Consider the following 57671-nt stretch of genomic DNA (forward strand, 5'->3'; position numbering starts at 1 on the left):
GAGCGGGGCGGTGCGGCTGGGTGCTGTGTGCAGGTAGACGAAGTTCGACGGCTGGCGCCGTTCAGTGCATTCGGGCGTGTCACCCGTCGGATCGTCAGTTGGGCAGACCTGCACGGTCTGCTGATTCCGGGCGAAGCTGGGGGTGATGGTGACCGCCGATCCGATCGGCCCGACGCCGTGAATGCCCTCCGCGGGGGCATGGAGAAGACGCATGTACCGCTCCCAGTCCCAGGACGGACCCGGGTCCCAGTGCATGCCGGAGACGAGGGAAGAATTCGGCCCAGGGACGTTGTCGTGCCCGATGATGTGCTGCCGATCCAGCGGAATGTCGAAACGGTCGGCCAGGTACGCAACGAGTTCCGCGCTTGTCTCGTACTGGGCCTGGGTGTACCAGGTGCCTCCGGATGCAGCGTAGCCCTCATGCTCGATACCGATCGAATGCATGTTGGTCGAGTAGTTGCCTGCGTGGAAGGAGAGGTCCTTGGTGGGCACCATTTGGGTCACGGCACCGTCGGACGACCGGATCACGTAGTGCGCTGAACCGCCGCCAGGAGTCTGGAAGCTATTGATCGCCGACTCGTAGGACGACTCGGTGTCATGGATGACGATGGAATCAATCCGGATGTTGTTGGCGGGCCGGTTGGACACCTGGCCGTTGGCAGATGCAGCGGGAACGAAGGCGCAGTCGAGTGTTGGCGGGCACTCGGTCTCCGCAGCGGCCATCGCTTTCAGATGAAGCCCGGCCAACTGGCCCGTGGCCGGCCGGACATCTGCGACGGCGTTCAGCCGGACTTGCTGCCCGTCCTGGGTTGTTTCGCCGACACCCTTCTTGACCGTCGCAAAGACGCGGTCGGCGAACGCCTTTGCCCCGCGCTCCTGCTCGGAGCCGCCGTAGCGGGCCACAGCGGCATACCACTGACCCGGATCCACCGGCGTGTGCCCGGTCGTGGCCTTTGCGTAAGAGGCCAGCAGAGCAGCGCCGCCGCGGATGTTGGCGACCTCATTGTCGCGCAGCTTCCCGGCCGGCAATCCGGTCAGCTTCGCCGCCGTCTGGAGGGTGTGCAGCGAAGGGTCGGCAGCCATCTCCTTCAAATCCCCGCGGCCGGCCGCTCCCGTGTCACCACCGGCCATCATCTCGGGCGTCACATCCGTCAGATGCATCGGACCGTAGCCGCCGCTGGTGCTGTGTTCACCGGGGTGTGCTTCCCAGGCCGACTCGTGGTACGCCACACCGAGAAGGACCGACAGGGGAACGTCGTACTCGGCTGCGGCCTGCTCGAATGCCTGCTGCCGGCCGGCGGTTTGCCTATCCGGTGCGGACGCTTGGGCGAGCAGCGGAACGGCTGTGACGCTCGCTGCTGCCAGCGCACCTGCCGTGATCGTGAGTGGCAGCCGCCACCGCGGCTTGCGCTTGTGCACTGCAATACCTTGCTTTCACATGATGGTGATGAACTCTGAGTAGCCATTAGATGCGCCATGGCATCGCTGGGGGCCGAACTGGGCGCCAGAGCCCTGCTGTTGAATGCCAGCATGCGGACTTTACATGATGTGACGCGTCACTTGCCCTGTACAAACAGATCACACTGTCTTGTGGTGGTTGCGCGACTCAAATTCGCGGCGCTGGAGAGCACTGAAAGGCCCTGCGTGACATATCCCACTCACATAAGATTCACATTGAAACGAAGTTGTGCCATGTCGAGTGGCGGGCAAATCGGCCCTGCCCTGAGGGTGCTCCGACTTCTGACTGGCGGCCGTTCTGATCAACGTCCGTCGACTGTCGCCGCAATGACGGATTGCGACAGGCATCGGCTCGATGGCGATGCCGGACAGGGTGCGGCTGCCTGTGCGCAAGCAGTTGCAGCGGTGGCGGTCGACGGCACCTGGGAGCGGAACGGTATCGGCTTGACCACACGGTAACTTCATGGTCTTCCGATCGCCTTGGCGTACGACTTCCCGACCAGCCACGCCAACCGCATCGCCGGCATGGTCGCGTTCTGCAACGAGCACGTCGGCCTGTACGTCGACAGAACGCCGCTGCCGCGCCCCGCCGAGTCGACCCCGACTGCGCCGACCACGCCGTCCCAGTAGAGCGGCGCGCGCCCCTGAGGACGCCCGCCGGGCTTCCGGCCGACTCAGCCCGTGGTCACCCCACGGAAACAGTTTCCGATTTATGGCATATGCATTGTCACACACTGTGTGAATCGGGTGTTCGCTCCCCGGGACCAACCTCACGTACTGAGAAGCCCGCAGTTGGTACAGGTTCAGCGCGCGGTCTTCCTGCCGCATGTCACGCACTGGCGAGTAGACCGGCCATAGGGGATGAAACGGCCATGCGGTCATGGTCTCCTCGCCATGCGGAACGCCAAGTCTGCGCCGCTGGCAGGTTCCTGACCTCTGCGTAGAGCACGGCGCGCGATCCTCCGGTGCGCCGTCCTGCCCCGTCCCGGACGTCGAAGCTCACAGTGCCGACGAGCACACCATTGTCACGAGGCCCACCACAATTCCAACCCTTCACATCCCATTCGTGTGGGCATACGATCACGTCGCCCCGGTGACACCCACTGTTCCGGTCGGCACCGTTGGACGGCAGGGGGCAACCGTCCCCTGCCCGAACCCATCGCAGGGACACACTGTTGAAACCACACGACAGACGCTGGAGCGTGCCGGTCATCGCCGCCGCTTCGGTATTCGCACTGACGAGCCCGTTCAGCGCGCAGGCAGCGGCCTCCTCCAAGGCCCCGGCTCCGCCGTCCGCGGCCACCGCGGACCACGTACCCGCCGGCGAACACACCGTCACACTGATTACCGGTGACGTGGTCACCACCCGTCAGAGCCCCGGCGCCGACGGCAAGCCCGGGGGCAGCGTCACCGTCCGCGGTGCCGACGGACTGCCGGCGCGGACCCGCATCATGACGTCGGGCGACGACCTCTACGTCTACCCCGAGTCCGCCCTTCCCTTCCTGGCCCAGGGCACGCTGGACCGGCAGTTGTTCAACATCTCGGACCTGATCGCGGACGGATACGACGACGCGCACCGCGACCGGCTGCCGCTGATCGTCTCGTACACACAGCCCGGCGCCGCACGCCGCTCGTCCGCCGTCCCCGAGGGCGCGGCCCGGGTGCGGAACCTGGACAGCATCCAGGGCGCCGCTCTGACCGCGGACCACTCCCGCGCGGACGACTTCTGGAAGTCCGTGGCCGGGGCGGCGGCGAACGACGGCGCCCGGACCCAGAACACCCGGCCGTCCTTCGGCGGCGGCATCTCGCACATCTGGCTCGACGCTCCCATCCACGCCGACCTCGCCGACAGCACCGCGCAGATCGGCGCCCCGCAGGTCTGGCAGGGCGGCGATACCGGGCAGGGCGTGGACGTCGCCGTCCTCGACACCGGCGTCGACGCCGGCCATCCGGACCTGGCGGACCGCATCGCGACCCGCCAGAGCTTCGTACCGGACGAGAACACCGACGACCACGCCGGACACGGCACCCACGTCGCGTCCATCATCGCCGGAACCGGTGCGGCTTCCGGCGGCAAGGAGAAGGGCGTCGCCCCGGGCGCCCGGCTGCGCATCGGCAAGGTGCTGGACAACCACGGGAGCGGACAGATCTCCTACGCCCTGGCCGGCATGGAGTGGGCGGCCGTCGACCAGCACGCCAAGATCATCAACATGAGCCTCGGTACCAGCCAGGTGTCCGACGGAACCGACCCGATGAGCCTGGCCGTCGACCGGCTGAGCGGCCAGACCGGTGCACTCTTCGTGGTCGCCGCGGGCAACTTCGGGGAGGATCCGAGCACCATCGTCGCGCCGGGAGCGGCCACCTCGGCGCTGACCGTGGGCGCGGTCGACTCCACCGACGCGCTCGCCTCGTTCTCCAGCAGGGGCCCGCGTATCGACGGCGCGCTGAAGCCGGAGATCACCGCCCCCGGAGTGGACATCCTGGCGGCCAACTCCCAGTTCATCGGCAACGACCAGGGCGCCTACCAGTCCATGAGCGGCACGTCGATGGCCACACCGCACGTCGCGGGCGCCGCCGCCCTGCTCGCCGCGGCCCATCCGGACCTCACCGGGAGCCAGTTGAAGGACCTGCTGGCCAGCAGTTCCCGGAAGACCCCGACGTACGACGCCTTCGAGGCCGGGAGCGGCCGGCTGGACGTCGCCGCGGCAGCGCAGGCCGGAGTCTTCGCCTCGGCGACCGCCTTCGCAGCCCAGTACAAGGGCGGTGCCCTCCAGCGCCCGGTGACCTACACCAACGTCACCGACGCGCCGGTCGCGCTCTCGCTGTCCGTCGACGCGGCGCACGCCCCGTCCGGGATGTTCCGCCTGTCGGCCTCCCAGGTGGTCGTCCCCGCGCACGGCTCCGCCAAGGTCACGGTAACGATCGACGGCTCGGCGGGCACCGCCAAGGAGCACTACTCGGGCCAGGTGCTCGCGACGGACACGGCCGGCAGGGCCGTGGCGCACACCGCCGTCTCCCTCGGCTTCGCGACGATGCACAAGCTGACCCTGACGTTCAAGGACTCCGAGGGCAATCCCACGTCCGGCGAGGCCTTGCTGATCAAGGCAGGGAGCAAGGACCCCGTCCCGGTCGGCGTCGGCCCCTCGGGCACCGAGGAGATCTTCGTGCCCGACGACGTGTACTCGGCCCTGTCCTACCAGGAGGTCCAGGGCGTCCACGGCCCGCACTCCAGAGGCCTGGCCCTGCTCGGCGACCCCGACGTGCTCGTGGACCGGGACATGACCGTCACGTTCGACGCCTCCAAGGCCAAGCGCATCGACATGACCACCCCGCAGCGGAGCGACGTGACGTTCCAGAAGCTGGGCTACAACCGCGTCATGAACGGCGTCAGGTCGGGTCTGTCCGCCGAGAGCGTGTACTACGACAGCATCTGGGCGCAGCCGACCACCCACAAGGTCACCCACGGGGACTTCGAGCTGACCGCCCGTTGGCGCGGCGAGAAGCCGGCACTGGCCGTCTCCACCAGCACGACCGAGTTCACCGGCATACTGCGCCAGGAGGGCATCACGCCGTTGGCCAGGGGCACCTACAAGTTGCCGCTGGTCTTCGCCGGCCAGGGGTCGAGTGCGGACTACGCCGACCTCGACGCGCACGGCACGGCCGTGGTGGTCCGCCACAGCGATGACGTCAGCGACGTGGACCAGGCGGCCAACGCGATCGCCGCGGGCGCGAAGCTCATGCTGGTGGTGGAGAACGGCTACGGCCGCCCGGTGCGCTCCTACGCGCCGCTTGGTCAGCGGCCCGTCGCACTCGACGTCGGCCTGCTGGGCACCGAGGAGGGCGAGAAGCTGATCCGGCAGGCCGAGGACGGCGGGGCCGGGATCACCGTGGACTCCGAGACCGCGAGCCCGTACGTGTACGACCTCGCGCACGGCTGGCACAACGAGATCCCGTCGAAGATGACGGTCAAGGGAGACACGAAGAACCTCGCCCGGATCGACGTCACCTTCGCGAGCCCGAAGCCGGACGTTGCCGGTAGCGAGTTCCGCTTCGAATGGCTCGACGGCGTCGACTGGTCCTCCGGTCCCCTCATGCCGGAGCCCGCAAACGGGAAGCGGACCGACTGGGTGTCCACCGACGGTGTCCGCTGGCACCAGGAGGCGTTCGCCGAGTCCATCGGGTTCGAGGAGGGAGCGAAGACCGCCTACCGGGCCGACAGCAGGCAGTCCGAGGAGTGGTTCAAGCCGATTCAACGCCCGTTCCTGAACGACGCCTTCTTCAACAACCTGCCGCCCACCCGCAACGGCAGCCTCCTGTACATCGACATCCCGGCCTGGGGCAGCAGCAACCACGTCGGGTGGAACCAGGACCCGGCCGGAACCCAGCAGCAGACGCTGTACCAGGGCACCACCCAGCTGGGTCAGGGGAACTTCACGAACGTCCGGGGCAACGCGCCCAGCCGCGGCAGGCTGCCGTACAAACTGGTCGTCACCGGTGAACGGGACGTGGCCTACACCCCGTACTCCTCGCGCACACGCACCGAGTGGGACTTCACGTCGGCGCAGCCGACCGATGCCGCCACCGTGGTGCTGCCGCTGGTGCAGCTCGACTACCGGATCGGCACCGACGCGGCAGGGCGTGCCGGGCGGCACGACACCCTGTCCGTCACCGCCGCCCACCTGCCGGGCGCCAGCCTTACCGGCAAGCTCGGCGCGGTCGGCCTGGAGCTGTCCTACGACGACGGCCGGACCTGGCACAAGGCCGTCTGCGGCAGCGACGGGCGGTTCCGCCTGGACGCCCCGAACAAGGCGTCGTTCGTGTCGCTGAGGGCGAGCGCCAAGGACTCGGCGGGCAACGCGATTCACCAGACGGTGATCAGGGCGTTCGGCCTGAGGTGAGGTAGGGCGCGGTCCAGGGCCCGCAGAACAGGCAGGCAGTCCGTCCGCGGTGGTCGTCCCACCGCGGACGGAACCTCCCCCGGGCTTCCGGGGGAGGGTGCCTCTGTGCCCTTCGTCAAGTCTGCGGGGGCATGCGGGGGTCGCTTCCGAGGTGTGTGAAGCGTAGAAGGGCGGCCCGGTCCGTGGTCGTGGTGAAGCCTCTGCAACGGGGTGGAGCGAAGGGGCGGGTCGTTGGCGAACCTGTTCCTGCACTACGCGTCCGACTTCTGGATGGACCGGGAGTTCCCCACCATCAGGTTCGAGCCGCTGCGCTCTACTCGCCGGTTTGTCCCTTCGTGGGCCACGTACCGCTGGGCGGCTGTCACACCTTCCGCAGCCGTTCGGTCAATGCGGGTGGTGGAAGCCCTCGCAGCGAGGAAGGGAGCACGCAGACCACCGATGCATCCACACGACAACTGCTCACGCTTTCCTTGGTCGGCAGGGCCGGCCTCAAAGCATGCGCATCCCAGGTCCCAGCTGTCGCCCATGGCCGTCCGAAGGCCGCCGTCTGTGTGTCCTGTCCGGCGCGCATCCAGGCTCCCGCACCGCGGATGGTGCTGATATTTGGGTGGCGCGCATCCCGTTCGCGGTACCGATTGCAGGCCGCCCCGGCAAGGAATGGCCCCACCGCACGGTGCTCTTCGCCCGTCCGTACCCACCCCGGTTTCGTACGACTCCCGGCTTGAGCCGCAGAAAGACGCATGATGCGACGACATGACCATGGCGAACACTCCGACCCTGTCGCTGCCAGTGTGTCTCTGGCAACCGAGGCCGCCCTGCTCGAGGCCCGTCTCCACATACTCCAAGAGGCAATTGACACTGTCGACGCACGCATCACGGAAGCCTCCGACGCGCTGCGCCTGCTGCGCCGCGCACCCGCCGCCTCCGCCGGAGCTACAGACAGTGATGCTCACTGCGGATCACCTGGCCGAAAGGGCACCGGCGGTCTCACAGACGACGCGTGCGGGGAGCGGCCAAAACGTTACATGTCCTGCTGGCCGTGAAGGGGCCGGCCGGCAGCAGGACTCGGCCCCCGAGACCAGTATCGGCGTGGCCCGCCCCCCAGTTTTGGGGGCAGCGTTGCCAGGACGGCGGGCCGAGGACCGTCAGATCGCTGACAGCGAGTGTTTTCCTGTCCATTGCGTTTGCCACGAACAGTGGCAATAATTGGTGGCATACCGTCTAGTGCGTGCCGGATGATCCTCAGTTTCCCCGGTGACCCGGCCGTTCCTGTCGCTTCTGGGGCAACCTTCCGGCGGCACGTATTGCCCTGTCTCATGCCCCCATCATCAGTGAGATGAGTCTCCTACCGAACCCTTGGGACCCGTCCGGGACATCTACATCCCGGAGGAGTCACTGCATATGATGTCGTGGTTACCCATTTCCGCGTCCAGACCGAGCGGCACCGTTGGTGTGCCGGGGCGCGGCATGAAGGGTTGAGGATGAGAGGAACACATGGTCTCTGTAACTCACGCGGCGCATGACATTGAGATCACCGCTGAGAGCCTTCAAGAGGACCTCGCTCGCCTGCAGGTCCAGAAGCAGGCGCTGGAAAGAGAACTGGCTGCGGTCGTGGCGCATCTCGGCTCGGTGCAGCGGGCCCTCAGTGCTCTTGAGACCCTGATGCTCAACCCAGTCACTGCGGCCTCGACGGGCACGGCCGGGGCTGCCAACCCGGAACGGGGGCAGGTTGCGACCCCCATCGCACCGCAAACAGACGGTGCCTCCTCCGGGCTTGCAAACGTCACGACGAAGTCCGCGGTGCGGGCTCAGAATCCGGCGAGCGGCAAGGACGCCGAACGTCCCGCTGCCGCCGGCACCGACTCGGACGGGCACAAGAAGTACGGCCAGCTCACCGAGCAGATCATGGAGTACTTCGCCGAAGTCGGTGATGCCGACGTCCGGGCCCGTGATGTTGCCGCGGCTCTCGGTCGTGACTCCGACAGCGGAAGCATCAACGGCGTCCGCAGCACACTCGACCGTCTTGTCGGTGCGTCCCGTGTCCAGCGGATCGGCCGAGGCCTTTACCGCGCCAAGCGTTCCTAGGCGTACCCTCCTGGGCGGTGCACGGACGCAGACGGCAAACGGTCCTCGCTGCAGAGTGTGGATGTGCGGCATCCGAGACGGTGATGAGCACACCATTGCGCGTGTGGCATCGACGCGTGGCTCGGTCGTTGCGGCTGTCTCCTTTTCGCACCGTCTGCTGCCGGTTGCGAGGAGGAGGGCCTGGCCTGTGCGGAGGCGGCGGGCAGGAGTACAGGTCGTACGCCCTCTGAAACATCCAGCGGCCGGCAGCTTGCCGACGTGTTGCACAGTCCGGGCCGCTGACCGCTTCGATCGGGGCCAGCTTGTTGAGCGGCCGGAAGGGATCGCGGCGAAGGCCCCCACGTCTACAGGGAGCCCGCCGAGCAGCGACGCTTCAACCGCTGGCTGCAGGCCCCGGAGCCCCTCCCCCAGGCGGCATGCTGACCGAACCCCGGTTCACGACCTGGGCGCAGACCATGACCGAGGTGATCGCGAATCCCGACTTCCTCACCTGCCGCCTGCGCGAGTGGACCCTGCTCAGAACCATCACCCTGGGCGAGCCGTGCACCGGCAAGGAGCTCACCAGCGCATTCGACTCGTTCCAACATATGGCCGCGACCACACAGATCGTGACCTCGTCCAAGCCTCGGGCGGAGCGAACGGTGCAATGGTTCGGTGCGCACGGGGCCGGAACGACCGGGACCGCTGGCATCGAAATGCCGCCCCCACACCGTGATGGGCCGGGCTTCACGGATCGCGAAGCCGCTTTCAGCGCTTCTCCGCGTCGCCGGGCCAGACACCGATGTGGTCCTGTTCCAGCTCCAGCATCACCCGGTGTTCCATGCCCAGGGCCGCCGTGTACTCAGTTGGCAGCTGCAGCCGGCCGGCCCGGTCCAGTGTCGCGTACTCGCGTGCCACCACTGACTCGTGTCCCTCAGCGTCGATTTCGGTGCGGCGCAGCACCTCCGACGACGTACGGCCGTCACGGATCGCAACGGTTCGGCGGACCTCGCTCGCGACCCCCTGGTCGTGCGTGACGATCACAATCGTTGTGCCCAGCTCCTCGTTGGCACGGCGGAAGGCTGCAAAGACCTGTTCTCCGGTCGCGGAGTCCAGCTCGCCGGTGGGCTCGTCGGCGAGGAGGACGGAGGGGGAGTTGGCGAGAGCAACGGCGATCGCGACGCGCTGCTGCTGGCCGCCGGACATCTGCTGCGGGCGGTGGTCACGGCAGTCGGCGACACCGAGCATGGACAGCAGCTCCTGTGCGCGTTCGGCCTTCTTCCGCGTACGGCCGCGCAGCTGCATCGGCAGGGCCACGTTCTGGGCCGCCGTCAGGTACGGCAACAAGTTGCGCGCCGTCTGCTGCCAGACGAAGCCGACGACGTCGCGGCGGTAGCGCAGCCGGGCCTTGGCGCCCATCGTGAGCAGGTCGCAGCCCGCGACCTTCGCGGCGCCCGCGGTGGGGACGTCCAGGCCTGCGAGGATGTTCATCAGCGTCGACTTGCCGCTGCCGGACGCGCCGACCAGGGCCATCAACTCGCCGTCCTGGACGAGGAGATCCAGCCCCTGGAGCGCTTGCACCTCCACGCCGTCCGCGGAGAAGATCCGTACGAGCCGGTCGCAGGCGATCAGCGCGTCGTGCCCGTACGCAGGCCGGTCACGGCGCGCAGCCGCCCGCTGCTCCAGTTCCGCCAGCGTGGTCGTCGTCGTGTCGGTCATCGCATATCTCCTGCCCTGAGTTCAGTGATCGATCCGCGGCGCCCTGCCCACCAGGCCTGTCCGGCGGCCACCGCCCCCGCCAGCGCCACCACACCCAACGCGGGCAATGCCAGCGACCACGCGTCGGCACGCAACGAGACATCGGCCTCGGACGCGAGGCCGGGAACGGAAGCGAGCGACAATTGGGTCAGATCCACTCCCGGTGCCAGCAGCCAAACCGTTGCCCAGCCCACCAGGAGGCCGCCCAGAGCGGCCACGGCCGCCTGCGGCAACGCCTCCAGAAGAAGGAGCCGGCGGCCCTGTCGACGAGTGAGGCCCATGGTGCGCAACCTGGCCAGTAGAGCGGTCCGTTCCGGCGCGGACTGGAGCAGCGAGAGCAGCAGCGCCAGCACGGCGTAGCCCGCACCCGCAACGATCGCCGCCGCGTAGATCCGTTCGGTCCCGGTCTGTAGGGACGAGTCGGCGAACGAGGCTCGCACCTCGCTGCGCAGCTGCACGTTGACATCCTCTCCTCCGGCGCGTGCGGCTGCCTGCAGCGCTCTACCGTCCAGCTCGTCACCAGAGGCCAGGAGGACCGTGGTCGCGACACGTTGTCTCAGCTTGGAGGCATCTACGAGGAGGAATTCGGGTACCGCGACGGCCGGCATGCGGCTGCGCACCGCAACCACCCGGACGGTGAAGTCTCCGGCTGCCAGCCGGATCAGCTGCGGTTCGCGGCCAAGCGTCTCGGCTACGCCTGGCGAGGCGATCGCGTTCAGGACACCAGCCCTCTTCGCGCCCGGGCTCTCCTGACGTACTCGGTCGGGGAACGTGTCGGACCCCAGTTCGCGGGTGATCCGTGCGTAGGACTGCGGTTCCACCCCGACCAGCGCAGGGGACATATCACCCTTGATCGGGTGGGCTCGGGGCAGGTCGAACGTGGGTCCGATCCACACACGGGTAACCATCCGGACCCCGGGGACGTCCCGCACCGCCTGCTCGAGGCCGTCCGGGAGGGTCCCCGTCCCGGACGGGCCCGGGCGGGAGATCCTTGCGTCCGCGCCGACCGTCAGCAGCGCGGCGTGGTCCCGTGCGTCGGCGACCCCCGACAGCACAGCGCCTCCGAACGCCGCCGTGGTGAGGGCGATCAGCAGCGCCAGCAATGGCAGGACACCTGTCGCCGAGGACCGGCCCGCCCGAGCCAGCGACAGGAAGCCGAGTGCTCCGCGCAGCCGTCCGGCCGGTCGGGCCGCCCACCGCAGGGGCAGGGGGTACAGCCGTGCGAGCACCAGTGCCGCGATCAGCCCGACCAGCACCGGGCCCGCGCTCACCAAGTGGTCGCCCGAGTCGCTCGTGCCGCGGCGGCGGAGGGTCACCACGGCACCTACGGCGAGGAGCAGCAGGCTCAGTTCGGCGACGGTGCGCCGGCGGCCGGGCCGGGCCTTGACGGCGTCGGCTCGCTCCGCGCGGATCCGGGGCCTGCGGTGCAGCGCAAGCGCACAGACCGGCAGCGCCAGGCAGGCGAGCACCGTGACCGCCACTACCCCCACGACTGCCGGCACCATCCGTCCTTCGGGCACCGACAGGATCGCGGCCACCAGGCCGGCGCCGGATGCCGGCAGGGCGACGACGACCGACTCGATGAGCAGCCTGCCCCCGATGCCGCGCAGCGACCCACCACGCGCCCGGAGCAGCGCCAGCTCGGCGCCGCGCCGTGCGGCCGACAACCCACCGGTCATCGCCAAGGTCACTGCCGCTACCGTGCCGGTCCCGATCGCTGCCACCGCCACGACGGGGCGAACTGCGGAGCGCATCTCCATGTGGGACGCGAGGATGTCGTCCATGTCGGTGGTCAAGGAGGCGTGCCGGCCGACCGCTTCCTTGAGGCGGAGTAGATCCGGTCCGCTCTCGAGCGAGGCCACACGGTCGCTGAGGAGGGGAAGCTGTTGAGCCGTCAGCCCCGTGACGTCCGGCGCGATGCGCCAGTAGGCATGCGGCTCGCCGAGGGTGCCCAGCAGCGCGGGCGCCGCCTCGGGGGCGATGAGCAGCCCCGCGTTCCAGTACACGCGCGGAGGTCGACCGCCCTTGGAGGCCAAGCCAGGGTTGCGCAGAATCTGGTCGGCCGACCAGTAGTTGCCCTTGGGCCGTATGGGGTCGACGATGCCTGTGATGCGCACGGCCAGAGCTTGACTGCCTGACGTGCCGATGTGCACCAGGGAGCCTACGTGCATCCGCATCACTTTGGCCGTTGCGGTCGTCACGACGGCCTCGAGCTCCTTCGTCAGGCCGGCCGCGGCGGTCGGCAGCCGTCCTGTGCGGATGGTGGAGTGATGGGCGAGTCCGGCCTGTGCGGCGAGGGTGAACTCGGGCGGGAGCCCATCGGGACGCGGCAGCCAGGCTTCCTGGCCGACCTGAAACTCGGTGGTCTGGACGCCGTACGCGGACTGCGTCGTGTCGGCGCGTACCGGTGCGGGCAGGAGCGGCAGAACCTTGCGGTACGCGGCCGCGATCACCTGTGGGCGCAGTGCGTCTTCCCTGGCGGACTGCGGAAGTTCGAGGCCGGGTTGCGGCGTGGTCAGCTCCAGCGTGCTGCGGGCCGGGCGCGCGCCGGAGAGGTCCTGTCGCAGGCTGCTGGACTCGTTGGTGTCGACGGCTCGCGGGAACGCGGCGGCCATGAAGGCCGTGAGCAGGACAAGGGCAGCGAAGGCGAGTGCGGAGCCGGGCGCGGTGCGCAACCGTGTCCTGGTCCATGGCGCGATCGGTCGCTGAGGTGTGATGTGCGGGCCGCCCGTACGGGTGGTCATCTCAGGCATCTCCCTGGTGGCGCAGCGTCCCTGCGGGTTCGGCGCGGCGCAGAGCGGTGACGGCAACGGTCAGCAGCGGCAGAAAGGCGACCCCGGCCAGCAGCAAGGTCACGTGGGACAGGGGTAGTTCGACCAGAATGTCGGGGGTCGGCCGGGTGGCGCTTCCGGTGAGGACGATCAGCGGCACCACCGCGCGGGTCAGTGCCGTCCCCAGGGCGGCGCCGGCCAACAGCGCCACGGCGATCAGTACGCTCTGCTCGGCAGCGACCGCCCAGGCAAGTCGACGTCGCGATGCGCCCAGGGCGTTCAGAACGGCCAGCTCTGCGGAGCGTTCGCGCAGAGAGCCGACTGCGCCGACGGCGAACCCGATCGCGGCGAGCACCGCGGCCGCGAGCGCGACGGCCGGCAGTGCCTGGCGCGGCCCTGCACCGAGCGGGTCGTCGAACAGTTGCTCGGCGACCTCGTCGCGCACCAGAACATCGGCCGGATCGGCATTGGGCCGCGAGCGCAACGCGTCAGCAACCGCGGCGGTCTTCCCGGGAGCGGCTCTCAGCCACCATTCGGTGGGGGCGGGCGGGGCGCTCCCACGACGGACGAACAGGTCGTTGACGGCACGGAGGTCCAGCAGCAACGCACCGCCGTCGGTGTCCGTGCCGCCCGACCCTGTGGTGGAGGTGGATTCGCCGGATCCGTCCGGGGCAGTGGCGTTCGCTTCGGGGCCAGTGGTCGGCAGCTGCCGTACGGTCCCGACGACCTTCACCCGCACGTCCTCGCCGGCCAGGGTGACGTCGACGCTCTGGCCCAGCCGCGCGCCCGCCGCGCGCAGGAACGCGTCCGTCGCGATCGCGGCGAGCTGCCGGGGAGGGGCGGGCCGCTCGGCTGTGAGGCGGAGCTCCGTGCTCTCCATAGGGGGATACGGAGCATCCTTGTCCACTGTCGATGCAACGCGGTACGCAACGGTCAGCGGTCGCGCCGCCGAAGGCCGCCATGCCGCCGGCGGCTGCGCAATGCCGTCCAGAGTGCCGGTGCTGCTGCCCTGCCAGCGCAGCCCGTTCGGTACGGCGACTGCACGCGACCTCGCGCGGTCCGGGCCCTGGGCGAGCACCTGCTCCACGCTGAAGCGCAGGTTGCTGTTCATGCCCGGCAGCACTTGGCCGTCCAGCCTCAGCCCTGTGATCGTCAGGGGCCCCACAGGGGCAGCGCGCCTGCCCCCGCCGGTTTTGTCCAGATCCAGGGTGCGTGCGTGGACCGCGCCGTCAGCCGCGACCGTTCCTGCGGGCAGCCTGTGCACCAGCCCGTAGCCGTCTTCCACCACCACGGTGGCTGTGGCAACGAATCCCTTCGGCGCCGATTTCGTCCGCTCGTCATGAAGGCGCAGACGGAGGGTGATCCGGCTGGTGCCGTCGGGCAGCACAAGACCCGGCCGGGCGTCGGCCTCGTGGGAGCGGACGGCGGCCAGCAGCCGACCGGCCTTCCCGTCGGCCTGGTCCTCTCGCAACAGCAAGTGCTGTTCCGCATGTGCGGTGTCCAGAGCCAGCACGGTGGCGACGCGGTTACCCGACAAGCCAAGTGCGGTGCGGTGGGCGGGCGCGGCGGCCAGGACTCCTGGCTGGGACGCGTACTGACCGGCGTCACCGGGGCTGACGAGATCGTTGTCCCGTACCCGGATCGAGGCCCCGACACGGAAGTCGGCCTGATCGCCCTGCGAGCGGTCCCAGGAGGCGCTCTGCCCGATGGCCAGCATGCCCATCGACACCGCGAGCACCAACAGCAGGACCGGCCCTGCGCCGCGTTGTGGTCGACGGCTGAACTGCCAAGCGGCAAGTGCGGCGGGCAGCTTGTGTCCGCCTGCCACCCTGCGCTCGACGAACCGCGCAGCGGGCGGCATCAGACGGAGGATGAGTACCGTGCCCGCCAGCAACGCCAGCGCGGGCGTGGCGACCAGCAACGGATCGACGCCCAGTCGACCGCTCCGGTCATCACTGAGTACGCCTGTGCCGGAGTGCGACGTCTGCCGGTTCAGTTGCCAGTACGCCACAGCGGCGACGGCCAACAGCGCGATGTCCGCTCCTGCACGCAGCGGTGCGGGCAGCGCTGTGGCCCGACCTGGGCGCCGGCCGGCGCCGGCTGACACGGCGGGTGCCACCACCGCCACGGCACAGCACACCGCGACCAGACCCGCCACCAGCCAGACGGAAGGTCCCGCGGCGTCATCGAATCGCAACCCGATGCGGCCGAGCGAAGAACGTTCCACCAGCTGTCGGGAGAGCGGTCCCGCGAGCAGTGGTGCGCACAGGGCCGCCGGGAGGGCCAGCAGCACCGCCTCCAGTGCGGCGAGGCCCGTGATCCGGCGGCGCGAACCTCCGCGGGCCCGCAGCAGATCGGTCTCCCCGGCCCGCTCGCTGCTCAGCAGGCGAGCGACCAGCATCAGCGCGCACGCAGCCAGCACCACCAGCTGCACTGCGACGATCACCAGAGTGGAGCGGGACACCGTCAGTGTGCGCTCAGCCTGCACAAGTACCGTTGGCAGGCCGGTGCGTACGGTGATCGACCCGGCGAACACCGGGTCCTTGCGCAGCGCAGTGGATCCGCGTTCGGCAGCGGATCGCAGTGCTGCGATCCGTTCGGTGCCGAGCCCGCGGAAGTCGGCCGTGGCCAACCAGGCAGTGGCCCCCTGCGCTGTCCGAGGCGAGGCGAGCACGGACGGATCGGCCATCAGCGGCCCGTACGTGGTGAAGGCAAGGGTCCGCACCCCGCGCCCGCCAAGACTGTCCAGCTGCCAGTACGGGTCGGTCGTGTCGGCGGCCCGGTACAAGCCGGTAATGCGTATGTCCACCGGCTTGTCCGACACCCGGTCGGCAAGCGTCAAGTGGGCACCCGGCCGGAGACTCAGTTGTTTCGCGGCCGCCTCGGGGAGGGCGACCGGGAGAGGCTCCGCCGCTGTCCCGACGGGCCCGGGCAGCGTTCCCTCGACGAGTTCGATCCGCGACCGGTCCAGCACCGCGAACTCCGTGAGGTCGGGGAGCTCGGCCCCGGCCGCCGCACCCGTCAGCTCCCGCGGCAGCGCATAGGACCCCGAGCGCTCGAGGTCATGCACCGTGACCGGCAGTCCGTCGAAGGTCTGCCGTGCGCCCCGCTCCACGGCCACCGCGGCCGCGTGCCGCCGATCGGACGGGACGTGCGCGCTGACGACGAGAGCGGCGGCCCCCGCATCCCGGTGGCCGAGACTGTGTTGCAACGCGGCTTTGCCCACGGCGCCGGAGAACGCAACAAGCACGGCAAGGACGCACGTAGTCAGCAGAACAGCCAGCAGGGAAGCTGCCAGGAGCAGACGGTGGGCTCTGATACGTAGAAGAATGAACGCCGTCACACTGCTTCCTGCCTCTTCCCTCAGGACCGGACCACGTTTTGTCGCACGGAAACATAACATGTGACACTGGACAGGAAACGGTTGAGTGTTCAAGACTCGTGCGATCGCGATCTGAACCTGTACGGGGCCGGCAACCGTGTCCGCTCCCCCGCAGGCGACGACGCTTGAGCTGCGAACGAGGCCTTCTCGGCCACCCCAACCTCCGCCGCTCGGAGGCACGGCCTGCTCTCCATGGGGCCCTGCCACGATCAATTCCGAACAGGCACCGTAGGCGTGGTTGGCACCGTGCACCGTCGCGGTTCCTGCCCCAGACCGGGACACCGCATCAGGACAGGAGATCCGCATGTCGAGGAGCTCGAGTGGGAGCACGACCGACAGCTCGGCCGCCGCGCCGGCGCTGCGCGGCAACGGTCAGGCCGGTGTGGAGGAGCCCGCCCGCGCGTCGATAGTCCGCGTCGAGAACCTGCACCGCTCGTACGGCAGCGGCGCCGCGGCCGTGCATGCCCTGCGCGGGGTGTCCTTCGAGATCCCGCGGGGCGAGCTCGTCGCGCTGAAGGGCCGGTCCGGGTCCGGCAAGACCACGCTGCTCAATCTGGTCGGCGGCCTCGACAGCCCGGACGAGGGCCGCATCACCGTCGACGACACGGACCTCGCCGAGCTCGGCGAGGACGGCCTGCTGGCGCTACGCCGCGACCGCGTCGGCTTCATCTTCCAGTCCTTCGGTCTGATACCCATCCTCAGCGCTGCCGAGAACGTCGGTGTACCGATGCGGCTGCGCAAGATGAGCCCGCGCCGGCGCGAGGGGCGCGTCGCGCTGCTGCTCTCGCTGGTCGGCCTCGCCGACCACGCCGCACAGCGCCCCGGCGAGCTCTCCGGCGGGCAGCAGCAGCGCGTGGCCATCGCCCGCGCGCTCGCCAACCGCCCGGCGCTGCTGATCGCCGACGAACCGACCGGTCAGCTCGACGCGGAGACTGGCCTCGCGGTGATGGAGCTGCTGCGTGCCGTCGTGCGGAGCGAGGGCGTGACCGCGCTGGTGGCCACGCACGACGCTCAGCTGCTGGGCCTGGCCGACCGGGTGCTCGAACTGAGCGACGGTGTGATCACCGAACACTGATCGGCACACGACCAGTCCACTACCGGGATGACAACAACCGTACGGACGTGAGGAGTTGCGCGCAGCTGCCAGGCCCGGAGCACCGGAACCACTCACGCGGCCGTTTGGAAGACCGCTGTTCACCCACCCTGCGCCGGCTCAGGCCGTTGAGCCGGCGGCTCGTCACTCCTCGCTGAGTTCACTGGCTTCCTCGCGCTTCAACGCGAGGAACCCGGTCACCTCGGCGCAGAACTCCTCCGGACGCTCCAGGTGCGCCATGTGGCCGGTCTCGTCCAGGACCACGAGCTGTGCCTTGGCGATGCTCTGGTGGATCATCCGTGCCCAATGCGGCCCGCAGATGAAGTCATCCTTGCCGACCAGTACCAACGTGGGGGCCGTGACAGCGGACAGCTCATCGCGGACGTCGAAGGGGTGACCTCCGAACTGGGTGGGCGCGGCATACATCCGCAGCGACTGTCGGGCGGGCCCGAACTCCTGCTCACGACCCCAGTAGTCGTAGAAGTAGGCCGGCGTGATCTTGCGCAGTACGGCAGTCGTGCCGTCGTCGGTCAGCTGGTCGAGCCGAGTGGTGAGAGCGGCGACGTAACCGGCTACCTCGGGGTGTTCGTCGATGTGGCGCTGCACAAATCGTTCCAGGTTGGCGACTGCGGCCGACCAGAACCCCTCGCCCGTCACCGGCGAGGTGTCGTACAGGACCAGAGCTGCGACTCGCCCCGGGTGGTCGAGGGCGTACCGCTGAACGACGAACCCTCCGTGTGAGTGGCCGAGCAGCACAACATCCGGCAGCGCGAGGTGCTGGGTCACAGCGTGCAGGAAATGGGTGTATGTGGCCAGGGTGTATTCGCGAGGATCGGCCAGGAAGCCGGATGCGCCAGTTCCGACAGGCTCGATATAGACCATGGTCAGGCTGCGCTCGAGCAGAGGCATACGCAGATATTCCCAGCTGATGCCGGGTCCACCGGAGTGGGCGATGCACACCGGGCCGGTGCCCGCGACGTGGTACCGCTGTTCGATGCGCGCCGATCCGTGCCGGACGGTGATCGTGTGAGTGCCGGGGGCGAGCGGCGACGTAGGGTCTTCGGGAGGGCAGGGAAGAGCCATGGGCTCAGGAGAAACGTTCACACTTCCCAGATGTTGCATCAAGAACAGTGACCACTCAAGACATTGTGATGCTCGTCATCACCATGTCTACCCGGCTTGCGATCTACCCAGCTTGCAGGAACTGAGTCATCGCGTACATGCAACTGATGCCCGTTTCCTACTGGTTCAGGGGCGTGCGGCGATCGAGTCACGGTAGGCAGTGGACCGACCGGTCGTGGACAGCATCCGTCGTCGGTGGAAGAAGTGACACTGTCACCCAACAACTGTTCACCAGCGGTCGTGGGCATGTGTGGGGTGAAGAAAAGCTTTGGTAGTCTGATCACAGCGTTTCGGACGCCAAGCGCACGATCCCCCGTGAGGGCGTCCGAAACGCGTTGACATCCACGGCCCACCCGAGGGGTGAGGTCGCACTTTGCGCGATCCACGGGGACGACGGCAGTGAACCACCGGGCCGCTCGCCCCCCGAGGCCGGCCGGCACGAAGCGCCTTCCTCGGCACTCGGTTCCGGTTATTCGGGATTTACGTCATCATGACCGGCTCCTGGTCTCAGCCCTCCTGCCCGCAGAATGCCCGTGGCGACGGCGGGTTCCCGCCGTGAAACCGCTTCGGCTTTGGCAGAATCCGGGAGAACCGGCGTATTGATGGTCATCGTCACATGAACAGACCGACTCGGGACATCAGCGGTCTGCACGACTCGAACATGCAATGAATGAGGACACCATGAAGATCGTAGTTATCGGCGGGACCGGACTCATCGGCGCGAAACTGATCACCAAGCTCAAAGAGCAGGGCCACGATGCGGTTGCCGCCTCTCCGAACACCGGCGTCAATACCATTACCGGCGAAGGCCTTTCCGAAGCGCTGCGCGGCGCGGACGTGGTGGTCGACGTGACGAATTCACCGTCGTTCGAAGACCAGGCTGTCATGGACTTCTTCACCACATCGACGGCGCACCTGATCGCTGCGGAGAAGGAAGCGGGCGTCAATCATCACGTCGCCCTCTCCATCGTCGGTGTCGAGCGCCCTTCGGACGGGGGCTATTTCAAGGCCAAAGCCGCGCAGGAACAGCTGATCCGGGACTCGGGGCTGCCGTACTCGATTGTGCATGCGACGCAATTCTTCGAGTTCCTCGGTGGCATCGCCGACAGCGCGACCGACGGCGACACCGTCACACTTCCGCCCGTGTCGTTCCAGCCGGTCGCTGCCGATGACGTCGTGGCTGCCGTCGGACGGACGGCAGTCGGCGTGCCTGTGAACGGCATCGTCGACATCGCCGGACCCGAAATCGGCCGCTTCGACGAAATCGTCGGCCGGGTCCTTCAGAGCCGCAACGACGGCCGAAGGGTCGTTGCAGACCCGACCGCCCCGTACTTCGGAGCCCACGTCAGCGAGCGATCCCTCATCCCCGAGGGTGACTCCCCCCGTGGCGAAGTCACCCTCGACGCCTGGCTCGAAGCCTCCGCCAAGTAGCCCGCGCCGCAATGTGAAGGTGCGGCACTTCCGTGATCGCCCGCCGTGAGTGCCGCACCGGATCCGACCTCGGGTTCACCACTGGGTCGTTGAGCGCACCATCACTTGACTCCAGGAATCCGACGCTTCCGCGTCCGATGTGACGACGCGACGACATCCACGAGGTCTTCCTCGGCCTGCCTCAGCACCCACCGATACATCAAACGCTGCGCCTTTGTCAGGACGTCTTATACGGGAGAGATCGGCTGACGAGAGATCGCCAAGTACGGATCGGTGAAGGCTGAAAAGCCCCGTGCTCGCTGGGCGACAGCAATGCCGGGGCTCGGCAGTTGCCCGGTCAGCCGGTTTCGCGAGTTCTGCTGCGGCGTATCGCGAGGCGGCCGAGAACATAGGTGGCCTTCAGCAGGATGATTCCCAGGACGGTTCCGATGGCCCAGTGCTTCCACGGACCGGACGCCAGTAGAAGTCCGGCGAGGCCCACGTGAACGGCCACGATCAGCGCGACGATGGCTATGACGCCGAGCGTCACCCGGCGTCGTGGATGACGGACGGTTTTCCCTGCCGGGGCGGGATCACGGAGTTCAGCCCATTTCGAATGTTCGACCCTCATGATGGGGAATCTCACCTTCCGCACTTGTTTTGATGCTCACCTACAAGACAGGGCGGCGCGGTGATCCGTGACAGCCGGATCAGCCTGACAGCCTCGATGTTTCATGTCGGTCCGGGATCTCCCTCCGACCGGTGGCCACCCTGGCCTGGACCCCGGTGGGGGTCTGGAGAAAGTGACGCCCCTCCTTCACCGAGGACCGGTCAAAAGGATCGCGAGCTCGAACCGCACTGCAGAAAAACGTGACAAAGGCTGATCGTCGGGGCCGGTCCGGCGCGGAAAGATGAACATGAGCTGACAGGACGCCCTGGCCGCTGCAGAAGGCCGGCGCCGCAGTACGGAAAAGCCGTACCAAGCGTTGCGGCGGACGCCCATCCCAGCCCTCCTGCGGAGGCGGGGCTCAGTGGTGCTGCGGCCGAGTTGCCGGTCAAGGGCATTCCCTTTCGGCTGCCACTGCGCACAGCTGACGGCGGAGCCGAACCGCTTTGGCAGCCGACTGAGCAGTTTCTGCTGTTTTTCACCGACCCACGCTCCGTGGCCGTCCGGCCGCGGCGGCGGCGGCGCGGCGGGCATGCCCAGTTCCTCATAGCCCGACAGCGGTCTTGGTGACCGAGTTGGCATCAGTCACGGCTGCGGCCCTGTCACAGATCAGAGCACTGTCTGGTCCATGACTCAAAAGGTACAAATCGGGACGGATTGATATCTCCACCTCGCCCGTCGATCCCGGTCGCCACAGTCGTCCGCGTGCCGGTTTCCTGCACCTCCATGCCCCTCCCCACCTACCCCGAGGTCAACAGTTCGATGATCAGTAACGGTAACGTAACACTCAGCGATCAACTGAACACGTATGAGACCTCCGAGTCGGCGGTCGCGATGTTCGACGAGCATGGGACGGTGGTCGCATGGACGCGGGCCGCCGAGCAGCTCGTCGGGTACTCCGCGGGTGACGTGGTGGGCCGCTCTGCCTCACTTGTCCTGCCATTTTCCGAGGAAGCGCCGACGATATCGACATTCGTCGAGCAGTGTCGTGACCAGAACGGCTGGTCGGGCACGACGGCGGTGCGCCACCGGGACGGCCGCAAGCTCAACATCAACCTGCGGATTTCGATGTTGCGGGGGCAGGACGGAACAGTCCGGTGGCTCATCTCCGTGACCGACATCGGCACGCTCTCCGCAGAGGAAACGAACGGATCGGTGCGCGAGTCGCTGCTTACCCGCGCACCGATCGGCATCGTCGTTCGTGACCCGCAGCTGCGCTGCATCTGGGTGAACGACACGATGGAGCGCCACGACGGCATCTCCCGTGACCTACGACTCGGACGGCGATTCACCGATGCGCGGCCCGATGCCAAGGCCGAAGCGGTCGAGGCAGTGATGCGGCAGGTACTCGACAGCGGCACCACCAAGGTCCACCAGTACCGGATGTGGCCGCCGACGAGTCCGCGCCGGGAGCACACCATGGCGGCTTCGTTCTTCTGCCTCCAGGACGCCGACGGACAAGCGCTGGGGGTGTGCACCATCAACGTCGATGTCACCGAGAGCCAGCGGGCGCTCGAGCGCCTCGCCATCCTCAGCGAAGCCAGTACGCGCCTTGGCAACACCCTGGACGTGATGCAGACCAGCCAGGAACTGGCCGACCTTGCCGTGCCCCTGCTCGCCGATTACGTCATCGTCGACCTGGAGCAGTCAGTCCCGTTCGGCGAGGGGTCCCCGGTCCGCATCGGCCCGATGAACGGGCGCCTCCCTGCGTTCCGACGTGCCGGTCTGGCCTCGATCCACGAAGGGGTCCCGGAATCCCCGTGGGTGCGCGGTGAGCCGGTCCCCGTGACGCCCAGCTCACCCGTCACCAGCGTCCTGCGCACCGGGAAGTCCCACCTGGAGGCGATCCTGGACACCGCTCCGGGCACGTGGATCGACGAGGACCCGGCACGAGCGCAGAAGATCCGTGAGAACAGCATGCACTCCCTGATGGTCGTACCCATCCGTGCGCGGCGGGCCCTGCTGGGCGTGGCGTTGTTCGTCCGCACCGAGGACCCGATGCCGTTCCAGGAGTTCGATCTGCTCCTCGCTGAAGAACTCGTCTCTCGCGCTGCGATGTCGATGGACAACGCTCGCCAGTACGCACGCGAACACACCGCGGCCCTCGCACTGCAACGCAACCTGCTCCCTCACCGTTTGAAGGGCGGTACAGCGGTCGAGGCCGCCTCGCGCTACCTACCCGCCGACATGGACCACGGCGTCGGAGGCGACTGGTTCGACGTGATCCCACTGTCCGGCGCCCGAGTGGCCCTTGTCGTCGGCGATGTCGTCGGACACGGAATCAACGCCGCCGCGACCATGGGCAGGCTCCGCACCGCCGTCCACACGCTTGCCGACATGGAACTGCCCCCCGACGAACTGCTGTCCCACCTCGATGACACGGTCCAGCGAATGGCCGAGGAAGACGCCGACGCCCCCGCGGTGGTGGGTGCCACGTGCATCTATGCCGTCTACGACCCGGTGACCAGGAAGTGCACCATGGCACGGGCCGGGCACCCCCCGCCCGCGATCATCGACCCGCAGGGCCGGGTGACCTTCCCCGACCTTCCCACCGGAGCCCCACTGGGCATCGGGCTGGGGGCCCCTTTCGAGGCCGTGGAGCTGGAACTGCCCGAGGGAAGTCTCCTCGCCCTGTACACCGACGGCCTGATCGAGACCCGCGACCACGACATCGATGTGGGAATGGAGCGCCTGGGCGCCGCCCTGGCACAACCCGGTCGCTCCCTCGAAGACCTCTGCACCCTCGCGACGGAGACCGTCCCGGGGCAGGAACCGTGCGACGACGTCACCCTGCTCCTCGTCCGCACCCGTTCGATCAGCCCAGGTCAGGTCGCCTCCTGGACGCTGCCGAGTGACGAGACCGCGGTCCACAGCGCCCGGCACATGGCAGCCTGTCAGCTGGCTGAATGGGGCCTGGAAGGTCTCGAGGACGCCACGAAGCTGATCGTCAGCGAACTGGTCACCAACGCCGTCCGCCACAGCACCAGCCAGATCGGTCTGCGCCTGATCCACCACCAAGTCCTGACCTGCGAAGTGTTCGACACCAACGCCGACTCCCCGCAGTTGCGTCGGGCACGCACCACAGACGAGAACGGTCGCGGCCTCTTCCTCGTCGGTCAGCTGTCCCGCAGATGGGGCGCCCGCTCGGTATCGGGCGGCAAGGTCGTCTGGGCCGAAGAAGACCTGGCTCCGGGCATGCCGAAGGTCCGTGCGTGTGAGGGTGCGGCTGTGGCCGGGGCCGGGGTCAGGTAAGGCCCGCGGACGCGTTGTCGTCCCAGCCGTCCTCGCACTGCATGTAGCCGAGCATCTTTGCCGCGCATCCCAATGAGTGGTCGAGTCGTCGCGGGACGCCAGGCCACCTGCCGACGAACCAGGGGCGTGGCGGGCATTGGCAATGCCACCGCAGGCTGATCAACGGGATTCTGCTTCGGCAGCTGACCGGCCTGCCGTGGCGGGATCTGCCCCAGCTTTTCTGGAAGTGGAACACCGTTCACGACCTTCACCGCAGGTGGTCCGCGGACGGGACCAGAGAGAGGATCCTGCACGCTGTCCAGGCCGACGCCGATGCCGAGGGCCGAATCAACTGGAGCATGTTCAGCGGCAGGCCAGCTCCAGTCCTCGCCCGGAACGGTGGCTTCATGGCGGCAATGCGCTGGGGGTCTGACCGGACAGTGACACGGCGGAGGGTCACGCCGTCGGGCAGGACGGGGTCTGCGGCAAGGTCTGTGGACTGTCAGCAAATGGAAGGCCCGAACGCAGAGGGCGCAGCGCCCGAGCCCACGCTCGCAGCCGCGCTCACCCTCGTGGCACGTCCTGGATATCACCTGCCCTGCCTGCAATGCGGTACCCGGAACGCGCGCTACGAGGAACTGCCCACCCAGTGCCCGCACTTCTCAAAGGCCAAAGGCCTCTTCGCCGAGCGCGCGGTGCACGAGCGGTCCGCGAAGCTCAACGCGCTCCTCCGGGCCAGCTACTTCATCATCGGCATCCGCGCCGCCGGCCTGGCCACCGGACCGATGGCCGGATTCGACGCCGAAGGCATCGACAAGGAGTTCCTCAGCGACGGCGAGCACTCGGGTCTCGCCGTCGTCAAGATCGGCAGGCCGGGCGAGAACGCATGGTTCACACGCTCCCCACGTCTGACGTACGGGCAAGTGGTCACTACCGTCCGACCGAGGGGTGACGGCCGCCCGTTGGGCCGCCCTCCGTCAGTGGCTCCCGGTCGACCGGCGGATCAATGCCCGTTCAGATCGCCGTCCTCGTCGGGTAGCAAAGTGTTGAGCATGAGAGCGAATCTCTCTTATGAGTTGATCAACTGATCGGCGACCCCCTGAAGGCTTGCGATGTCGTGCATGGAAACCTGGCGGCATGGATGCGTTCGCGGGCCGGCTCGACAGCGGATGGGAGTGGTGGCACGCCGCCATCGAGGAAGCGCAGGAAGGGCGCTGGGTCCGTGATGCCGTGGAACGACATGTGATGAAGGACATCAGGGCCGCCACCAACCCTCTCCATGGTGGACGGATGGCCCCGTTCACCGCGGGCTCGTGGCACATACGCATCGGGAGGATCGCGAACTGGGCCGGGGTGCTGCGGCTCGCCGCCCGGTCAGGCGGGTGGGTGCTCCAACCAGTCACCGGACGCCGCCCGCCGCACCCTGCGGGCATGGCCGAGCTGCTGTCTGGCATCTACGCGGTCGGCGAGCAAGGAGAGATCTGGATGAAGCAGCTCCTGAAGGGCGAGCTGCCACAGAAGACGAGATCGCGAAGGCCGAAGGCTTCCTCACAGGGCCAGGGTCCATCGAGGACCTTGAGCTGTTCTTCTACGACTGAAAAGTCGCCTTTCCTCCGTCAGCACCGCGTCCAGATGAGGATGGCGGCGAGGTGGGGTGCGGCCCGGAAGGCAACGGCGAGCTTGTCTGTTTGCATGGACAGCCGCGCCACTGCTTTAGCCGGTTGATGCATCGCTCGACAGCGATGCGCTGCCTATGAGCGTCGGCATCGAAACCGGTCGGGCGGCCTCCTGCGTGGCCTCGCCGCACGCGATATCCACCTGGTCGACGGGCTACGGAATGACCGCACGGATGCCCCGTCGGCGGACATGTCCGCGGATCGCGCGAGGAGTACGCGCGATCCGCCAGGACCGCCTCCGATCGACGGCATGGTCACGGAGACCCACATCACAAAGCCCTTGGCGTCACACTTTGCCGGGCTCCCCGGTCACTGTTGTGTATCTGCAACTGGGTGAGGAGATCCCATGGAATCGCGTCTCAACTACTACAGCAGTCCCCTCGCGGCCAAGGTGCTGAAGCACCTCGTCTCGGCCAGCAAAGTGTTGGCGGACTCGGCGCTGCCGGACACCATTCAGCATCTGGTGGAGATCCGGGCCAGCCAGGTCAACGGCTGCGGCTTCTGCACCGACATGCACACCAAGGAGGCCGCCCACGCCGGGGAGACCTCGGTGCGGCTCAACCTCATCGCCGCCTGGCGCGAGGCGACGGTCTTCACAGAGGCCGAGCGCGCCGCGCTGGAGCTGACCGAGCAGGGCACCCGGATCGCCGACGCGGCCGGTGGGGTCACCGACGAGGCCTGGGCGAACGCCGCAAAGCACTTCGATGAGGAGCAGCTCGTCGCGCTGATGTCTCTCGTGGCCATCATCAACAGCTACAACCGCATCAACATCATCAACCAGCAGCCGGCAGGCAGCTACCAGGTCGGCCAGTTCGGCTGAGCCAGGGCGTACGGTTCGGCCGGACGAATATGGTCCGGCCGGACGCGTACGGTCCGTCTCCGCTTGCCCTTGACCTCTGGTGAGGAGGCGGATATCGAACAGCCCAAATGGTGAATGGGGGGGTTCTACTCCGCACCCAACTTCGGTGAGGAGCAACACGGCGTCCCTACAAATTATGATTCGTGGTTCTTTTCAGTTGGTCCGTCAAGTCCGTGATCATTAAGACCAACACCCCCTTCTTCGGCCGCGCAACGACGAGTCCGCTACTTCTGCTTCTGGGCTGGCGGGCAGTGGTCCTCCATTGGTGCTCTGTTCAGCGCGGGACACATGACGTCGACGGTCTGGTCCGGTTGCTGATGCAGTGGCCTGCTGGTCGTGCATGAAGGTAGTGCCTCCCGCACAGCTCATGCGTCTCGAATCCATGCGAGCAACAGGAGGCCATGTATCGCAGTCTTTCGCGCTGCAGCCTGCCGAGTGCAACTCAGTTGCCCCGCCGTGTGATTGTCTCGCGCCCGTGCAAAGTAACGCGGCCGACCGTCCGCAACGCGTTCTGCGTTACCCCTCGGACGTGACGGACGCCGAATGGGCCGAGGTCCGAGCCTTGCTGCCGATACCAGGTCGGCTGGACGGAAGGAACGGGCAGCCGGAGGGCTACCGCCATCGTCAGCGAGCTGCACTCAGGTCCCTCTTCGCATGTCCGTGGGGACGGTGGTGCACCACGCGGTACACCACCGACGACCCGCCGCGCGGCACGGTTGCACCGGGGGTGAGTTGTGCACCGAAACGGACCGCGTCTCAGCGCCGCCAGGACGTTAGGAGCTCAGCAGCCCCTGTCAGGTTCCGGGCGGGCGCCGGGGGCCTCGAACGGCGGACGCCTGCGTCTCATCACCCGGCACCTCCGGCCGACATACGCCTCGCGTCTGTTCGACGCCCGGGCCCTCCGGCGCATCGGAGCAGCAGTTGCAGAACATCGCCGCCAAGAAACTGCTGAAACCGTTTGAAATTGGCTCTGACCGCGATTACGTGATGGGCGAAAGCGCGGGGACCGCCAGAACGGGCGGTGATTCCAGTAGCTCAAGGAGCCGCCTGCGGCCTGCGGCGAGCGCCCTGGCCACAGCGCAACAACTCAGCGGGGCTTCAGTGCAACTCACGGATGTCGCACACACGGCGAAGGCCCGCACCCAACGGTACGGGCCTTCATGCTCCTGGTGCTCGTCGACGTTGTCAGCAGGCCGGGGTCGTGAGGAGGGCCGGAATACTGGTGGTCATCATGACTGGGTAACCCGTCGGTGTCGTCGTTCGGCCAGCTCCTCCGCGCTGACCACGGTCAGAACCGGGGTACCCGGCGGCGCGAACATGGTTACCACCAGCTGCGACTGCGCGTCCGAAAGGTTGTTGGCGCCCCGGTAGTGGATCACGTCGCCCCCGGGCTCGAACAGGGCGTCACCGGCCCTGAGCACCCGGGGCGGCTGCCCCTCCAGCTCGAAGAGAATCTCACCCTGGGTCACGTAGCCGAAGAGCGGCCCGGGGTGCCGGTGCGGCGGCGCGCCGGGGTCACCGGGCGGCAGGGTAATCCGGATGGTTCTGGCCTCGGCGCCAGCCGGGATCCGGGCCGCCGCCTCCGGCAGGGTCGTGATCACCTCGACGCCCGGGGGCAGGTGTGCATGCTCAGCGCTCATACATTTCTCCAAACAGGGACTGAGACTGTCCACAGCAAGGACAGGACGACCTCCCCGTTTGTGACAGCCCTATGCGGCGAACCCGCCCAGGACCGCGCCGTAGCGAGGGGAGCAGCACTTCGATGTCCTGCCCCATCCTCAAAACGACGACAGTGGTGCCGCCTGCTGCTGCCGGGCCGGAATGGACCGTCGGAAAGAGAGCGAGCACCACACACATCGCTTCGTCCATCTCTCCGACCGGGTCGGCACTCTCCCTCCGGAACCACCGGCGGGACACGTGGTTGTGCACCGTGATCACCACGGCCGCCATGAGCTCAGCCCTGAGCGACGTCGACTGAGCCGAGTCGCCCATCCAATCCGCGGTGAAATCGCGGAACAGTCGCTGGAAGCGAGCCACGCTGGCGATCTCGCGGTCGCGAAGGGCCGCCACCTTGCTGGTGAGCGCGTACCTCCGGCGTGCGAGGGCTGCGGTAATGGCTTCCTGGGCGGCGGAGAGCTACAGCTTGAGTAGCTCTCCCGGACGAGGAGGCACTGGAGGCCGCGCAACAGGTCGGACGGACGCTTGACTCCAGGTCGCCCCGGACCGCTCAGGGGAGCGCCCTGGCGAGGGGTAACGCAACGCGGCAAACCCGGCCACGCCTTCACTCGTGGTGAAGGCGGCGCTCTGTGCATGGTGCCGTCGGCATGGTTGCAGCACACATCGGTTGAGGGGAGACTTCTAACGAGTCCATTTTCTCCCATTTGCGCTTTAAACGGGTGAGAGAGGCGGCGCTGGTCGTGGCATCCGTAACCGAGTTCGACTACCTGGTCGTCGGAGCCGGATCTGCTGGATGCGTGGTCGCTGCGCGTCTGTCAGAGGACAGTGACGCGCGGGTGTTGCTGCTGGAGGCAGGCGGAAGCCAGCCTCTGGAAGCCATGGCGATTCCGCCCGCCTGGCCAACCCTGCTGGGGTCATCGGCGGATTGGGCAGATGAAACGGTGCCGCAGACCACAGCCGGCCTCAGAGTGCCGTGGCCCCGTGGTCGCGGCCTGGGTGGATCGTCGTCGATCAACGCGATGAACTTCCTGCGTGGTCACCACACCAGCTACGACAGCTGGAACGAGGCCGGTGTGGAGGGCTGGGGCTACGACGATCTTCTCCCGTACTTCAAGCGGAGCGAGGATCTCACGGGTGTCGCGGGCCGTAACGCCACGGTACGTGGGCTGGACGGACCGTTGAGGGTGGGCCCCGCTGTCGAACGTCATCCGGTGGCCCGGGCATTTCTGGCGGCAACGCTGGAGGCCGGGTATACCGAGGCGGAGGATCTCTCCGGTGGACTTCAGGAGGGGTTCGGCTGGACTGATTTGAGCATTGCCGACGGCACGCGGCAGGACGGCGTCACGGCCTACCTCGGGCCGGCGATGGACCGTCCCAACCTTCACGTTGTGACCGACGCCCTCGTGTACCGGGTGGCGCTGGACGGCGACCGTTGCACGGGCGTGGAGTACAGCACGGAGGGCGACAGCGTGACCGTGCGGTGCTCCGGAGAAGTCGTTCTGTGCGCCGGAGCGGTGGGGTCACCCCAGCTGTTGATGCTGTCCGGCATTGGGCCGCAGGACCACCTCAGCCAGGTCGGCATCACCACCGCGGTGCACCTGCCCGGCGTCGGCGCCAACCTTCAAGATCATGCGATCTCCGGCATCGTGTATCAGTCCGCGCGCCCCGTCCCCGCCACAGTGAACAACCACGGCGAGATGCAGGGCCTGATCCGCAGCAGCGCACGGACCACTGGTCCTGACCTGCAGCTCACGATTGTGGATGTCCCCCTGCGGGAGGACAGCTTACCCGGTCCCGACATCGGGCGGGGGTACACAATCATGGTCGCCCTCATGACCCCCTTCAGCCACGGCACGACACGCCTCGCGGGCCCCACACCGGGTGCGTCCCCGATCATCGACCCCCGCTACTACAGCGACGACCGGGATATCGATCGCATGATCCATGGCCTGCGGGTGGCCCGCGAGATCGGAAGCGCTCCCGCACTCGCCCACTGGCGGGGGAATGAGGCTCTCCCGGGCCCGGACGTCCACGATGACGAAGGACTGCGCGCCTACCTCTTCAGGAATCTCCGCTCCTACAGCCACTACGCCGGCACATGCCGGATCGGTGTCGATGAGACGGCTGTGGTTGACCCTGCCCTGCGTGTACGCGGTGTGAGCGGACTGCGTGTGGCGGACGCCTCGGTAATGCCCTCCGTCATCTCCGCCAACACCAACGCCACTGTCTATGCGATCGCCGAACGAGCAGCAGAGCTCATGCGCACCACCCACCGATCTGGAACCCGTGGTTCACCGTGACTCCCCGCCCTGTCGGGCACGCACCAGGCGCGCTGCCTTCGGGTCCGTAGCTCCAGCGGTATCGGTCGGTGACGGTCATAGCGGTCGCGTCGCGGCCCTGGAAGGACGCCACCGGACCGGGGCAGTTGCTGAGGTCTCGGTACGACAGTGCTGTACGCCTACGGCAACTCGGTGGTCCTGCCGCTCCGGCGAGGACTCCCCCGATGGATCACCCAGAGGCTGACCAGAACCAAAGCCGCTCTGCCAATTGGCCAGCCCACCGACCCTCCGTCGCGGTAGTCCCTGATGCCGCCTGCAAGAAGGAGGGCGGACGGGATCAGCCCTGCCCAGTCGAGAGCTCTGCTCAATCTCGCGGCAGTCGAAGACTCGTTCACAGCGTGATCCTGACAGGCACTTGCGCCCTCCACCAGATACGAGCGCACTGCAGGCGCAGTCTCATTGTGGAGGTGCACCATGCCGGCGCTCCAGTTCAAAAGATCCCGTATATGGATGGGACCTGACCTGGGTCGTTCCTGACCATCCGTCGGACAGCCCGCTTCATGACGCGAGGCTGGGCTCGGTCGGTAGCCGAACCAGTGACACGCGCTTTCCTGACCTGCAACGCAACCGCCGATCATTCTCTTGGGCTCGGGCTCACTGGTCGGCAGTTGTCGTTGTAGGGCGACGTTGGTTCACCTCGCACGGCCCAAGGACGGCCCGGGGCGAGGAGCGAGACCTGGGCGCATTCCTTGCGGACTTGGCATCAACTGCCGGTAGGGTCAGCGAGTGATCAACATGCAGGTGCGCGGGGACCTGGGAAAGCTCGTGGCCCGAGCCAAGGGCGGACTGGAGTGGACGGACCTCCTCCCCGCGCTGGACCCGGTGAACTTTCCGATGTTGTGGGCCTTGAATCCCTATGGGGATGCCGTCTTCAACGAGCGGCAGGTGCCGTTGCTGCTCGCGGAGCTCGATCGACTTCCCGAAGCCTATGGTGGCGTCTGGGTGGACCAGGCCCGAGCGATGTGCCAGGTCGTCGAGAGCGGAACGCACCGCTATCTCTGGTTCGTTGGTGACTGACCGATCTTCAAAACCGTCGTGGCGGCAACGTCACCGTGGGTTCAAATCCCCCCGCCCACCGGAGATGAACGGCCCCTGCCCAGGTGAATCGGTTGGGGCCCATGCTCATATGCGCTGCCCGGCGGTAACCATGGCTCCCCGTCAGTTCCCGGCCGATCGGGCATGTCAGGGCCCGGTCACCTCGTTTTACTCGGGGCAGCGGCACAGGACTGCTTTCACCTGTCCGCCCTGTCGGTACGGCTGAGAATACTGGTAACGCTGCACTCGAAAAGCTCTTGCCCAGTGCCCGGCAGCGGTACCTCGACCAGCTTGCCGTCGTGGATCAATCAGAGTCCGAAGCAGTCGTCATCCTGATCCTGCAGCAAGGTCTGAACCGAGTACGGATCGGGCCAGGCAAGGAACTCGAGTGAAGTGCGTATCAACTGGTCGATGGTGAGCGCGGACTCCACAGTGTGCCGTGCTCACCAGTACGCTTCCGGCGCCCGCAAGACAGGCACCGCGGAAACCTGGCAAGCGTACCCGGCCGGGAAGGCGAACTGCGGCCGTTGGCAACACTGGTCAGGCCCGGACAGTGGGGCGATGCGCCGCAGATGATCACGGTCCTGGAACGCATTCGCGTGCACCGTCCGGCCGGCGGTTACTGACGTCGGCGTTTCGAGGTGGTTAATCTGCTCACGCTGCTGACGGATGGTCACCTGTGCGGTATGCCGTGGGTATGCGCTATTCGGATGGGGGTGGGCTGACGACGAAGGGTCGTCAGCGCCGCAAGGCGGTGCGGTTGGAGGCCGCCGGGTTGTTCGCCGAGGGGGTCAGGCCGCTCGAGGTGGCCCGCAGGCTGCGGGTGAGCTCGAAGTCGGCCTACCAGTGGTACGAGGCGTGGACGCGGGGCGGTGCGGGGGCGCTGGCCTCACGGGGTGCGAGCGCGCGGCGCTGCAAGCTGCCGGGCCGGTGCCGGGAGAAGCTGGCCGATTACCCGGAGCAGGGGCCGGCCGCACACGGCTGGGTGGAGGACCAGGTGTGGACCGGTGCGCGGGTAGCCACGCTGATCGGTAGGAAGTTCCACGTCTCCTACAGCGTCTCGGGGGCCACCCGGCTGATGCGCCGGCTCGGCTTCACCCCGCAGATCCCAGCGCGGAGGGCCGCGGAGCGCGACGAGCAGGCCGTGGCCGCGTGGAAGGAGGCGACCTCGGCGGAGGTATAAGCACCCGGGCGGCCTGCGACGGATGGATCTGCTTCGAGGACGAAGCCGGGTTCACCCGCAGACCGTCGAAGGGTCGCACGTGGGGACGCCGCGGCATCACCCCGGTCGTGAAGGTGAGCGGCAGGGGCTCCGGATGGGTCTCGGTCGCCGGGCTGCTCGCGATGCGCCCGGGCTCGCGGACCCGGCTGTGCCACCGGCTGCGGTGCCACATCGGTCGCAAGGGCGAGCGCCGCAGCTTGTCCGAGCGGACTACATCGGTCTTATCGACGGAGTCCACCAGTTGGTCAAGGCGCCGATCGTGCTGGTCTGGGACCGGCTCACCACTCACGCCTCCCAGGCCATGCGCGACTTGATCGGCGCGCGGGACTGGCTGACGGTGTTCATCCTGCCCGCCTACGCACCCGAACTGAACGCGGTCGAGTACCTGTGGGCCCACGTCAAGCACGGCCTTGCGAACCTCGCCAGCGTCGCCCTGGACCGGCTCGCCACACTCGTCCGCAACCGACTCAGACGACTTCAGTACCGCCCCGACGTCCTCGATGGCTTCCTCGCCGGAACCGGGCCCTCCCTCGATCTCCCACCGCCATCCCCTTGAAGCGCCGAAGTCGGTAGCGGCAGCACCAGTCCGGGCAGCGTGAGGCAGATGAGGAACCCCATCGGGCCAGTATCGTCGCGCCCTCAGTGCGGAACAGAGGCATGCGGCTCCAGCCACTTGTCCGGCCCCGGGTCTCCGCCCTCGGCGCGCTCGACCAGGCGGTCCAGGTAGTGGGTCCAGCCCTCGAAGTGCGGGGCGCAGGCCTCGGTGGGCAGGTCGCGGTGGAATAGGGTGAGCAGGGTGCCCTCGCCGTCAGGGGCCAAGGTCACCTCGACCGTGCTGGCGCCTGGCGGCACCGACTTGGCGCCGTCCTCGTAGCCCCAGGTGAAGACCACCCGGTGGTACGGGTCCACGGCCAGGAATTGCCCGACGGCGTCGCAGTGGGCGTTGACGCCGGTCCGGTACGCCCCGCCTGGGGTGAAGGAGAACTCGCCGTCCCGGCCCATCCAGGAGAGCCACTTCTCCCGGTCGGTGAAGAACGAGAACACTGTCTGCGGGCGGGCGGCGATCCGCCGCTCCAGCACCACCTGGTCGGTCGTCGTCATGCGCCGCTCCCCTTCGACTTCTCGGCCCGTTCGGCCGCTTCCGTTGACTCTGCCGCTTCCGCCAGTTCGGCGAGTACGTCCAGCTTGTCGGCCCACATCGACTGCAGGTAGGCCGCCATCGGTCCCATCGCCTCCCGGTCGGCCCGGTAGTACCGCTTGCGGCCCTCCTGGCGCAACGTGACCAGGCCCGCGTCGCGCAGCACCTTCAGGTGCTGGGAGACCGCGCCGAATGTCACCTCGAACCGCTCGGCGATGTCGCCCGCGCACAGCTCGTCGTCCCAGACCAGCCGCAGGATCTCGCGCCGGCGGGGTTCGGCTATCGCTTGGACCGCTTCCACGCCTCTCATTTTAGTCAGGGCTTCAGCTTGCGCTCCACACGGTCCTCATTTTAGTGTCGACTTAAGCAACGAGTCCGAGAACAACGAGCCCGAGAGCACCGAGGACCCCACCATGCAGACCGCACTGGCCGAGTTCGCCACCCTGTTCGCCCGCGCCGCTGAGGCCATCCCGGCCGACCGTCTCAGCGCCGCCACCCCGTGCGCGCAGTACACCGTCGCCGAGCTGTTCGCCCACCTCGGCGGCGTGCTCCCTGACTCCGAGCTTGCGGCCGCCAAGCTCCCCCGCACCGGCGAGCCCACCCCCCTCACCGAGCCCGCCGCGGTGGCGGCCAGCGCCGAACGCGCGGTCGCGGCCTGGCTGAAGCCGGAGGCGATGACCGGCGAGACCCAGTTCGGCCCCGGCACCTACCCCGCGAGCCTCGCCGCCGGCATCACCCTGCAGGAGCTCGCCCTGCACGGCTGGGACCTGGCCCGCGCCACCGGTCAGCCCTTCGTGGTCGGCGAGGAAGCGGGCACCGTACTGCTCGGCGTGGTCGAGCAGATCGCCGACCAGGCCCGCGCCAACGGCGGCTACGGCCAGGCCGTCACCGCACCGACCGACGCCTCCGCCTTCGACCGCGCGCTCGCCCTCAGTGGCCGCAACCCGGGCTGGATCGGCTGACTTACCAACAGAAGGTCGGTGGGCAGGCACCCGGGGCTGCCCACCGACCTCTACTCTCCCTCGATCTCCACCGCCATCACTTTGAAGCGCCGAAGTCTGTATCCCCGCACCCGGCCGGACCATCTGAACTGTGACAAGGCGTACTCATCACGCCGCAACCGCCGTTATCTGCGCCGTCGGCAGATCAGCCTCACCATCCCGGAACGCCAGGGCCGGCGAACCTACCGCCAACGCCGTGGCAGCAGCGGCGGCAGGCCCCACCGTCTTTGACCCGGCTCGCTATGCCCGCAGGAACTAAGTCGAGCGGCTGATCAGCCGGTTGAAGATCTCCCGGGCCGTGGCCACGCGCTTTGACAAGCGGGCCTACGTCTTTCACGGCACCGTGCCCCATGCTGCCCCACGTCTTTGGCTCCGCTCCCTGACGCCCCGAACACCTGGTGTACTGCCATGCACGACAACACGCCCGACGAAACGTGCCGTGTCCATAGGGGCGGCGCTTTGGATGCTGTGTGTCCGGGCCACACAGCTTGGGCCTGTGCGGCCGTTCCATCAGGGCCGGCTGCCACGCCGATCAGGCTGTCGGTCGGCCGAGCAGCGAACAAGGCCGTGAGCCCAGGATCGCTTCGGCCTCGCCGCTGATCGCGCGGACCACGTCAGCGGCCGGACGCACCCCATCGACGAAGGACGCCGACTGGCCGTAAAGAATCTCGCTCGTATCGGGGTCGGGCGGGGCCTCGAACGGGTTGGCACCTTCCACAGGCCTGAATTCCTCCGCGCGGTCCCGCAGCGTTGATTCGCGCTCCGACCACTCGACGGTGAAGCGGTTGCGGCGGACGCGTTCGCCAATACCGTTCGGCCAAGGCAGTCCTGACACGATGTCGTAGGCCCGTGTCCACACGGTGTCGCCGCCGTCGCTCTCGACAATCAGGCGCTTGTGGACGTCGTGCACCTCGACCGCCTCGGGTGTGGCAAGGAATGCCGTGCCCAGCCAGGCCCCGTCCGCTCCGGCGGTGAGGACGGCCGCGAGCGTTCGTCCGTCGCCAATGCCGCCCGCGGCCAGCACCGGGACATCGGGGTACCTCCGCACGATCCCAGTCAGGAACGGCAGCAGGCCCATCATCCCGGTGTGACCGCCGGCCTCGTTGCCCTGCGCCACGAGGACATCGGCCCCTGCCGCAACCGCGGCCTCCGCGTCCTTGTAGCTCTGGACCTGGCACATCACCCGGGCTCCCGCGTCCTTGGCCCGGGCAAGCCACGGCTGCGGATCGGCGAACGACAATGCGACGACCTGTGGCCGCTCCTCAAGCGTGGCGTCGAACAGCGGCTCGGTGAAAGGGAGGAACGGCGTAATGAAGCCGACTCCGAACGGCCGGTCCGTCGTGGCACGGATGGTCGCGATCTCCGCCCGGATCCAGTCAGGCCCCTTCCAGGGATGCGTACCCCCGAAACAGCCGAGCCCGCCGGCGGCGGAGACCGCGGCAGCGAGTGTCCCACCGCTGTGCAGGGCCATGGGGGCCGACATCACCGGATGGGCAAGCCCGAACATATCGGTGAATCTCGTCTGCAACATGAACGAACACTAACGGATTGACGAAGCCCCGGCGGGCGGCATGTCAAGAGGACCGTTGGGTGCCTGAATCGAATGCGACCCATCGGACACGCCGTCGGGCGGACCGAGCCCACGACGCTGCTGCGGGCTGACCCGACGGGTTCAACCGAGGGCTTCCCTCAACCGTTCACAGACCCGCTCGATCTCCGCTGCCTCGGGGAAACAACCCGCCTCGCCCATAGCCACCTGCAGCGCGGGACCGAATGCGTCGAACCTGGCCATGTCCTCTTTTCCAGCGGGCTGCACGACGAAATGGATGTGGCCGGGAACCCCGGCAGCATGCGACCACAGGCACACATACACCTGCTCTGGGGCCATCACCTCGGTGACTGCGGCGCTCACCCTCTGCACCAGAGGCCCCAGCTCGCTCGACTCCTGCGCCGTCAACTCGGCGACGTGCACCACATGCCGAGCCGGCTTGACCACAACGGTGCCCAGACCAAGCGGACCGACACAGTGCTCGACAACCCAGGACTCAGTTCGCAGAACGTTTCCACCCGGCAGCGGAGCCTTGCCAACCATGAGGTCGCACGCCAGACACCCGTCATTCACACCGGAATCCTCAATCACCGACGCTCCCCCCAATGCCAGACAGCCCCATGACTCCTGTTCAGCATTGGACCACAGGAATCTGGGGCCCAGTCGAGTCCGGTGATCAAAAACCCCACGTCGTCGACTGGTCGGCCCCGGACGTGCGCACACACGGCCCCGAACCGGCCCGAAGATGGCGCGCCTTGGATGTGGGCACCCGCTAGGAGTTCGATCGGCCCGTGCTGCTCTAATGCTGTGTGATTGCTGGCCTCAGTCGCTAACGAGTTCCCCCGCGATTGAGACGGGAGTGAAGCGGGCGATGGTGTGGTGCCAACCCACCCGATCGCCATCCTGGCAAGATAGCGGCATGGAACGTGTGCTTGGAATCGGTGGATACTTCATGCGGGCCGCCGACCCGGCGTCCCTCGGCGCGTGGTATCGCGAGTGCCTGGGTCTGGACGCCGATGAGAACGGCCTGTGGCGTCAGGAAGCCGGGCCGACGGTGTTCGCGACGTTCGAGTCCGAGACCGACTACTTCGGGTCCCGCACCCAGCGAACCATGCTCAACTTCCGGGTCCGCGACCTGGATGCGATGCTCACGCAATTGCGCGCCAAGGGAGCCGACGTGGCCAAAGAAACGCAGGACATGGAGGGTGTCGGACGATTCGGCTGGGTCACCGATCCTGAGGGCAATCGGATCGAGCTGTGGCAACCCGCCTGACCGCATCTTCACGCAGGCGGTTACGTGCTGGTGGACCACCAGGTTGTCGAGGTGTGAACCTTGGTCAGGCTCGCGCGGCCATGTCTCATTACGCCTCCTGTGGGCTGTCACGGGAACACTTTGGCGAGCTTGTCACCGAAATTGCGCCGCAGTTGGGAGGCGCGATGCGAGTCCTGACGCCGTCAGCGGCGCCGCGGCGCCAGGCCGGCGGTGCGCCAAAATACGAGTTGGTGTTCACCGACCGACTACTGTTCGCCCTGGTCCACTTACGCACCGGTTTGACCCACGAGGCCCTCGGCGTGACGCATCGGATCGGGTCCTCCATGATCGGCCGGGCGATCGGCGAGATCAGGCTGCCACTGGCCGAACGCGGGGGGCGCCGTCCCGCAGCAACCAGGCCTGCGCCTGCGCACCCTGGCCGACGTATTCGCCTACGCCGAGGCCGAAAACTTCATGCTGCGCATCAACGGCGCCGAAGTCCAGGCCCGTCGGCCGAAGGCCGGACGCCTCGGACGGGCCGCTTTCGTCTCCGGCAAACGCAAGCAGAAGCAGCAGGGGAACGATGGAGTGCACAGGGAGTCTCCATGGACCTTCGAACGGACGGGAAGGCTACCCCTGGTGGCCAGCCGCAGTTTGGAAGATCCCGTACATGATGAAGTCTGACCTGCGGATGCTCTGACCTGTGGCTTAGCCGGAAGCGCTCCGCCATATGCCGTGGTTCCCCGCTGGTCCCCGGGTGTCGGGCACGTGCCGGGTACGCCTATGCGCCGGGTAGGAGTGGGCTCTACAGCGTTTCGTCTCGGGCCAGGATCAGGCTGACCGGGCCCTCTTCGAGATTGATACCGCCCTCAAGATGCTCCTGGTACCCGTCCCTGAGGCCGGGATCAGCGAGCCCCACGAGTCGTTCAGCCAGGTCCCGCAACCCTGCGGCATTGGCCGCAACGGTGATTTCGGTTGCTGAGCCGTACACCTTGATCCGGGGTTCATCCATGCGATCACGCTACAGCGAGCGTTCACGACCCACCTCAATCCCTCGCCCTTCCCTAGTCCCATCCCGTCCGTCTTCGACCCCGCCTAAGCTGCGCCCATGTGGAAAGAAACCGCTGCTGGAGCCTTGCCCGACGTCGAGTTCCGGGCACCCGTTGCCGCAATGGCGCTGGCTGAGGCGGAGCGACGCCTGGGCCGAAGCTTGCCGGCGCAGCTGACTGCACTACTGCTGGAGACCGACGGGATGGTCGGTGAGTACGGGACTGACGTCGTGTGGTCTCTGGAGCGGATTGTGGAGCAGAACCTGCTGTTCTGGGCCCCCAATACGTTCCCGGGCCTGTACATGCCCTTTGATCCGCTGCTGTTCTTCGGCGACAACGGCGGCGGCGACCAGTTCGCCTTCGTACTGACGCCCGAGCGTCCGGATATCTTCGTCTGGGACCACGAGGCCGACGGTCGGCTATGGGCTGCACGGGAGCTAAAGGACTACCTGCACCGCTCGCTCGCGGGTGCTGGCGACTGGTGGTAACCGAGCGTGCCCCGCTGGCACCTCCCGCACCGGACGTCACTCATCTGATGTCCTGGGCGGAACACGGCTACGGCGCCAACCTCCGCCTGGCCGACTTCGCCACCGACCGAACCGCGCTGGCGACGCACCATCAAGGAGAGACACTCACCGCCGAGCACGGCTTCCCCCTGCACCTCGTCGTCCCGCACCTCTACGGCCACAAAGGCCCCAAGTCACTACGCGGCATCAAGTACTTGACGGAAGACGGCCGGCGGCTTCTGGGAAGAACGTGGCTGCCTCAACATCGGCGGCCCCTGTCAAGGACAGCGCTACTCCTACCAGGCGCGACCAGTCGACGGGTCACCCCTGTCACCGTGGCCGCGCCCCGGGCGACGCGGACAGCGAGGTGCCTGAGACGTGTTCCCCCCGCGACATCCGGACGTCCGTTGCGTCCGCGGGCCACTGGCATCGCCTCCTGCCGTGTCCAAGATCAGCAACCGCAGGACAGGACCGGGACCGATGCTGACGACTTACTGACCTGCACCCCAGCAAAATGGCTCTGACCTGCATGAATACCAAGACAGACCGACCAGTCCTAGGTCCTGTGACCAACAGGCCACGTCCCGAGTCGGCCGTCGGTCACCAACCGGAGGTGCTGTCGTCGCGACGAGTGACGCCAGGCCGCGTGTTCACTGACCACATGTGTGTGCACCGCGGACACTGAAGGTGAACGACCGGTCCGTTGCTGGATATCAGATAGCGCCAGTGCTCACCGCAGTTACGGCGACCGGCGCAGGGCTCGCAATGGCGGGCGTCGTCGCAGACGGGGCAGGCGAGCCAGGCCCGGCGGGCAACGTCCGCCTGTGGATCAATGGGCAGCCGCACGGCCCGGCTCCCCTCCTGGCAGGACGCCGGCCGCCACGAGCAGGTCGTAGGTGCGCTGCTGCTCGGCGTCGAGGTTCGAGTAGAGGAGCGTGTAGGCCTCGTCCTCGCTCTGGAGAGCGGCGATCGGGTCCCAGTCGGGCCCGAGTGCGGTCACGACCTCCGCCCGTCGTCGAGCTTCCTCGAAGGTCAGATCGATGCTGAAGGGTATGGGACCGGTGAGATTTTCCTCGTTCATTGTGTGACTTTCGATGAGTGTCGGAATTCCACATTTATCAGGCGACTGCAGCGACAGGGAAGGGTGACCTAAGTCGCCCCGGAGCGACGCGGTATCCGGCCCGTCAACGGGGAACCTTCAGATCGGCAGACAGCAGTGGGCCGTTGCCGGCACCGGGAACCAACAGCGAACACGGCTCCCCACACGGCACTGTGACGTACTTCACGGGGTTTGCCGCATGGACCTGGGCGCGCTGACGCGCGAGCAGGCGGTGCAACAGGTGAGCCGGGCTACCGTCCATCCGTCTCTGGGCCGGCAGATCGCCACGGACGCCGACCGGGCCGGCCGCACCTGCCCCGGTCAGCGTCGCACTCGGCCGACTCGGTGCCGCAGGTGGTGCGCTGTATCAACAACGCCGGCAGGAGTACCGACGCCTGCCGGAAGGCCGGTTCCGGCGTGGCTCCTGCGTTCGCAGCAGGGGTCTCGGCCACCAGAACTGGCCGAACCGGCCGAGAGCGTCCCGAGGCCCCTCCTGGTGACGGCCGGAGCCGCTGGCGCCCTCGGGAGGGCGCAGCCCGAGCGACATGCCGCCGCGGCGGCCGGCCATCTGGCTTCGACCGCGAGGTCTACCACCGACGGAACACCGCCGAGCGCTGCACAGGTCGATCACCGCATCCAGCACCAACCTTTGATCGGCCCACGGGGCGAACTCAGCTTTCGCCCAAACGCCTCGGCGACCGAACTCTTCCCTGCACCGGGCAGCCCCGACATCACGATCAACATGGGCGACACCCTCGCATGCACACCCGACCGACCCGCCGACCAGAAACGCCATAACGGGGCAAGCATCCGCTGCCCGGTTATCCAGTCACGCCGCATCTACAGGATCTGACGATTGCTCGTGCAGCGCTCGTGCGGTCAGATGACGAGGCAGACGGCCCATGTCGCACCCCGGGTCCCGCCCTTTACCGTGCGGACGACCTCGCCAATGGGAGGCTAGCAGCGGCAGTTGAGCCAGCAGGCTGCGGCAAAGGCCCCGTCTTCTTGCCCTGGGTCTTGTCGGCGATCTTGGAGACCTGCGTTCTTGCAGCTCCTGTACCTGGCCACGGCTGGCTGAGTAGCCGTCATTGGTCGTCGTCGGCCGTCCCGTTGCAGCGAGCCGTTCTGCGAACAATCATGGCCCTCATGGAGCGACCGAGGCAGATCATCGAGTGCGGAGACTTCGTCCTGCGACGCTGGCGGGGGCAGATCGACTTCGCTCCGGCATTCAAATTGATCGAGGAGTCTCTGGACCACTTGCGCCCCTGGGAGCCGTGGGCCGCCCGTCACAGCGAGAAGAGCACCCGCGACTTCCTCGCGAAGTCCGAGTCGAACTGGGCAAGCGGTGACGTATACAACTACGCCATCGCCAAGGACGGCACTCTCATTGGCATGTGCCAGACCTACCGCGGGGCCGAAGCCCAGGGCCGGCGCATGGGGTACTGGCTGCACCCTGCCGCCACTGGCCAGGGCATCGCCACGAGAGCGACGGCGGCCATGATCACCGAGATGTTCACCCTGCCGGACGTGGAGTACCTGGAAATCGCGCACGACCTGGCCAACACCTCCAGCGCCGCGATACCACGCCGGTTGGGCTTCACCGAAGTCCTGCGTGAACAGGTATCACCGCCCGCAGCTCCCTCAGGCAGTGGGATCGCCGCGGTCTGGCGGCTGAACCGCCCTACGCCACCCGTTCACGGCACTCCGTGCCCCTGAATATCTGAACCCACCGAGCTCAGCTCCTGCCCCTTCGGCACGAAAACAGACGACCTATAAAGCCGTAGGGCCGACCGCCCCAGCCGCATCGGGTTTTCCGCCTCCGTCCGCAGCACGTAGCGCCCCGCCGGGCGCGGCCAGCCGGGGCCAAGACAGGAGGCAGGCCGCGCGCCACAAAGGCTTCAAGCACCCGGCTGCGCTCCGCTCCGCCGGGCGCGCTTCCCGGCTCCGCTGCGGGCGCCGCTCCTGCCTCCGGCCCGCTCCGCCCGCGCTGCGCCGACGCGCGCCCACACATGGATAGGACCGGAGGCCATGAGTCGATCACCGCATAGAGCGGCCCACGGCCAAGACAATGCCTCCGGCGGGGGATCGTCCGACACCGGGATGGGAGCTGGGGAGGTGGCGGGTTGAGGAGGTGGCAAGGTCCAGCGATCATCTTCGTCACGGTGCGCTGGGGTGTGGTCGAAGGCCCGCCGGGTTTGAGGCGTGAGGGGTCAGCCGACGCAGCCGGTGACGATGACGGGGCTGTCGTCGCAGTTGGTGGGGATGTTGTTCCGGATCTCGGACCGGTTCACTGTCGTGAACTGGGGGTTGGTCCACACGCCGCCCGGTGCTGTGGTGGAGGCGTTGTTGTTCACCTCACTGTGGTCGAACGTCACCGTACCGCCGGAGTTGAGGATGCCGCCGGCCTGTGAAGTGCCGGGGCCGTTCGCGCTGTTGCGGTCGACCGAGCTGTCGCGCAGCACCAGGGTGCCGGATTCTTGGAGAATGCCGCCTCCCTCGCCGCCGGCGCCTCCAACGACGTTGCCGGAGACCTCGGTCTTGATGAGCGTCGCCGAGGAACTATTGAAGATCCCGCCGCCCCCCAAACCCGCGGCGGTGTTGTTGAGGATCCTGCTGTTGATGAACTGGACAGTGCCGTTGTCGTTGCTGATGCCACCGCCGTAACCGCCGCTGGTGTTGTTCTTCAGGGTGGTGTTGCGATAGACGGCGTCACCGCTGGCCTGGTCGATGGCACCGCCGTTACCGGCGGCGAAGTTGTGGGCGAACACGACCCCGTCGGTGGTGACGTCACCGTCCGACTGCAGACCTCCGCCCTCGCCGCCCGCGTTGTTGACGGTGAACTCGCTGCGGGTGATGTACGCCTTGGCTCCTGACTCAAGATCGACGCCGCCCCCCTGGTTGGCGGCGGTGTTGTTGTCGAGGGTGACCTTGTTGAGCTTCAGATTGCCGGAGCTGTCGACGAGGATGCCTCCCCCGTCATCGGGTGCGTTGCCGCCGCGGATCGTGAGGTCGTCGAGCCGCAGATCACCGGTGGAGGTGACGTGGAAGATGCGGAAGACACCGGCCGTCAGCCCGTCACGGACGATCGTGGAGCCCCGGCCCTCGATGGTGAGTTGCCTGTCGATGGGGGGCAGTCCGTCGGCGCCGGCGTAGGCCGTGGTCAGGTGGTAGGTGCAGTGGCGGGCGAGGACGAGCGTGGATCCCGCCGGCGCCGTGGCGAGCGCGGTGGTCAGCGCCGTGGTGTCGCACGGCACCGGGATACCCGATCCTGCCGCGTCGGCCGGTACCGCGCTCACGCCGTTGACCACGAGCGTGGCCAGGGCGGCGATGCCGGACAGTGTGGTGTACCGCATGGCTCTCCTTGAAGTGCAGGAACCGCCGGAGCACCGACGGCCCCTCGTCCGCCTCCCGGACACAGGGAGCAGCAATGCCCCCTCCCGCACCACTTCCAGCGAAACCGCAACACCTCCTCACCCAGACACAGCAGCAAATACGACCAACCGGCTGAATCCATTGCCCGACAGGACTGCAAGACGATGACACTTCCCCATCACACCCTCCCGGTGGCTTTGTTCACGAGTTGCGTCGTCAGTTGTTCACGGGTTTGGGAGGCACCAGATCCACGGTCGGGTGATGTTCACGAGTTTTGACGGCAGTGGGGTCCTTGCCACGGGAGCATCGGGGTGTTCCTGGTGAAAGGCCCTGGTCATGCCGCAGATGCCGAAGGTCGAGCTGTATGCCGCGATTCGGCGCGACCACCGCGGCGGCATGACGATGCGGGAGATCGAGCGCAAGTACAACGTGTCGTGGCGGACGGTCCGCGGGGCCGTGGACTCGGTCTGGCCGGAACCTCGGAAGAAGCTGCCGCCGCGCCCGACTGCGCTGGACCCGTACAAGGCGGTGATCGACGGGATCCTGCGGGCGCACCTGGATGCGCCGCGCAAGCAGCGGCACACGGTCACGTTCCGCACCAACCGCTACTCGGTGCCGGTGAGGCTGATCGGCAAGCGGGTCAGGGTGATGCTGCACGCCTCTCACCTGGTGGTTTACGACAAGAATGTGGAAGTGGCCCTCCATGAGCGGCTGATCGCCAAGGGCAGCTGCCGCCTGGAACTGGACCACTACCTCGAAGCCCTGATCCGCAAGCCAGGCGCCTTCCCCGGCGCGACCGCACTCGAGCAGGCCCGCTCCGCCGGCAAGTTCACCCCTGTCCATGACGCCTGGTGGGCCGCAGCGGTCAAGGCACACGGCGACACCGAGGGCACCCGGGCCTTGATCGAGGTGCTCCTGATGGCCCGGCACATCCCGCACGAGTACCTGGTCGCCGGTCTGGCGACCGCGTTGCGGGCCGGGACCCTGACCGCGGACGCGGTCGCCCTGGAGGCCCGCAAAGCCGCCCAGACCGAGGATGAACCCGGTCCAGCCACCTCGTCTGCGCTGGCCACCGGGCAGCCGCCGGCGACCGTGACGTTCCTGCACGAGTGGAAGCTGAACCACCTGCCGCCGGACACCAGGCCACTGCCCTCGGTGACGCCCTACGACCAGTTGCTCCGACGTCGCGCCAGCGGCGGTGACCACCGAGAGGGAGAAGCACAGTGACCCTGCCTCGCCAGCGAGGACTGACCGAGCAAGCCGCCACCACCGCCATCGACACCGCCTGCCGTCTGCTGCGGCTGCCGTCGATCCGCAACGAGTTCGCCGACATCGCCGACCGGGCCGCCAAGGACCAGATGACCTACCGCGGCTTCCTCGCCGAGCTGCTGATGGCGGAGTGCGACGACCGGGCCCGCCGACGCTCGGAACGGCGGATCAAGGCGGCCGGGTTCCCGAGGGAGAAGTCACTACGGGCCTTCGACTTCGACGCCAACCCCAACGTCGACGCGGCCACCATCAACACCCTCGCCAGCTGCGAGTGGATCAAGAAGGGACAGCCGCTCTGCCTGATCGGCGACTCCGGCACCGGCAAGTCCCACATGCTCATCGCCCTGGGCACCGAGGCCGCCATGAAGGGCTACCGCGTCCGCTACACGCTCGCCACCAAGCTGGTGAACGAGCTGGTTGAAGCCGCCGACGAGAAGCAGTTGAACAAGACCATCGCCCGCTACGGCCGCGTCGACCTTTTGTGCATCGACGAGCTCGGGTACATGGAACTGGACCGGCACGGCGCCGAGCTGCTGTTCCAGGTTCTGACCGAGCGGGAGGAGAAGAACAGCGTCGCCATCGCCTCAAACGAGTCGTTCGGAGGCTGGACGAAGACCTTCCCCGACCCCCGTCTCTGCGCCGCCATCGTCGACCGGCTCACCTTCAACGGCACCATCATCTAGACCGGATCCGACTCCTACCGCCTGGCCAGCACCCGAGCCCGTGCCGAACACGCAGAAGCGGGCTGATCAACCGCTCCACCGCCTGGCCGGCAACCGTTAAAGGTCGGCCAGGCCGACATCATCCGAGCGGGACAGGCCCTCCAACCCGGGGACCAGCGTCCAGATGAGCTGCGATGCGCGTAATCGTCCGGGCATTGTCCTGGAACAGATGCGCCTGCATGCCCGCCGCCTGAGCAGCCTCAACATTTACTGCGAGATCGTCGATGAACAGACAGCTCTCCGGCCGCACCTCCAGGCTGGCGCATACGGTCTCGAAGGCACGCGGGTCCGGCTTCTCGATGCCGATCTCGTGCGAGTACACGATTTGCTCGACCAGTTCGTCGAAGTGATACAGCGCGGTCTCCCGTTCCCGGGCACCGACGAAGCTGTTGCTTAGGATGCCCAGCCTGCAGCTTCCTCGCAGCCCACGCACGTAAGCGATGAGCTCCTCGTTAGGCGTTCCCAGGTACTCCGCCCAGAGATCAGCCATGAAGGCTTCAACCTGGGGCGCGTCGAGCCCCAAGCGTGCTGCCACCTGCTCGTGAACCTCTCGTTCACTGATACTCCCGACGCTCCCGGCTTGCCACACGTCGCGCATCCGCTCATGCACAGTGCCGAACGGCAACCCCAGCCGCTCTTCCCACCGCTGCACACACCCCGTTTCCGGCGTGATCTCCAGCACGCCACCGATATCGAGAATGACGCAGGTCGCCGTCACTCGAACTCCCCCTCTTCGTCCAGCCCGGCTGGCGAGCGCACACCGCTCGCTCGTGTGATCTACGGAGACACTGTCGCCCTTCCCTCTGGGGCAAGGTCAAGCGATCTTGAAACCTTGTGGCAGCCCTGTTGCGAGCCGCCGACACGACTCGGCTGCATGGGCAGGTGCCTTCAAAACTCGTGACGAACCGCGGAGTCCTCGGCCGGACGACGACGTCAGAACTCGTCAACAAACGCTGTCGCAAGAAGTGATCGAAGCCACTCCCGGCGAGCTGCGCAGGCAGGCAATGGAGAACGACGTTCGAACGTCTCAGAGCAGACCTCGCTCGCGTGCAGCAGCGAAGTACAGCAACCACAGCAACCGCCCCCGTCCCACAGCGTCCTCGCAAAGCCGTAGCGCGACCAGTACGACCCTCACTGACCGATCCACATAGAGCTACGGATCAGAAGGTGTCCGTGCCCGATCCGTGCCCGACAGGGCGGGGAACCACGGTCAACTACGGGCGCTAAGGCGAGCTCCAGGGTTCCCCTTGGCTTCCGTCCCCGCTGGTCAGTTCGCCGATGGGGGCCCAAGACCCGGTGATTCCCAAGCTCAGAGTGTGGGCTACCTGCCAGCGCCCTGCGACGCCGGGCCCAGAACGTGATCGGCTTGGACTGGCCAGTCGTGGGCCATGTGTGGGCCAGGCGAGACGCCCGGGGTGCTGCCTCGGGCGTAAGCGCAGGTCAGTGCATAGTCAGTTACTCCCGCTGCCCGGTCTTGAAACCCGTTCCCGTCGTGCACAGCCTCCTCGCACGACCTTAAGACAGGGGCCTCTTGCTTTTTAAGACCCGCCTTCGAAGAAGCCGGACTTCAGGTCCCCGATGATGACGTCGAGTGGATGCCCACTCACGGTGAGCGGTCCACTCCAGGGCGCGGTGAGTGCGAAGAGCAACGCCAGGCTCAGCCCGACCACACTCGCAACGCCCAGAACGAGCAGTGATGTTCGCAGGCTGCTGCAGAAGGTGAGTGCGCCGGCGTTCACGATCAAGGCCAGTCCGCCGACCACAAGCGTGACAACGTAGAGCGCGGGTACGTCGCGCGAGGCAGCCGCAACGCGTGCGCGACGACTATTGGTGACGCTGTCCAGGGAAACCAGCAGCTCCGTGCTCGCCGGGGTTCCCAGCTCAGGCCGGGCCGCCTCGGCACGCACGCTCCGCTCCAGCCGTGCGATCGCGTGAGCGGTGGCCGGGTCGTCACCGGACGCCGCTGCCGCACCCTCCCATTCCCTGACACGCGTGGCCTGCAGGTAGTCCAGCAGTGCCGAATGGATCGGCTCCGACTGGACTCGCGGACTTGTCGCCGACCACGCCAGGCGGGAGGCTGCGGCCGCCTCGTCGCTCACCAACTGCTCTGCTGCGCGCAGGTAGCTGGCCTCGCTGGCCAGCGAGAGTGCCGCAAAGATCGCGAAGGCGGCGCCGAGTGTAGGCATCAGGGGCATGGCAATCTGGGGCACCCGATCCTGTTCCCCGACCGGTACGAGCGCCCGGACGCCGACCCGCGCCACGGCCGCGACCAGTAGGGCAAGGAAGAGCCAGCCAACAACCAATACCACCGTCGGCAGCGAGGCCAACCAGTTCACCACATCACCTACAGCGCGTTCCCGCGAGCGTCACACGGCGGCGCCCCACGACCTGGACCTTCAACGAACGCTCCATGATCACAGGTCGAAGACCTCCGATGCCCGCGACGCACGGCACCGGCACCTCGCTTCGTTGGCCAATCAGCCGAGTACGGCCCAGTGCGACGCTGTTCGGCCGCCTTGCGATGCACCGCATCTGACGCCTTTTGTTATCCGCCCAAGGTTGCGAGACGCGCTGTTAGCCCGGCCTCTGCCGCCTGTCGAATGCGTGCCGAAGGCCGGTCGACGAGACGCCAAGCACGGGAAGAGGAGCAGGTCAGCAGGGGTATGACACCCAACCCACCAAGCGCCTTCTAAGCGCTTGGCTTCATCGATCAGCAAGTTGTGGTGACTGCAGTGTCTGACGGCAACGTCAGCGCACTCGATCGCTTCTGAGCGGCTCTTGGGTCACTCACCGTGCTGTGTCATCGGTTTGTCGCCCAGGCGGGCCGTTCAGTTGGTAGAACTCCTAAAGCGGGTGTCGCAGGTTCGAATCCTGCCGGGGGCACAGCACTAAGGGCCAGTTCGGAGGCTTGATCCTCTCGAACTGGCCCTTTCGCGTGGTCACGTCCGTGCCACACACGTGCCACTACGTCCCGGTGTTTCCCTGCCGTTGGCGGATCATCGACCCCAGCCGATCGGCGATTGCACGGTCTCGGTCGGCGGTCATGTGCTGATAGATCAGCGCGGCACGGGCGGTGCTGTGCCCCATGCGCGTCATCAGCTCACGCGTGCTCGCCCCGGCAGCGGCCAGGGTGTTTCCCGTGTGCCGTAGATCATGGAAGTGCACATCGGCAGCGATGCCCGCATCCTTGCGCGCCTTGATCCAGTCGTCCCGGAAGTTGCTGCGCCGTAACTGTCCGCCCTGGGGGCCAATGAAGACGTGGCCGTCACGGCCTGCCCCCGCATAGAGCTCCAGGTGCTCAATGACGTCGGCCAGGATCTCGTCCGGGAAGGCGACGGGGCGGACGCCGGCCGCCGACTTCGGAGCCTTGTCGAAGAGCTTGCCGTCCTGCATCTCGGCCTGGGCGCGCTGTACCAGGACCACCCGCCCGGCAGTACCGACTGCTGGGAGAGGACCGCTTCGCCGAGAACCTCGCCCATGAAGTGATCCGGGCGGGCACGGACTTCGACGGCTCCGAACGCTCACCAATGCGCATGGCGGAAGCGCGGATCACCCTCGGCGTGGTGGCAGCCCGACAGGGCGACTTGGACCAGGCAGTCAACTACGGCGAGTGGGCGCTAAAAGGTGACCGCCAGTCTCTGCCCTCCCTGCTCATGGTCAGCCGAGAACTGGCGGCCATCGTCAACCGGGACTACGCCACGGAGGCGGCAGGCCGGGAGTACCTGGATCACCTGACCACGCTCACTCGCACCAGCTGAGGGTTGTCCCGCATATAGAGACGGCTCATGTGCGGTTCAGCGCCATGAACACATACTCGAACCCTCCGGGCGGGGCAGCAATGAGTACGTCGCCCTCCGAGGAGGTGCACTCAACGACCATGCACGGGACCGGGTAAAAGACCCTCCGCCCATCCCCCGTGGACGCTTCCCGCACCCCTGCCGCCTGCAGATCGGCAGCTAGCACTCGCATCTCTCCCCGTCCGGGCTCCCAGGTCCACAATCCCGAGTCGATCACGAAACGTCCGTTTGTCCATCGGGACATATGCGGACTCTTCACGTAACACCCGATCTTGATCCGCCGCCCGTCGATGAGGCTCCTTGCGAGCCGTCGCTGGCCCCAGCTCGACAGTCGAACGGCCAGGACTAGGCCAAGCGAAACCCCCGCTATGAGCAACTTCAGCGAATCCATGCGCGCATTGAAGCAGAGAGCCTTGGGTTCAGGTTAGCCACACAGCGATCACCGTTGACCTGCAGTTATGGGACAGCCCTTAGGGGCCTGTTACAGGTTTCTCTACCTCATCAAGTGCCCGCGCAAGCGCGGGCTGGCCCCTTGGGCCCGGCCCCTCTGCGCCTACGGCGCCGGGGCCGAGCCCCTGGGGCCGCAAGCGAGTTACGGCCCTGGAGTAGAAACCAGAACGGGCAAGTCACGGTCAGAACGATGCCTCCGGCGGGGGATCGGCCGGCACCGGGTGGGAGGGGGCGCCGTTCCCGGCCGCGGGCACATCGTGGCGAGCGTGGTGGGCTCCCATCCCGTCCACCGTCGACCCAGGCAGAGCCGAGCAGACGCGGCCCATGGCGTCCAGGTCGTTCGTCCAGTTGGGCGCTCCACCTGGACGCCATGAACCACGTCCGCTCCACGGTGTGTGGGTCGACGGCGGACGGGATGGGAGCTGGGGTGGGTTGAGGATGGTGGGGAGGTACGTGGCTTTGTTCACGATGGAAGACACCCAGGCGGCGACTCTTTGACTGTTGTCATGAAAGCCCGGTCCATGCGACGGTCGACAACATGAACCTCTACTCAGGGAGTTGGCCGCCTCGCGCTGGCGTCGCCATGCAGCGTCGATACGAGGGGGCGGGCGCCCTGGTGCAGGCTGGGACGGCAGCGTTCATGGCGTTCGTGACGGCCGTCCCGAAGGGCGCCTGTTGAGTAGCCGGAGGGGTTGGTGGATCCTCGTGGAGGGCCCAGAGGAACTTCTCGGAGAATCTCGTTCGATCCTGCTCCAATCGATCCCGGTCGATGGAGGCCCGGACCAGGCCGCCGCTCAGGCTACTGAGGTGGCTCGCACCCACGTACCTGCCCGCTACGGAACCCTGAACCCTGAGGAATGCGGTCGGAGAGTATTCCGGACCACGGACAGGGAATGGCTCGTGGAGTTCACTCGTAGGACGTGGCCTGACAGCTACGCGTTCCCCACCACGAACACAGCTCTCATACGGGTCTCGATCGCCGAGCTCGAGTATGAGCAAGAGGCCCTGGAACCTGAGCGGCCTGCCAAGAAGGGCAAGTTTGGGCGTCTGGGCAAGGGCTGACTCAGAGCGAGGGCCGAACTGTCAAGGGCGCCTGGGCCGTGTGACACCAGCGGCCGACACCAACAAGGGCGTACGGCGCCGATCAACGCTGAACCTCAGCGGCAGCCGGACCAGGGCTCAACGGACGTTCATCAAGGTCGGGAGAGCACCTCGATCGACCTGATAAAGATGAGGCCGCATCTCAAAGCTTGCCTCTACTCGCCGGAAACTTACGGGGCCGTGATCACTCGCCCCAAGGCAGCTCCAGCCCAAGGCCGTTCCGCCGACCTCACGTAGTGTCCGGCGCAGCTCTCTCGACCGGCTGGAGGACACCATGACGGACCCATTGCTGATCACGCTCGCCGATGCTCTGGCGAACCTCATGGTCTCCATCGACATGACTGATGACGATGACGTTGACCCGGACGTCTGCGTGCCGTGGTTCGAAGACGTCGCACACAAGCTCAGCCAGCTCTCCGCCGATGACCAGCACAGACTTGCCCAGGTGATCCGAGAGGTGGCCGACCAGGAGCCCGATGCCCAGAGACAGGCGGCACTCCTCGAAACGCCGGACCACCTCGGCCTCGAAGATCCGGATGATGAATGAGTAGTCCGTGCCCCTCCCGTGCCCGTTCGGTCGGGATACAGCGGGGAGTCACGGACGCTGGCGGACAGCGGCCATGAGAACGGCCCCTGACCGAGTTGCCTGGTCAGGGGCCGTTCACCTGCGGTGGGTGTGGGATTTGAACCCACGGTGACATCGCTGCCACGACGGTTTTCAAGACTGTATGGACGGGGGAGGAACCAAGCCGGTTGGAGCACTGGCGTTGGTACCGCGCGTACACGTCGGGTGAGGGTCATGAAGGGCAAATGCCGTGACGACAGCGACCAACGCAAGCACCGCCTGGGTCTTCACCACCATCGGTTTCGCGTGATAGGCACCCCAGACCGCAACGACAGCCAGTGCCACAAGCACCATGCCCGCGAAGGGCGGGACAGGGTCGAAGGCCGCAGGATGGACAACGTAGTCCGAAGCCTCAGGTTCACTGCCTGGTGACATGCACGGAAAGGCGGACAACGCTCCCAGGAAGACCCCGCCGATACCGAGCAGCGGAGTCAGCGCGACCATCTCGATGAGGAGGTACTTCCCTCTTGTCAGCCAGGTACGGAGGGACGCTCCCCCAGACGTGAGGTCACCCGTATCGGCACTCTGATCTTGCGGCACTGCCCCTCCTTGCGCGATGGCCGGAGAGTACAGCAGCGAAATACAGCAACCATCGCGCCCAGCCCCGACCACCACCGGCCCTGAGCGACCGTCTGACGTGCCCGGCAGACCTCAGCGACCGTCGTGCCCATAGTTCGCATCGAGGGGCCGCGGGGCGTGCCACTTCCGTGCCAGAACGGACGGGGACTCACGGGGAATCGAGGTTCGCCAGGGTGCGCACCGCCCCACACTGCCCAAGGCAGGGATTCCCAGGTCACACCGGTGATCACCCAACCTCGCTCCTAAAGCGGGTGTCGCAGGTTCGAATCCTGCCGGGGGCACAAGCGTGGCCAGGGGAAACGCCCCGGGCCGGGATGGTCCGGGGCGTTTTGACGGCAACGACCCACAGCTGGCAAGCAGGCGACCGCTACGCGATACGGGTTGACTGACACCCGAATCCTTCGGCATCACAACACGCTTCGGCCGATGGACGGGGCTGCTGCAGGGTTACTGAGGTTTTCAGGGTGGGTTCGGTTGGGTGATGGGCAGGCCGGTGGCGGTGAGGCATCCGTTGATCAGGTGGGGCCGGAGCTGGGTTCTGCGTAACTCGCGGCGGAGTATGCGGTCGAGGTCGTCGGGTGTGTCGAACGCGGTGTTGGCCATCGCTCTCCGCAGCAGTGACCAGATTCCCTCGACGGGGTTGAGATCGGGTGCGTACGGCGGGAGGCGGATGGTGGTGAGCCAGTCGTGCTCGGCCTCGTACCGCTTCAGGCCTGCCGTCAGGTGCGTGTTGAGATTGTCCCAGACCACCACGATGGGGCCGCCGAGCTGGATGTGGGCCCGTACCAGCAGGTCCCGGTAGTCCTTCCAGGAGAAGCTCTTGCGTGCACCCTTCAGCAGCAGGTGATCGTGGGGCCGGTATATCAGCCGGCTTGCCTCGCCGGGTTTGTAACAGCACAGGGCTGCCACCGAAGTTCGGCGGCGGGATCTGCCGCGGACCCGGATGACGGGGGTGTGCCCGCGCCGGCCCCAGGTGCGGGCACGGGGCGGCGTCATGGAGAAGCCGGCCTCGTCCTCGAAGACGATCCAGCCCCCACACGCCGCCGCGATCCTTTTACCCGCGGCCACACCTCCTTCTTCCACAGCTCGACGGCGTGATCGTCACGCTCGAGTGCTCTGCGGGCGGGTGCCTGCCAGGACCAGCCGTGCCGTTTCAGCAGCCGCCACACCGTCGCCACCGACAGACTCAGCCGCAGCTGGCGGCGGATCACCGTCTGGACCCTGGCCAGGGTCCACCGCTCGTCCCCGAAGCCGTGCTCGGCCGGACCCTTGCCCAATTCCTCTGCCAGCACGGCGAACTGGGCATCGGTGACGGCCGGGGAGTTCGCCGGTCCGGCCGAGCGCAAGGCCTCCAACCCGCCCTCACGCCAGGCACGGCGCCAGCATTCCACCGACCGCACACTCACCCGCAGATCCTTCGCGATCACCGCGGTCTTCTCACCCGCCGCGAACCGCCGACCGGCCTGAAGCCGAATCCCCTCACGAAACGCCCGACGCTCAGCGGTCAGGCCCCCACCCTCCGGATAACGCATACCAACGGCATACCGCAAGGATCACCAACCGTCACTACCCGACGACAACCCGAAATCCTCAGTAGGTGACAGGTGCGGTCACGCGGCCCGGAGGGCCGGTGTAGTCATGACGATCTCGAACTCGACGGGGGTCAGCCGGCCGAGCGAGGCTTGTCTGCGGCGTCGGTGGTAGGTCCTTTTCCCGGAAGATTCGCCTGGGACAGGTAGGCCGCGGCCCGGTGCAGGACCTCGTTCTCCTGCTCCAGCAGCTTGATCCGCCGACGTGCCTCCCGTAATTCCGCGCTCTCCTGGCTGGACGTTCCGGACTTTGTCCCGTCGTCGATGTCCGCGCGGCGCACCCACTTCCACAGCGTCATCGCGTGAACTCCGAAGTCGGCGGCCACCTGCTCGATCGTCACGCCCGGGCCGCGGTTCCTCGCGACCCGCACGACATCCTCGCGGAACTCTTCCGGATAAGGCTTGGGCACAGCGACATCCTTCCCACCCGCCCTGTAGGGCAGGCCAGTTCAGATGTCACCCGATCGTGCATCAGACCCGACATTAGAAGCTTCTTCGACAGCTGGCGTTTGTCGCTACGGCTGCGGAACCAGTTCGACGTCTGCCAGCGGGGGTTAGTCGGCGGGCGTCGTGCGAGCGCGAAGTCGCTCGGCGTGGCCGGCGTAGTCGGGGGTGCCCTGGGTGCCGGGGCGCTGGTCGATCCTTCCGAACCAGAGGTGCGGCGCCCACTGTTGGCACGCCTCCTCGCACGGCTTGAGGTTCGCTTCCAGGTCGATGCGGTACCGCAGTCGCGGCAGGCCTTCTCTCAGCGGTTCCGTGTCTCGCACGAACTTCCACAGCAATGGGTGATCGCGTTCCAGCTCTTCTCGCGGGCAGAGTTCGAGCGTGAACACCTTGCCGAACCGGTAGGTTCCCACGCCTTCCAGCGAGTCCCACGGCATCAGGACATCACCCGCATCGGTGATCCACCAGAATCCGACGGCGTCGAAGGCCATCGCCCAACGGCGACGCCTCCAACGGGAGAAGGTCACCGTCACGATCACGCACCCCAGGACCAGCGCGCAATAGACCCAGATCCAGCCGCGGACACCGAGGTTCCCCTGCGCAAAGAACGTCCACGTCGCCGCGCCGATAAGACCGAACATCAACGGCGTGACGATGAGCCAGCCATTCAGCCGACGCCGCCCATACGGTATGACGGAGGCGTCCTCGGACGGCCCATTCTCAGTGATCACGACTGCGGTCCTGGCGTCCAGGTCGTTCGTACAGTGGCGCGCTCCACCTGGACGCCAGGACCCGCGCCCGCTCCACAGACGTGTGGGTCGACGGCAGACGGGATAGGAGCCAGGGTGAGCCGTGGGCAAGGCTAGGTGGGCCAGCGATCCGTAACGGCTCCAGCCCAACCGCTTTCCCGACCTTGGGATAGCCTGTCCGCCTCATGGGGCCTGCGTGGTCAACACGTTGGGTGATCGCAGAAGGGGGAGCGCCGTGCGGGCACTGAGGAACCTCTTCAAGACGCTCGGGAGCACCCACCACGCACCCGACGACGAAACATTTGCAGCGAACGCCCCTTGTGAGTGCTCACCAAGGTGGCCGGCGCTGGAGACCACGGCCAATGACTATGTGATCCGCGCGGTGCCGTCATCGCACTACAGCGTCATGACGAACCCCGAGATCGTGACATTCGTCGCCCGGTGCACCGGATGTCACGCCAGGTACCCCGACCCGTGGGTACTGGACGTGAACGAGCCGATGCCCTACGCCTGGGCGCGAGAGTCCGACGAGCCGACTCGTCAGAGCGCCAAGACTCCTGACATCAGCGACTGACACCAACGAGCGCGAATCTCACCGATCGACGCTGAACCTCAGCGGCAGGCCAACAAGGGCACGTAGCGCGTTGGACAAGGTCCACGAGTCCTCGTGATCGACCTGATAAGGATGAGGCCAGATCTCAAAGCCGGCATCCGGCACGGGCGGCGTCCTCGCTGGTGGACGGCGCCCGTCGGCTTGACTCGGCCATTGAGACTCCGCCGCCCTTAACGGGCACGGTGGCCAAACTCAGCCAGCACCCGGCGGGTCTGCTTCTGTTGGTGCGCCACGGCCTACGGTCAACGACCAACGCACGGCTGAGAACGCCTCGACGGACACGACTCCACTGCGCTCCACCCCGGACAACGCGAACTCGTTGGAGACGGTGCTGACCTGGTCAGCACCGCACTCCAGGGGGAAGGAGACTTGCACAGGCCGCACCGCCACCGTGATCTTCCCCTTGCCCTGGCAGCTCACCGCGATGGTCAGGGCGTCGCCCTTCTTGCCCTTGCTGTAGGGAATGCTGGCGTTCCCAGTGGTCACCTTCTGGCGGCCGGCGAGTGATGCGTCAGGGTCCAGCTCCGGCGGCTTCTGTAGGGAGGGCTGCGTGGTGCCGGGCACGGTGTCGGCCGTTGCCGGGACCGGCGTCGTGGAGCCTTGGGGCCGCGTGGGTTGCCCGGCGTCCGAATGATCCGTTGTGCACGCGGCGACGGACAGGAGCACCACGGCACACGCAATGCCCACCAGTGCACGGGTGCGGCGAGACATATCAGCTCTCCGAGACAGCCCAGCCGACGTAATGCGGCGTGTGGATGATGACCTTGCGTTCGCTGTCGGCAGGCAGCTGTCGAGATCATGTCAGCGCTCCTGGCGAACCACCACCCTTCACATCCTTTCTGAGCAAAACCTGAGCTAGCCGATCAACCAGCGCGCGTATGGGTGACCAGCCCGTCCTAAAGCGGGTGTCATCGCATCCAATGAGCACCCTTCCGGGGCCGTCTCGGGGCCGTGGAAGGGCGCTCAATGAAGACCAGCGCTGACAACTGCCGACAGCTCAGCAGTAGGTCACAGCGTTGATCGATTACGTGACCGCAGGTCGGGAACCCGGCGTATCACTTCTTCGGCTACTGGGGCACTGGCCTGGTCAGACCACACCGCCGCGAGCGCGGGCAGAGCGAGCTAGACGCTTGCCCGTGCCGCTCTGTCGATACCCCGTGGCATAGTCCTCCCTTGATCACGGGGGCACACGCCCCGAGACATGGGGGGTACGGCTGTGCACAGGACGAAGTGGGCCGCCGTGGCGGCAGCGGTCATTGTGCTCGGAGCCGCGGGCTGTGGCACTGGCGACGCCGGCGCCGGGGCGTCCGCATTGCCGCCGTCGCCTCGGCCCAAGGGCACTGGACCGCTCACGAAAGAGGTCGTGCGGACGGACCTCGACACCTCTGCGGCGGACGCGGGCGCTCCGGCGAGCCTACCGGAATACGCCGGTATGAACGAGGACGCTGAGGCGGGCTCACTGCGATCGTGCAGCATTGGTTTCAAGGGCATCGGTACCGAGACCACCACGGTCGATGTCGCCCGCTACGATGCGGTTGTGCGCGAGCTGCGCGAGCGGGACTGGCAGCCGGCCCAGGAGCCGGAGAGGCGCAAGGACAAATCCGGGGTGATCTATGTCGCCCACGAGCTCCTCAAGCAGCGCGGCTGGACCATGGTCGCAGAGTACATGGACCAAGGGGACGGCGTGATCACCCTCATGGCCTACGACGACGCGTGCATGAAGAAGATCCACGCCAACGCGGGTCCGGTCGGCTGACCCGCCACGCCTCGCACCGAGAGGCGAACTCCTGATCAGTTACGGATAGCCCTCAGGTGCCCAACCGACGTCGGGAGAAGCCCTACACCGTTAGCGCCAGCTACATGGGCGAGGTCGTCGCCGAGACGACCATTGCCGAGGAGGCAGTGGCGGAGGCTATCCGCCATCTGCCCCAGGCGGCCGACTGACGTGCCTGGCAGACCTCGATGACCGTCGCGCCCAAAGTTCGCATCGAGAGGTTCATCGTGCCCGCTGCGTGCCCGTTCGGAGGGGACGCAGCGGGGACTGACAGGGAACAGCGGCGCCAACCCTGCTCCGGACCAGGTCAGGGAGTCGCCAGGTCAGCGGC

The 57671-nt window shown here is 67.1% G+C and carries 40 protein-coding genes, 1 tRNA gene and 10 pseudogenes (1 of these 51 running past the window's edge); 26 read left to right on the top strand and 25 right to left on the bottom strand.

The window, feature by feature from the left end:
• Window positions 1-1419, bottom strand: the 5' portion of a protein-coding gene (locus OHA88_RS03520) for an N-acetylmuramoyl-L-alanine amidase (protein WP_328624172.1). It extends 477 nt beyond the left edge of the window; only the first 1419 of its 1896 coding nucleotides appear in the window; it begins with the start codon at window positions 1417-1419; its stop codon lies off the left edge, out of view.
• Between the two features lie 513 nt (window positions 1420-1932).
• Here OHA88_RS03520 and OHA88_RS03525 point away from each other — a divergent pair.
• The 3 genes and pseudogenes from OHA88_RS03525 to OHA88_RS03535 all read left to right on the top strand — a co-directional run.
• Window positions 1933-2088: pseudogene (locus tag OHA88_RS03525) on the top strand (DUF427 domain-containing protein); the annotation flags it as partial.
• A gap of 545 nt (window positions 2089-2633) precedes the next feature.
• Window positions 2634-6356 carry a S8 family serine peptidase gene (locus tag OHA88_RS03530; protein WP_328624174.1) on the top strand — a complete coding sequence of 1241 codons (3723 nt, stop codon included), beginning with the start codon at window positions 2634-2636 and terminating at the stop codon, window positions 6354-6356.
• A 1494-nt stretch (window positions 6357-7850) separates the two neighbouring features.
• Window positions 7851-8441, top strand: a complete 591-nt coding sequence (locus tag OHA88_RS03535) for a hypothetical protein (protein ID WP_328624175.1) — start codon at window positions 7851-7853, stop codon at window positions 8439-8441.
• A gap of 747 nt (window positions 8442-9188) precedes the next feature.
• On the opposite strand, the gene OHA88_RS03540 is transcribed toward OHA88_RS03535, so the two are convergent.
• From OHA88_RS03540 to OHA88_RS03550, 3 genes are read right to left on the bottom strand one after another with little or no spacing between them, the layout of a single operon-like run.
• Complete coding sequence (locus OHA88_RS03540; protein WP_328624176.1) at window positions 9189-10139, bottom strand: ABC transporter ATP-binding protein; 951 nt, start codon at window positions 10137-10139, stop codon at window positions 9189-9191.
• Window positions 10136-12922, bottom strand: coding sequence for an FtsX-like permease family protein (locus OHA88_RS03545; RefSeq protein WP_328624177.1), 2787 nt, complete (start codon window positions 12920-12922; stop codon window positions 10136-10138). The genes OHA88_RS03540 and OHA88_RS03545 overlap by 4 nt, the downstream gene beginning before the upstream one ends.
• Before the next feature lies 1 nt (window position 12923).
• Window positions 12924-16292 carry an FtsX-like permease family protein gene (locus tag OHA88_RS03550; RefSeq protein WP_328624178.1) on the bottom strand — a complete coding sequence of 1123 codons (3369 nt, stop codon included), beginning with the start codon at window positions 16290-16292 and terminating at the stop codon, window positions 12924-12926.
• A gap of 343 nt (window positions 16293-16635) precedes the next feature.
• On the opposite strand from OHA88_RS03550, the gene OHA88_RS03555 reads away from it, so the two are divergent.
• Window positions 16636-17406 carry an ABC transporter ATP-binding protein gene (locus tag OHA88_RS03555; RefSeq protein WP_328624179.1) on the top strand — a complete coding sequence of 257 codons (771 nt, stop codon included), beginning with the start codon at window positions 16636-16638 and terminating at the stop codon, window positions 17404-17406.
• 162 nt (window positions 17407-17568) lie between these two features.
• Here OHA88_RS03555 and OHA88_RS03560 read toward each other — a convergent pair whose 3' ends face one another.
• On the bottom strand, window positions 17569-18507 hold the full coding sequence (locus OHA88_RS03560) for an alpha/beta fold hydrolase (RefSeq protein WP_328624180.1): 939 nt from the start codon (window positions 18505-18507) through the stop codon (window positions 17569-17571).
• Window positions 18508-19227: 720 nt separating this feature from the next.
• Between OHA88_RS03560 and OHA88_RS03565 the strand changes: the two genes are divergently transcribed.
• Window positions 19228-19977: an SDR family oxidoreductase gene (locus tag OHA88_RS03565; protein WP_328629574.1), complete on the top strand. Its 750-nt coding sequence runs from the start codon at window positions 19228-19230 to the stop codon at window positions 19975-19977.
• A 337-nt stretch (window positions 19978-20314) separates the two neighbouring features.
• Here OHA88_RS03565 and OHA88_RS03570 read toward each other — a convergent pair whose 3' ends face one another.
• Complete coding sequence (locus OHA88_RS03570) at window positions 20315-20587, bottom strand: hypothetical protein (RefSeq protein WP_328624181.1); 273 nt, start codon at window positions 20585-20587, stop codon at window positions 20315-20317.
• Between the two features lie 798 nt (window positions 20588-21385).
• On the opposite strand from OHA88_RS03570, the gene OHA88_RS03575 reads away from it, so the two are divergent.
• From OHA88_RS03575 to OHA88_RS03585, 3 genes and pseudogenes are all read left to right on the top strand, one after another.
• The gene (locus tag OHA88_RS03575) at window positions 21386-23875 is read left to right on the top strand and encodes a SpoIIE family protein phosphatase (RefSeq protein ID WP_328629575.1); all 2490 of its coding nucleotides are present in this window, start codon (window positions 21386-21388) and stop codon (window positions 23873-23875) included.
• A 53-nt stretch (window positions 23876-23928) separates the two neighbouring features.
• Window positions 23929-24222 (top strand): annotated as a pseudogene (locus OHA88_RS03580) (transposase); the annotation flags it as partial.
• A 252-nt stretch (window positions 24223-24474) separates the two neighbouring features.
• A pseudogene (locus tag OHA88_RS03585) lies at window positions 24475-24792 on the top strand (malonic semialdehyde reductase); the annotation flags it as partial.
• Between the two features lie 678 nt (window positions 24793-25470).
• Here OHA88_RS03585 and OHA88_RS03590 read toward each other — a convergent pair.
• Window positions 25471-25769: pseudogene (locus OHA88_RS03590) on the bottom strand (transposase); the annotation flags it as partial.
• Window positions 25770-25876: 107 nt separating this feature from the next.
• On the opposite strand from OHA88_RS03590, the gene OHA88_RS03595 reads away from it, so the two are divergent.
• Window positions 25877-26350, top strand: a complete 474-nt coding sequence (locus OHA88_RS03595) for a carboxymuconolactone decarboxylase family protein (protein WP_328624182.1) — start codon at window positions 25877-25879, stop codon at window positions 26348-26350.
• Between the two features lie 1268 nt (window positions 26351-27618).
• Here the strand turns inward: OHA88_RS03595 and OHA88_RS03600 are convergent.
• Window positions 27619-28029 carry a cupin domain-containing protein gene (locus OHA88_RS03600; RefSeq protein ID WP_328624183.1) on the bottom strand — a complete coding sequence of 137 codons (411 nt, stop codon included), beginning with the start codon at window positions 28027-28029 and terminating at the stop codon, window positions 27619-27621.
• Window positions 28030-28806: 777 nt separating this feature from the next.
• Here OHA88_RS03600 and OHA88_RS03610 point away from each other — a divergent pair.
• The 4 genes and pseudogenes from OHA88_RS03610 (at window position 28807) to OHA88_RS44480 (ending at window position 33218) form a co-directional block, all read left to right on the top strand.
• A complete protein-coding gene (locus OHA88_RS03610) occupies window positions 28807-30366 on the top strand; it encodes a GMC family oxidoreductase (RefSeq protein WP_328624184.1) in 1560 nt (519 codons plus the stop codon).
• A 774-nt stretch (window positions 30367-31140) separates the two neighbouring features.
• Window positions 31141-31422 (top strand): hypothetical protein, encoded by a 282-nt coding sequence (locus tag OHA88_RS03615; protein ID WP_328629576.1) that lies wholly within the window; start codon window positions 31141-31143, stop codon window positions 31420-31422.
• A 414-nt stretch (window positions 31423-31836) separates the two neighbouring features.
• A pseudogene (locus OHA88_RS03620) lies at window positions 31837-32060 on the top strand (IS5/IS1182 family transposase); the annotation flags it as partial.
• 77 nt (window positions 32061-32137) lie between these two features.
• Window positions 32138-33218 (top strand): annotated as a pseudogene (locus OHA88_RS44480) (IS630 family transposase).
• An 83-nt stretch (window positions 33219-33301) separates the two neighbouring features.
• On the opposite strand, the gene OHA88_RS03635 reads toward OHA88_RS44480, so the two are convergent.
• On the bottom strand, window positions 33302-33763 hold the full coding sequence (locus OHA88_RS03635) for an SRPBCC family protein (protein WP_328624186.1): 462 nt from the start codon (window positions 33761-33763) through the stop codon (window positions 33302-33304).
• Complete coding sequence (locus OHA88_RS03640; RefSeq protein ID WP_328624187.1) at window positions 33760-34101, bottom strand: ArsR/SmtB family transcription factor; 342 nt, start codon at window positions 34099-34101, stop codon at window positions 33760-33762. Before OHA88_RS03640 ends, OHA88_RS03635 begins: the two co-directional genes overlap by 4 nt.
• Before the next feature lie 112 nt (window positions 34102-34213).
• On the opposite strand from OHA88_RS03640, the gene OHA88_RS03645 reads away from it, so the two are divergent.
• Complete coding sequence (locus OHA88_RS03645; RefSeq protein WP_328624188.1) at window positions 34214-34762, top strand: TIGR03086 family metal-binding protein; 549 nt, start codon at window positions 34214-34216, stop codon at window positions 34760-34762.
• Window positions 34763-34864: 102 nt separating this feature from the next.
• A pseudogene (locus OHA88_RS03650) lies at window positions 34865-35177 on the top strand (IS5/IS1182 family transposase); the annotation flags it as partial.
• Window positions 35178-35333: 156 nt separating this feature from the next.
• Here the strand turns inward: OHA88_RS03650 and OHA88_RS03655 are convergent.
• Together OHA88_RS03655 and OHA88_RS03660 are read right to left on the bottom strand one after the other, a co-directional pair.
• A complete protein-coding gene (locus OHA88_RS03655; RefSeq protein ID WP_328624189.1) occupies window positions 35334-36332 on the bottom strand; it encodes an NAD(P)H-dependent flavin oxidoreductase in 999 nt (332 codons plus the stop codon).
• Between the two features lie 141 nt (window positions 36333-36473).
• Window positions 36474-36941, bottom strand: coding sequence for an HIT family protein (locus OHA88_RS03660; RefSeq protein ID WP_328624190.1), 468 nt, complete (start codon window positions 36939-36941; stop codon window positions 36474-36476).
• A 328-nt stretch (window positions 36942-37269) separates the two neighbouring features.
• On the opposite strand from OHA88_RS03660, the gene OHA88_RS03665 reads away from it, so the two are divergent.
• Complete coding sequence (locus OHA88_RS03665) at window positions 37270-37623, top strand: VOC family protein (protein ID WP_328624191.1); 354 nt, start codon at window positions 37270-37272, stop codon at window positions 37621-37623.
• Window positions 37624-37971: 348 nt separating this feature from the next.
• Here the strand turns inward: OHA88_RS03665 and OHA88_RS03670 are convergent, their stop codons facing one another.
• Together OHA88_RS03670 and OHA88_RS03675 are read right to left on the bottom strand one after the other, a co-directional pair.
• Window positions 37972-38196, bottom strand: a complete 225-nt coding sequence (locus tag OHA88_RS03670; protein WP_328624192.1) for a hypothetical protein — start codon at window positions 38194-38196, stop codon at window positions 37972-37974.
• 211 nt (window positions 38197-38407) lie between these two features.
• Window positions 38408-38614, bottom strand: a complete 207-nt coding sequence (locus OHA88_RS03675) for an Imm32 family immunity protein (protein WP_328624193.1) — start codon at window positions 38612-38614, stop codon at window positions 38408-38410.
• A 96-nt stretch (window positions 38615-38710) separates the two neighbouring features.
• Here OHA88_RS03675 and OHA88_RS03680 point away from each other — a divergent pair, with 96 nt between their 5' ends.
• Both OHA88_RS03680 and OHA88_RS03685 read left to right on the top strand, forming a co-directional pair.
• Entirely contained in the window at window positions 38711-39139 is a 429-nt protein-coding gene (locus OHA88_RS03680) for an SMI1/KNR4 family protein (protein ID WP_328624194.1), read from the top strand.
• A gap of 14 nt (window positions 39140-39153) precedes the next feature.
• Window positions 39154-39532: pseudogene (locus OHA88_RS03685) on the top strand (molybdopterin-dependent oxidoreductase); the annotation flags it as partial.
• Window positions 39533-39757: 225 nt separating this feature from the next.
• Here the strand turns inward: OHA88_RS03685 and OHA88_RS03690 are convergent.
• The 3 genes from OHA88_RS03690 to OHA88_RS03700 form a co-directional block, all read right to left on the bottom strand.
• Window positions 39758-40003, bottom strand: coding sequence for a hypothetical protein (locus OHA88_RS03690; protein WP_328624195.1), 246 nt, complete (start codon window positions 40001-40003; stop codon window positions 39758-39760).
• Complete coding sequence (locus OHA88_RS03695) at window positions 39987-40238, bottom strand: DUF6400 family protein (RefSeq protein ID WP_328624196.1); 252 nt, start codon at window positions 40236-40238, stop codon at window positions 39987-39989. The genes OHA88_RS03690 and OHA88_RS03695 overlap by 17 nt, the downstream gene beginning before the upstream one ends.
• A gap of 645 nt (window positions 40239-40883) precedes the next feature.
• Complete coding sequence (locus tag OHA88_RS03700) at window positions 40884-41096, bottom strand: zeta toxin family protein (protein ID WP_328624197.1); 213 nt, start codon at window positions 41094-41096, stop codon at window positions 40884-40886.
• A gap of 306 nt (window positions 41097-41402) precedes the next feature.
• Between OHA88_RS03700 and OHA88_RS03705 the strand changes: the two genes are divergently transcribed.
• The gene (locus OHA88_RS03705; RefSeq protein ID WP_328624198.1) at window positions 41403-41972 is read left to right on the top strand and encodes a GNAT family N-acetyltransferase; all 570 of its coding nucleotides are present in this window, start codon (window positions 41403-41405) and stop codon (window positions 41970-41972) included.
• A 494-nt stretch (window positions 41973-42466) separates the two neighbouring features.
• Here the strand turns inward: OHA88_RS03705 and OHA88_RS03710 are convergent, their stop codons facing one another.
• On the bottom strand, window positions 42467-43609 hold the full coding sequence (locus tag OHA88_RS03710) for a hypothetical protein (protein ID WP_328624199.1): 1143 nt from the start codon (window positions 43607-43609) through the stop codon (window positions 42467-42469).
• A gap of 355 nt (window positions 43610-43964) precedes the next feature.
• On the opposite strand from OHA88_RS03710, the gene OHA88_RS03715 reads away from it, so the two are divergent.
• Complete coding sequence (locus tag OHA88_RS03715) at window positions 43965-44855, top strand: Mu transposase domain-containing protein (protein ID WP_328624200.1); 891 nt, start codon at window positions 43965-43967, stop codon at window positions 44853-44855.
• A pseudogene (gene istB, locus OHA88_RS03720) lies at window positions 44852-45646 on the top strand (IS21-like element helper ATPase IstB). The gene OHA88_RS03715 and the pseudogene istB overlap by 4 nt, the downstream one beginning before the upstream one ends.
• Window positions 45647-45698: 52 nt before the next feature.
• Here the strand turns inward: istB and OHA88_RS03725 are convergent.
• Together OHA88_RS03725 and OHA88_RS03730 are read right to left on the bottom strand one after the other, a co-directional pair.
• The gene (locus tag OHA88_RS03725; RefSeq protein WP_302004021.1) at window positions 45699-46337 is read right to left on the bottom strand and encodes an HAD family hydrolase; all 639 of its coding nucleotides are present in this window, start codon (window positions 46335-46337) and stop codon (window positions 45699-45701) included.
• A gap of 820 nt (window positions 46338-47157) precedes the next feature.
• Window positions 47158-47955, bottom strand: a complete 798-nt coding sequence (locus OHA88_RS03730; protein ID WP_328624202.1) for a bestrophin-like domain — start codon at window positions 47953-47955, stop codon at window positions 47158-47160.
• A 487-nt stretch (window positions 47956-48442) separates the two neighbouring features.
• Between OHA88_RS03730 and OHA88_RS03735 the strand changes: the two genes are divergently transcribed.
• Window positions 48443-48502, top strand: a tRNA-OTHER gene (locus tag OHA88_RS03735).
• Between the two features lie 81 nt (window positions 48503-48583).
• Here OHA88_RS03735 and OHA88_RS03740 read toward each other — a convergent pair.
• On the bottom strand, window positions 48584-49042 hold the full coding sequence (locus OHA88_RS03740) for a tyrosine-type recombinase/integrase (RefSeq protein ID WP_328624203.1): 459 nt from the start codon (window positions 49040-49042) through the stop codon (window positions 48584-48586).
• A 110-nt stretch (window positions 49043-49152) separates the two neighbouring features.
• Between OHA88_RS03740 and OHA88_RS03745 the strand changes: the two genes are divergently transcribed.
• Both OHA88_RS03745 and OHA88_RS03750 read left to right on the top strand, forming a co-directional pair.
• The gene (locus OHA88_RS03745) at window positions 49153-49377 is read left to right on the top strand and encodes a hypothetical protein (RefSeq protein WP_328624204.1); all 225 of its coding nucleotides are present in this window, start codon (window positions 49153-49155) and stop codon (window positions 49375-49377) included.
• A gap of 1876 nt (window positions 49378-51253) precedes the next feature.
• Window positions 51254-51514, top strand: coding sequence for a hypothetical protein (locus tag OHA88_RS03750; protein ID WP_328624205.1), 261 nt, complete (start codon window positions 51254-51256; stop codon window positions 51512-51514).
• A 1116-nt stretch (window positions 51515-52630) separates the two neighbouring features.
• On the opposite strand, the gene OHA88_RS44485 is transcribed toward OHA88_RS03750, so the two are convergent.
• From OHA88_RS44485 to OHA88_RS03770, 3 genes and pseudogenes are all read right to left on the bottom strand, one after another.
• Window positions 52631-53703 (bottom strand): IS630 family transposase gene (locus tag OHA88_RS44485; RefSeq protein ID WP_443044167.1). Its coding sequence is split into 2 segments (ribosomal slippage): window positions 52631-53254 and window positions 53257-53703, totalling 1071 coding nucleotides; the frame shifts between segments, so codons are not numbered across the junction.
• A gap of 242 nt (window positions 53704-53945) precedes the next feature.
• Window positions 53946-54170 (bottom strand): annotated as a pseudogene (locus tag OHA88_RS03765) (transposase); the annotation flags it as partial.
• Between the two features lie 144 nt (window positions 54171-54314).
• On the bottom strand, window positions 54315-54935 hold the full coding sequence (locus OHA88_RS03770; RefSeq protein WP_328624208.1) for a hypothetical protein: 621 nt from the start codon (window positions 54933-54935) through the stop codon (window positions 54315-54317).
• 253 nt (window positions 54936-55188) lie between these two features.
• On the opposite strand from OHA88_RS03770, the gene OHA88_RS03775 reads away from it, so the two are divergent.
• Window positions 55189-55527, top strand: a complete 339-nt coding sequence (locus OHA88_RS03775; RefSeq protein WP_328624209.1) for a hypothetical protein — start codon at window positions 55189-55191, stop codon at window positions 55525-55527.
• Window positions 55528-55758: 231 nt separating this feature from the next.
• On the opposite strand, the gene OHA88_RS03780 is transcribed toward OHA88_RS03775, so the two are convergent.
• On the bottom strand, window positions 55759-56130 hold the full coding sequence (locus tag OHA88_RS03780; protein WP_328624210.1) for a hypothetical protein: 372 nt from the start codon (window positions 56128-56130) through the stop codon (window positions 55759-55761).
• 868 nt (window positions 56131-56998) lie between these two features.
• Here OHA88_RS03780 and OHA88_RS03785 point away from each other — a divergent pair.
• Window positions 56999-57322 carry a hypothetical protein gene (locus OHA88_RS03785; RefSeq protein WP_328624211.1) on the top strand — a complete coding sequence of 108 codons (324 nt, stop codon included), beginning with the start codon at window positions 56999-57001 and terminating at the stop codon, window positions 57320-57322.
• Window positions 57323-57671 lie beyond the last annotated feature (349 nt).

Source organism: Streptomyces sp. NBC_00353 (genome assembly GCF_036108815.1).
In the GTDB taxonomy this organism is placed as follows: domain Bacteria; phylum Actinomycetota; class Actinomycetes; order Streptomycetales; family Streptomycetaceae; genus Streptomyces.

Coding starts and splice junctions, on each gene's coding strand:
- OHA88_RS03535 (WP_328624175.1), top strand. CDS start 7,851: ATGGTCTCTGTAACTCACGCGGCGCATGACATTGAGATCACCGCTGAG.
- OHA88_RS03540 (WP_328624176.1), bottom strand. CDS start 10,139: ATGACCGACACGACGACGACCACGCTGGCGGAACTGGAGCAGCGGGCG.
- OHA88_RS03545 (WP_328624177.1), bottom strand. CDS start 12,922: ATGACCACCCGTACGGGCGGCCCGCACATCACACCTCAGCGACCGATC.
- OHA88_RS03555 (WP_328624179.1), top strand. CDS start 16,636: ATGTCGAGGAGCTCGAGTGGGAGCACGACCGACAGCTCGGCCGCCGCG.
- OHA88_RS03560 (WP_328624180.1), bottom strand. CDS start 18,507: ATGGCTCTTCCCTGCCCTCCCGAAGACCCTACGTCGCCGCTCGCCCCC.
- OHA88_RS03565 (WP_328629574.1), top strand. CDS start 19,228: ATGAAGATCGTAGTTATCGGCGGGACCGGACTCATCGGCGCGAAACTG.
- OHA88_RS03570 (WP_328624181.1), bottom strand. CDS start 20,587: ATGAGGGTCGAACATTCGAAATGGGCTGAACTCCGTGATCCCGCCCCG.
- OHA88_RS03575 (WP_328629575.1), top strand. CDS start 21,386: ATGATCAGTAACGGTAACGTAACACTCAGCGATCAACTGAACACGTAT.
- OHA88_RS03595 (WP_328624182.1), top strand. CDS start 25,877: ATGGAATCGCGTCTCAACTACTACAGCAGTCCCCTCGCGGCCAAGGTG.
- OHA88_RS03600 (WP_328624183.1), bottom strand. CDS start 28,029: ATGAGCGCTGAGCATGCACACCTGCCCCCGGGCGTCGAGGTGATCACG.
- OHA88_RS03615 (WP_328629576.1), top strand. CDS start 31,141: ATGCAGGTGCGCGGGGACCTGGGAAAGCTCGTGGCCCGAGCCAAGGGC.
- OHA88_RS03635 (WP_328624186.1), bottom strand. CDS start 33,763: ATGACGACGACCGACCAGGTGGTGCTGGAGCGGCGGATCGCCGCCCGC.
- OHA88_RS03645 (WP_328624188.1), top strand. CDS start 34,214: ATGCAGACCGCACTGGCCGAGTTCGCCACCCTGTTCGCCCGCGCCGCT.
- OHA88_RS03655 (WP_328624189.1), bottom strand. CDS start 36,332: ATGTTGCAGACGAGATTCACCGATATGTTCGGGCTTGCCCATCCGGTG.
- OHA88_RS03665 (WP_328624191.1), top strand. CDS start 37,270: ATGGAACGTGTGCTTGGAATCGGTGGATACTTCATGCGGGCCGCCGAC.
- OHA88_RS03675 (WP_328624193.1), bottom strand. CDS start 38,614: ATGGATGAACCCCGGATCAAGGTGTACGGCTCAGCAACCGAAATCACC.
- OHA88_RS03680 (WP_328624194.1), top strand. CDS start 38,711: ATGTGGAAAGAAACCGCTGCTGGAGCCTTGCCCGACGTCGAGTTCCGG.
- OHA88_RS03695 (WP_328624196.1), bottom strand. CDS start 40,238: ATGAACGAGGAAAATCTCACCGGTCCCATACCCTTCAGCATCGATCTG.
- OHA88_RS03700 (WP_328624197.1), bottom strand. CDS start 41,096: ATGCGGCGTGACTGGATAACCGGGCAGCGGATGCTTGCCCCGTTATGG.
- OHA88_RS03705 (WP_328624198.1), top strand. CDS start 41,403: ATGGAGCGACCGAGGCAGATCATCGAGTGCGGAGACTTCGTCCTGCGA.
- OHA88_RS03710 (WP_328624199.1), bottom strand. CDS start 43,609: ATGCGGTACACCACACTGTCCGGCATCGCCGCCCTGGCCACGCTCGTG.
- OHA88_RS03715 (WP_328624200.1), top strand. CDS start 43,965: ATGCCGCAGATGCCGAAGGTCGAGCTGTATGCCGCGATTCGGCGCGAC.
- OHA88_RS03745 (WP_328624204.1), top strand. CDS start 49,153: ATGGCGGAAGCGCGGATCACCCTCGGCGTGGTGGCAGCCCGACAGGGC.
- OHA88_RS03785 (WP_328624211.1), top strand. CDS start 56,999: ATGAACGAGGACGCTGAGGCGGGCTCACTGCGATCGTGCAGCATTGGT.